52 protein-coding genes (2 of these 52 cut by a window edge) are annotated in these 56,203 nt (G+C 67.3%); 30 read left to right on the top strand and 22 right to left on the bottom strand.

All coding sequences use genetic code 11. The annotated features are described in order from the left end of the window. From ACWIEX_RS09455 to ACWIEX_RS09400, 12 genes are all read right to left on the bottom strand, one after another. On the bottom strand, window positions 1-560 hold the 5' portion of the coding sequence (locus ACWIEX_RS09455) for an NADH-quinone oxidoreductase subunit J (protein WP_454032799.1). 64 nt of this gene lie to the left of the window's left edge; only the first 560 of its 624 coding nucleotides appear in the window; its start codon is at window positions 558-560; its stop codon lies off the left edge, out of view. Window positions 561-842: 282 nt separating this feature from the next. After that, entirely contained in the window at window positions 843-1,331 is a 489-nt protein-coding gene (gene nuoI, locus ACWIEX_RS09450; protein WP_038367698.1) for an NADH-quinone oxidoreductase subunit NuoI, read from the bottom strand. 20 nt (window positions 1,332-1,351) lie between these two features. Then, window positions 1,352-1,588: a hypothetical protein gene (locus tag ACWIEX_RS09445; protein ID WP_454032798.1), complete on the bottom strand. Its 237-nt coding sequence runs from the start codon at window positions 1,586-1,588 to the stop codon at window positions 1,352-1,354. After that, window positions 1,585-2,637: an NADH-quinone oxidoreductase subunit NuoH gene (gene nuoH, locus ACWIEX_RS09440; RefSeq protein WP_454032797.1), complete on the bottom strand. Its 1,053-nt coding sequence runs from the start codon at window positions 2,635-2,637 to the stop codon at window positions 1,585-1,587. The genes ACWIEX_RS09445 and nuoH overlap by 4 nt, the downstream gene beginning before the upstream one ends. Before the next feature lie 6 nt (window positions 2,638-2,643). Further along, on the bottom strand, window positions 2,644-4,707 hold the full coding sequence (nuoG, locus tag ACWIEX_RS09435) for an NADH-quinone oxidoreductase subunit NuoG (RefSeq protein WP_454032796.1): 2,064 nt from the start codon (window positions 4,705-4,707) through the stop codon (window positions 2,644-2,646). Between the two features lie 4 nt (window positions 4,708-4,711). Then, window positions 4,712-6,016, bottom strand: a complete 1,305-nt coding sequence (gene nuoF / locus ACWIEX_RS09430; RefSeq protein ID WP_454032795.1) for an NADH-quinone oxidoreductase subunit NuoF — start codon at window positions 6,014-6,016, stop codon at window positions 4,712-4,714. Between the two features lie 11 nt (window positions 6,017-6,027). Next, a complete protein-coding gene (gene nuoE, locus ACWIEX_RS09425; protein ID WP_454032794.1) occupies window positions 6,028-7,269 on the bottom strand; it encodes an NADH-quinone oxidoreductase subunit NuoE in 1,242 nt (413 codons plus the stop codon). Beyond that, entirely contained in the window at window positions 7,269-8,459 is a 1,191-nt protein-coding gene (locus tag ACWIEX_RS09420) for an NADH-quinone oxidoreductase subunit D (RefSeq protein ID WP_061968168.1), read from the bottom strand. Before ACWIEX_RS09420 ends, nuoE begins: the two co-directional genes overlap by 1 nt. A gap of 2 nt (window positions 8,460-8,461) precedes the next feature. Then, window positions 8,462-8,899 carry a GFA family protein gene (locus ACWIEX_RS09415; protein WP_454032793.1) on the bottom strand — a complete coding sequence of 146 codons (438 nt, stop codon included), beginning with the start codon at window positions 8,897-8,899 and terminating at the stop codon, window positions 8,462-8,464. Between the two features lie 3 nt (window positions 8,900-8,902). Further along, window positions 8,903-9,508: an NADH-quinone oxidoreductase subunit C gene (locus ACWIEX_RS09410; RefSeq protein WP_454032792.1), complete on the bottom strand. Its 606-nt coding sequence runs from the start codon at window positions 9,506-9,508 to the stop codon at window positions 8,903-8,905. Between the two features lie 41 nt (window positions 9,509-9,549). After that, window positions 9,550-10,134, bottom strand: a complete 585-nt coding sequence (locus ACWIEX_RS09405; protein WP_306226174.1) for a NuoB/complex I 20 kDa subunit family protein — start codon at window positions 10,132-10,134, stop codon at window positions 9,550-9,552. A 65-nt stretch (window positions 10,135-10,199) separates the two neighbouring features. Further along, complete coding sequence (locus ACWIEX_RS09400; protein WP_210339989.1) at window positions 10,200-10,580, bottom strand: NADH-quinone oxidoreductase subunit A; 381 nt, start codon at window positions 10,578-10,580, stop codon at window positions 10,200-10,202. A 339-nt stretch (window positions 10,581-10,919) separates the two neighbouring features. On the opposite strand from ACWIEX_RS09400, the gene ACWIEX_RS09395 reads away from it, so the two are divergent. The 15 genes from ACWIEX_RS09395 to ACWIEX_RS09325 all read left to right on the top strand — a co-directional run bounded on the left by ACWIEX_RS09395 (window position 10,920) and on the right by ACWIEX_RS09325 (window position 25,132). Next, on the top strand, window positions 10,920-11,612 hold the full coding sequence (locus ACWIEX_RS09395; RefSeq protein WP_454032791.1) for a YcbK family protein: 693 nt from the start codon (window positions 10,920-10,922) through the stop codon (window positions 11,610-11,612). Between the two features lie 342 nt (window positions 11,613-11,954). Then, entirely contained in the window at window positions 11,955-12,548 is a 594-nt protein-coding gene (locus ACWIEX_RS09390) for a TetR/AcrR family transcriptional regulator (RefSeq protein WP_454032790.1), read from the top strand. Then, window positions 12,545-13,309, top strand: coding sequence for an ABC transporter ATP-binding protein (locus ACWIEX_RS09385; RefSeq protein ID WP_454032789.1), 765 nt, complete (start codon window positions 12,545-12,547; stop codon window positions 13,307-13,309). The genes ACWIEX_RS09390 and ACWIEX_RS09385 overlap by 4 nt, the downstream gene beginning before the upstream one ends. Continuing rightward, entirely contained in the window at window positions 13,306-14,028 is a 723-nt protein-coding gene (locus ACWIEX_RS09380; RefSeq protein ID WP_454032788.1) for an ABC transporter ATP-binding protein, read from the top strand. The genes ACWIEX_RS09385 and ACWIEX_RS09380 overlap by 4 nt, the downstream gene beginning before the upstream one ends. Window positions 14,029-14,075: 47 nt before the next feature. Then, entirely contained in the window at window positions 14,076-15,281 is a 1,206-nt protein-coding gene (locus tag ACWIEX_RS09375; protein WP_454032787.1) for an ABC transporter substrate-binding protein, read from the top strand. Window positions 15,282-15,408: 127 nt separating this feature from the next. After that, the gene (locus ACWIEX_RS09370) at window positions 15,409-16,272 is read left to right on the top strand and encodes a branched-chain amino acid ABC transporter permease (protein ID WP_306226168.1); all 864 of its coding nucleotides are present in this window, start codon (window positions 15,409-15,411) and stop codon (window positions 16,270-16,272) included. Continuing rightward, window positions 16,272-17,183 carry a branched-chain amino acid ABC transporter permease gene (locus tag ACWIEX_RS09365; RefSeq protein WP_454032786.1) on the top strand — a complete coding sequence of 304 codons (912 nt, stop codon included), beginning with the start codon at window positions 16,272-16,274 and terminating at the stop codon, window positions 17,181-17,183. Before ACWIEX_RS09370 ends, ACWIEX_RS09365 begins: the two co-directional genes overlap by 1 nt. Window positions 17,184-17,201: 18 nt before the next feature. Continuing rightward, window positions 17,202-17,690, top strand: a complete 489-nt coding sequence (locus ACWIEX_RS09360) for a GAF domain-containing protein (protein ID WP_454032785.1) — start codon at window positions 17,202-17,204, stop codon at window positions 17,688-17,690. 35 nt (window positions 17,691-17,725) lie between these two features. After that, window positions 17,726-18,961, top strand: coding sequence for a metal-dependent hydrolase family protein (locus ACWIEX_RS09355; protein WP_454032784.1), 1,236 nt, complete (start codon window positions 17,726-17,728; stop codon window positions 18,959-18,961). 103 nt (window positions 18,962-19,064) lie between these two features. Next, window positions 19,065-19,718, top strand: a complete 654-nt coding sequence (locus tag ACWIEX_RS09350) for a hypothetical protein (protein ID WP_454032783.1) — start codon at window positions 19,065-19,067, stop codon at window positions 19,716-19,718. 8 nt (window positions 19,719-19,726) lie between these two features. After that, on the top strand, window positions 19,727-20,953 hold the full coding sequence (locus tag ACWIEX_RS09345) for a DUF4350 domain-containing protein (protein ID WP_454032782.1): 1,227 nt from the start codon (window positions 19,727-19,729) through the stop codon (window positions 20,951-20,953). Further along, a complete protein-coding gene (locus ACWIEX_RS09340; RefSeq protein ID WP_454032781.1) occupies window positions 20,922-21,878 on the top strand; it encodes an AAA family ATPase in 957 nt (318 codons plus the stop codon). Before ACWIEX_RS09345 ends, ACWIEX_RS09340 begins: the two co-directional genes overlap by 32 nt. Then, window positions 21,875-23,188, top strand: a complete 1,314-nt coding sequence (locus ACWIEX_RS09335) for a DUF58 domain-containing protein (RefSeq protein WP_454032780.1) — start codon at window positions 21,875-21,877, stop codon at window positions 23,186-23,188. Before ACWIEX_RS09340 ends, ACWIEX_RS09335 begins: the two co-directional genes overlap by 4 nt. Before the next feature lie 47 nt (window positions 23,189-23,235). Continuing rightward, window positions 23,236-24,222, top strand: coding sequence for a stage II sporulation protein M (locus ACWIEX_RS09330; protein ID WP_454032779.1), 987 nt, complete (start codon window positions 23,236-23,238; stop codon window positions 24,220-24,222). Between the two features lie 4 nt (window positions 24,223-24,226). After that, window positions 24,227-25,132, top strand: a complete 906-nt coding sequence (locus tag ACWIEX_RS09325; protein ID WP_454032778.1) for an RDD family protein — start codon at window positions 24,227-24,229, stop codon at window positions 25,130-25,132. A 27-nt stretch (window positions 25,133-25,159) separates the two neighbouring features. Here ACWIEX_RS09325 and ACWIEX_RS09320 read toward each other — a convergent pair whose 3' ends face one another. The 7 genes from ACWIEX_RS09320 to ACWIEX_RS09290 all read right to left on the bottom strand — a co-directional run bounded on the left by ACWIEX_RS09320 (window position 25,160) and on the right by ACWIEX_RS09290 (window position 33,367). After that, the gene (locus ACWIEX_RS09320; protein WP_454032777.1) at window positions 25,160-25,906 is read right to left on the bottom strand and encodes a hypothetical protein; all 747 of its coding nucleotides are present in this window, start codon (window positions 25,904-25,906) and stop codon (window positions 25,160-25,162) included. 72 nt (window positions 25,907-25,978) lie between these two features. Next, window positions 25,979-27,061: a hypothetical protein gene (locus ACWIEX_RS09315; RefSeq protein WP_454032776.1), complete on the bottom strand. Its 1,083-nt coding sequence runs from the start codon at window positions 27,059-27,061 to the stop codon at window positions 25,979-25,981. Window position 27,062: 1 nt separating this feature from the next. Beyond that, window positions 27,063-28,592 carry a class I adenylate-forming enzyme family protein gene (locus ACWIEX_RS09310; protein ID WP_454032775.1) on the bottom strand — a complete coding sequence of 510 codons (1,530 nt, stop codon included), beginning with the start codon at window positions 28,590-28,592 and terminating at the stop codon, window positions 27,063-27,065. A 22-nt stretch (window positions 28,593-28,614) separates the two neighbouring features. Continuing rightward, window positions 28,615-30,375: an ABC transporter permease subunit gene (locus ACWIEX_RS09305; RefSeq protein ID WP_454032774.1), complete on the bottom strand. Its 1,761-nt coding sequence runs from the start codon at window positions 30,373-30,375 to the stop codon at window positions 28,615-28,617. Beyond that, window positions 30,372-31,448: an ABC transporter ATP-binding protein gene (locus ACWIEX_RS09300; protein ID WP_454032773.1), complete on the bottom strand. Its 1,077-nt coding sequence runs from the start codon at window positions 31,446-31,448 to the stop codon at window positions 30,372-30,374. Before ACWIEX_RS09300 ends, ACWIEX_RS09305 begins: the two co-directional genes overlap by 4 nt. Before the next feature lie 23 nt (window positions 31,449-31,471). Next, entirely contained in the window at window positions 31,472-32,539 is a 1,068-nt protein-coding gene (locus ACWIEX_RS09295) for an ABC transporter substrate-binding protein (protein ID WP_454032772.1), read from the bottom strand. 54 nt (window positions 32,540-32,593) lie between these two features. Next, complete coding sequence (locus tag ACWIEX_RS09290; RefSeq protein WP_454032771.1) at window positions 32,594-33,367, bottom strand: enoyl-CoA hydratase/isomerase family protein; 774 nt, start codon at window positions 33,365-33,367, stop codon at window positions 32,594-32,596. A gap of 121 nt (window positions 33,368-33,488) precedes the next feature. Here ACWIEX_RS09290 and ACWIEX_RS09285 point away from each other — a divergent pair, with 121 nt between their 5' ends. From ACWIEX_RS09285 to ACWIEX_RS09240, 10 genes are all read left to right on the top strand, one after another. Then, entirely contained in the window at window positions 33,489-34,313 is an 825-nt protein-coding gene (locus ACWIEX_RS09285; RefSeq protein WP_454032770.1) for an IclR family transcriptional regulator, read from the top strand. A gap of 142 nt (window positions 34,314-34,455) precedes the next feature. Then, window positions 34,456-34,716, top strand: a complete 261-nt coding sequence (locus ACWIEX_RS09280; protein WP_454032769.1) for a (2Fe-2S)-binding protein — start codon at window positions 34,456-34,458, stop codon at window positions 34,714-34,716. Next, on the top strand, window positions 34,709-36,073 hold the full coding sequence (locus tag ACWIEX_RS09275) for an FAD/NAD(P)-dependent oxidoreductase (protein WP_454032768.1): 1,365 nt from the start codon (window positions 34,709-34,711) through the stop codon (window positions 36,071-36,073). Before ACWIEX_RS09280 ends, ACWIEX_RS09275 begins: the two co-directional genes overlap by 8 nt. Continuing rightward, window positions 36,070-37,224: an NAD(P)/FAD-dependent oxidoreductase gene (locus ACWIEX_RS09270; protein WP_454032767.1), complete on the top strand. Its 1,155-nt coding sequence runs from the start codon at window positions 36,070-36,072 to the stop codon at window positions 37,222-37,224. The genes ACWIEX_RS09275 and ACWIEX_RS09270 overlap by 4 nt, the downstream gene beginning before the upstream one ends. 45 nt (window positions 37,225-37,269) lie before the next feature. Next, window positions 37,270-38,646 (top strand): ABC transporter substrate-binding protein, encoded by a 1,377-nt coding sequence (locus ACWIEX_RS09265; RefSeq protein WP_454032766.1) that lies wholly within the window; start codon window positions 37,270-37,272, stop codon window positions 38,644-38,646. Continuing rightward, the gene (locus tag ACWIEX_RS09260; RefSeq protein ID WP_454032765.1) at window positions 38,643-40,586 is read left to right on the top strand and encodes an ATP-binding protein; all 1,944 of its coding nucleotides are present in this window, start codon (window positions 38,643-38,645) and stop codon (window positions 40,584-40,586) included. The genes ACWIEX_RS09265 and ACWIEX_RS09260 overlap by 4 nt, the downstream gene beginning before the upstream one ends. Continuing rightward, window positions 40,583-41,938 carry a sigma-54-dependent transcriptional regulator gene (locus ACWIEX_RS09255; RefSeq protein WP_454032764.1) on the top strand — a complete coding sequence of 452 codons (1,356 nt, stop codon included), beginning with the start codon at window positions 40,583-40,585 and terminating at the stop codon, window positions 41,936-41,938. The genes ACWIEX_RS09260 and ACWIEX_RS09255 overlap by 4 nt, the downstream gene beginning before the upstream one ends. 358 nt (window positions 41,939-42,296) lie before the next feature. Then, window positions 42,297-43,634 carry an ABC transporter substrate-binding protein gene (locus ACWIEX_RS09250; RefSeq protein ID WP_454032763.1) on the top strand — a complete coding sequence of 446 codons (1,338 nt, stop codon included), beginning with the start codon at window positions 42,297-42,299 and terminating at the stop codon, window positions 43,632-43,634. 179 nt (window positions 43,635-43,813) lie between these two features. Further along, window positions 43,814-45,535: an ABC transporter permease gene (locus tag ACWIEX_RS09245; RefSeq protein ID WP_454032762.1), complete on the top strand. Its 1,722-nt coding sequence runs from the start codon at window positions 43,814-43,816 to the stop codon at window positions 45,533-45,535. Window positions 45,536-45,537: 2 nt separating this feature from the next. Further along, window positions 45,538-46,635 carry an ABC transporter ATP-binding protein gene (locus ACWIEX_RS09240; protein ID WP_454032761.1) on the top strand — a complete coding sequence of 366 codons (1,098 nt, stop codon included), beginning with the start codon at window positions 45,538-45,540 and terminating at the stop codon, window positions 46,633-46,635. Between the two features lie 178 nt (window positions 46,636-46,813). Here the strand turns inward: ACWIEX_RS09240 and ACWIEX_RS09235 are convergent, their stop codons facing one another. Together ACWIEX_RS09235 and ACWIEX_RS09230 are read right to left on the bottom strand one after the other, a co-directional pair. After that, window positions 46,814-48,418 carry a hydantoinase B/oxoprolinase family protein gene (locus ACWIEX_RS09235; protein ID WP_454032760.1) on the bottom strand — a complete coding sequence of 535 codons (1,605 nt, stop codon included), beginning with the start codon at window positions 48,416-48,418 and terminating at the stop codon, window positions 46,814-46,816. After that, a complete protein-coding gene (locus tag ACWIEX_RS09230) occupies window positions 48,418-50,469 on the bottom strand; it encodes a hydantoinase/oxoprolinase family protein (RefSeq protein ID WP_454032759.1) in 2,052 nt (683 codons plus the stop codon). Before ACWIEX_RS09230 ends, ACWIEX_RS09235 begins: the two co-directional genes overlap by 1 nt. 231 nt (window positions 50,470-50,700) lie before the next feature. On the opposite strand from ACWIEX_RS09230, the gene ACWIEX_RS09225 reads away from it, so the two are divergent. Next, window positions 50,701-52,026 carry an NAD(P)/FAD-dependent oxidoreductase gene (locus ACWIEX_RS09225; protein ID WP_454032758.1) on the top strand — a complete coding sequence of 442 codons (1,326 nt, stop codon included), beginning with the start codon at window positions 50,701-50,703 and terminating at the stop codon, window positions 52,024-52,026. 9 nt (window positions 52,027-52,035) lie between these two features. On the opposite strand, the gene ACWIEX_RS09220 is transcribed toward ACWIEX_RS09225, so the two are convergent. Further along, window positions 52,036-53,562, bottom strand: coding sequence for an ABC transporter substrate-binding protein (locus ACWIEX_RS09220; RefSeq protein WP_454032757.1), 1,527 nt, complete (start codon window positions 53,560-53,562; stop codon window positions 52,036-52,038). Between the two features lie 271 nt (window positions 53,563-53,833). On the opposite strand from ACWIEX_RS09220, the gene ACWIEX_RS09215 reads away from it, so the two are divergent. The 4 genes from ACWIEX_RS09215 to ACWIEX_RS09200 all read left to right on the top strand — a co-directional run. Continuing rightward, window positions 53,834-54,706: a transporter substrate-binding domain-containing protein gene (locus ACWIEX_RS09215; RefSeq protein ID WP_454032756.1), complete on the top strand. Its 873-nt coding sequence runs from the start codon at window positions 53,834-53,836 to the stop codon at window positions 54,704-54,706. A 164-nt stretch (window positions 54,707-54,870) separates the two neighbouring features. Continuing rightward, window positions 54,871-55,539: an amino acid ABC transporter permease gene (locus ACWIEX_RS09210; protein ID WP_454032755.1), complete on the top strand. Its 669-nt coding sequence runs from the start codon at window positions 54,871-54,873 to the stop codon at window positions 55,537-55,539. Between the two features lie 4 nt (window positions 55,540-55,543). Continuing rightward, a complete protein-coding gene (locus ACWIEX_RS09205) occupies window positions 55,544-56,179 on the top strand; it encodes an amino acid ABC transporter permease (protein WP_454032754.1) in 636 nt (211 codons plus the stop codon). Window positions 56,180-56,191: 12 nt separating this feature from the next. Continuing rightward, on the top strand, window positions 56,192-56,203 hold the 5' end (the start) of the coding sequence (locus ACWIEX_RS09200; protein WP_454032753.1) for an amino acid ABC transporter ATP-binding protein. The gene runs 801 nt beyond the window's last position; only the first 12 of its 813 coding nucleotides appear in the window; the start codon lies at window positions 56,192-56,194; its stop codon lies beyond the right edge, outside the window.

The following is a 56,203-nucleotide window of genomic DNA, read 5'->3' as shown; positions in this document are numbered from 1 at the left end:
TTGGTGCGGGCGTTCTGCGTCGGCACATGCTGGCGCTTGATGCCGGGCCGCTCGCGCAGCGTCAGCACGATCGCGCCGATCATGGCGACGAGCAGCACGAGGCCGGCCGCCTGGAAGTAGTAGACATACTGGGTGTAGAGCACGCGGCCGAGCGCCTCGGTGTTCGAGATGCCCGCCGGGATTGCGGCGACCGGCGCCTTGACGATCTGCGGATCGATGACCCAGGCGCCGACGACCAGCAGCAATTCGACGGCGAAGATGAAGCCGATCAGCGCGCCGATCGGCAGGTAGTTCAGGAAGCCCTGGCGGAACTCGGCGAAATCGACGTCGAGCATCATCACCACGAAGAGGAAGAGCACCGCGACCGCGCCGACATAGACGACAACCAGCAGCATCGCGAGGAACTCGGCGCCGAGCAGCATGAAGAGCCCGGCCGCGTTGACGAAGGCCAGGATCAGGTAGAGCACCGAATGCACGGGATTGCGCGAGGTCACCACCATGAAGGCGGATGCCACGGTCACCCCTGCGAACAGATAGAAGAAAGCCGCTGCGGCATTCATCTCGGCCAGCCCTTCCCGCCCCTTTTCGGCGCGGTCCTCGTTTGGTTCGTGCTCCGGGACTCAGAAGGCCCGCAGCAATTTGGAGCGTCTATAATCAGGCCCGCCGGGCGGGACAACCGCACGGCGGGTCTGTGTCTCATTCGGTTTCCATTCCGTCATCCCGGCCGCAGCGAAGCGGAGAGCCGGGATCCATGCCGGAACGCCTCCGGCAAAGGTTCAGGCATGGATCCCGGGTCTCCCTGCGGTCGCCCGGGATGACCGCCGTGGGGCGGTCGGAAAACACTACCGGTAAGGCGCGTCCATCGCGATGTTGCGCGCGATCTCGCGTTCCCAGCGCGCGCCGTTCGCGAGCAGCTTGTCCTTGTCGTAGAACAGCTCCTCGCGGGTCTCGGTCGCGAACTCGAAATTCGGCCCCTCGACGATGGCATCGACCGGGCAGGCTTCCTGGCAGAAGCCGCAGTAGATGCACTTGGTCATGTCGATGTCGTAACGCGTGGTGCGGCGCGTGCCGTCGTTGCGGCGCGGGCCGGCCTCGATGGTGATGGCCTGCGCCGGGCAGATCGCCTCGCAGAGCTTGCAGGCGATGCAGCGCTCCTCGCCGTTCGGATAGCGGCGCAAAGCATGCTCGCCACGGAAGCGCGGCGAGAGCTGGCCCTTCTCGAACGGGTAGTTCAGCGTCGCCTTCGGCTTGAAGAAATAGCGCATCGACAGGCCGATAGCCCCGACGAACTCCTTCAGCAGCAGGCCCCTTGCGGCTTGCGCGAGTGACATCGCCTTCGTCCTTTACATCCTCAGCCGAACACCGTCCGGCCGATCACGAAACCTAAGGTCGGCATCAAGCCGATCGTCATCACAACCAGCACCGCCCGCAGGATGCGGATGCGGCGCTCGTAGTCAGCTCTCCCGGCTTCGGTCTCCGAGCGATCCGTGCGCCGGAGCGCCCCGATCACCACGGCCGACATCAGCCGATATTCCAGCAGGCCGAGCCCGAGGCCGATCAGGGCACCGAGCGGGCCGGCCCAACTCATCCCGCCACCGGGCCCCAGCCGGTCAACTGCAGCACCAGCGCCACGATCACCACGCAAGCGAGCGAGAGCGGCAGGAACACCTTCCAGCCCAGACGCATCAACTGATCGTAGCGGTAGCGCGGCACGAAGGCCTTCACCAGCGCGAACATGAAGAACACGAAGCAGACCTTGAGCGCGAACCAGAACACGCCGGGCAGCCAGGTGAAGGGCGGCAGCGCGACTGGCGGAGCCCAGCCGCCGAGGAACAGGATCGTGGTCAGCGAGCACATGGTCATGATCGCCACGTATTCGCCGAGCATGAACAGCAGGTACGGGGTCGAGGAATACTCGACCATGAAGCCCGCCACGAGCTCGGATTCCGCCTCGGCCAGATCGAAGGGCGGCCGGTTCGTCTCGGCCAGCGCCGAGATGAAGAAGACCACGAACATCGGGAAGAGCGGGATGAAGTACCAGTTCAGGATCGAGAGCCACGGCACGCCCAGAGCATGCGCGAGCCCACGGTTCTGCTGCGCCTCGACCACCGCCGAGAGGTTCAGCGAGCCGACGCAGAGCAGCACGGTGATGATGACGAAGCCGATCGAGACCTCGTAGGACACCATCTGCGCCGCCGAGCGCAGGGCGCTCATGAACGGGTATTTCGAGTTCGAGGCCCAGCCGGCCATGATGATGCCGTAGACGCCGAGCGAGGAGATCGCGAGGATGTAGAGCACGCCGACATTGATGTCGGCGATCGCCCAGCCTTCCGCCACCGGGATCACCGCCCAGGCGCCGAGCGCCAAGAGGCAGGAGATGAAGGGCGCCAGCAGGAAGATGCCCTTGTTGGCGCCGGACGGGATGATCGGCTCCTTCAGCGCGAACTTGATCAGGTCCGCGAAGCTCTGGAACAGGCCCCAGGGTCCGACCACGTTCGGGCCGCGGCGAAGCTGCACCGCCGCCCAGACCTTGCGGTCGGCCAGCAGGATATAGGCGATGAAGACCAGCAGGCAGACCAGCAGCAGCAGGCTCTTGCCGAGGATGATCGCGATATCGAGGACGAGGTCCCAGTTCATGGCCGCTTACTCCGCCGCCTGCTGATGCCGGCCGGAGGCCAGCGCCGAGCATTCCGCCATGATGGCGGAGGCACGCGCGATCGGGTTGGTCTGATAGAAATCGGCGACGACAGGCGCGAAACCCGTCTTGTCGGTCTTGCCGCCAAGGCCGGCGAGCTTGCCGATTTCCGAGGCATCGTTGACTGGGAGGCCGTCGAGCGCCGCGAAATGCGGATGCGCCTCGTAGAGCGCCTTGCGCAGGCCGGATAGCGAGTCGAAGGGCAGCGTCTTGCCGAGCGTCGCGGAGAGCGCGCGCAGGATCGCCCAATCCTCACGGGCATCACCCGGCGGGAAGGTGGCGCGGTCGCCCATCTGCACACGGCCTTCCGTGTTCACATAGGTGCCGGACTTCTCGGTATAGGCCGCGCCCGGCAGGATGACGTCGGCGCGATGGGCGCCCTTGTCGCCATGCGTGCCCTGGTAGACGACGAAAGCACCTTCCGGCACCTCGATCTCGTCGGCGCCGAGCAGGAAGAGCACATCGAGCGCACCCGGCCTGACCATCGCGGCCGCATCGAGACCGCCCTCGCCCGGCACGAAGCCGAGATCGAGCGCGCCGACGCGAGCGGCGGCGGTATGGATCACGCCGAAGCCGTTCCAGCCTTCAGCGACGGCGCCGAGCGCCTGCGCCGCCTTGGCAGCGAGCGAAAGCACGGCCTCGCCGTCGGCGCGGGCAAGAGCGCCCTGCCCGACCAGCACCATCGGCTTGCCACCGGCAGCGGCGGCCGACTTCACGACCTCGGCAAGCGTCTCCGGGCCGGCGCCGAGATAGTCGTAAGCGTAGGTCAGGTCGACCTTCTCGCCGATGACGGAGACCTTGAGATCGCCACGCAGCCAACGCTTGCGGATGCGGGCGTTCAGGATCGGCGCCTCGCGGCGCGGGTTCGAGCCGATGATCAGCAGCGAGGTCGCATCCTCGATGCCGGCGATTCCGGCGTTGAGGACGTAGGAGGCGCGGCCGAATTTCGGATGCAGCTTGGTGCCGTCCTGACGGGCGTCGAGATTGGCGGAGCCGAGCGAGGCGATCAGGCTCTTCAGCGCGAACATGTCCTCGACCGCGGCGAGGTCGCCGGCGATGGCGCCGATCTTCTCAGGGCTGGTCGCCTTCACCTTGCCCGCGATGGCGGCGAAAGCCTCGTTCCAGCTCGCCGGACGCAGGCGGCCGTTCTCGCGGATATAGGGCCGGTCGAGGCGCTGGGTCTTGAGGCCATCAGCGACATGGCGGGTCTTGTCGGAGATCCATTCCTCGTTCACCGCCTCGTTGAGGCGGGGCAGGATGCGCATCACTTCCTTGCCGCGCGAGTCGACGCGGATGGCCGAGCCGACCGCATCCATCACGTCGACGCTCTCGGTCTTGGAGAGCTCCCAGGGCCGGGCCTTGTTCTGGTAGGGCTTCGAGGTCAGCGCGCCGACCGGGCAGAGATCGACGACGTTGCTCTGGAGCTCCGACGACATCGCCTGCTCGAGATAGGTCGTGATCTCCATGTCCTCGCCGCGGCCGATGGCGCCGAGATCGGAGGCGCCGGCAACCTCGGTGGTGAAGCGGACGCAGCGCGTGCACTGGATGCAGCGCGTCATCGTCGTCTTGACCAGCGGGCCGATATACTTGTCCTCGACCGCGCGCTTGTTCTCGGCATAGCGCGAGGTATCCGCGCCATAGGCCATGGCCTGGTCCTGCAGGTCGCACTCGCCGCCCTGGTCGCAGATCGGGCAGTCGAGCGGGTGGTTGATGAGCAGGAACTCCATCACCCCTTCGCGCGCCTTCTTGACCATCGGCGACTTGGTCAGGACGACCGGCGGCTCGCCGTTCGGGCCGGGGCGCAGATCGCGCACGCCAATCGCGCAGGAAGCCTGCGGCTTCGGCGGGCCACCCTTCACCTCGACGAGGCACATGCGGCAGTTGCCGGCGATCGAGAGGCGCTCGTGGAAGCAGAAGCGCGGCACCTCGACGCCCGCGGCCTCGCAGGCCTGGAGCACCGTGTACTCGGCGGGTACGTCGACCTCGACGCCGTCGATGAGGAGTTTCGTCATGGTCTCACTCCGCCGCCATCAGGCGCACAGGCTCGCTGTGCGGGTTGGCGGCATAGTCGTCGATGCGCTGCTCGATCTCGTGACGGAAATGCGCGATCAGGCCCTGGATCGGCCAGGCGGCTGCGTCACCGAGGGCGCAGATCGTGTGGCCCTCGATCTGCTTGGTGACGTCGAGCAGCATGTCGATCTCGCGCTTCTGGGCGCGGCCCTCGGCCATGCGCTCCATGACGCGCCACATCCAGCCCGTGCCCTCGCGGCAGGGCGTGCACTGGCCGCAGCTCTCATGCTTGTAGAAGTGGCTGATGCGGGCGATGGCGCGGACGATGTCGGTCGACTTGTCCATCACGATCACCGCCGCCGTGCCGAGGCCGGAGCGCAGCTTCGAGAGCGAGTCGAAATCCATCGGCGTGTCGATGATCTGCTCGGCCGGAACCATGCGCACCGACGAACCGCCGGGGATGACAGCCTTGAGATTGTCCCAGCCGCCGCGGATACCGCCGCAATGCTTGTCGATCAGCTCACGGAAGGGGATGCCCATCGCCTCTTCGACGTTGCAGGGCTTGTTCACATGCCCGGAGACGCAGAAGAGCTTGGTGCCGACATTGTTCGGCGTGCCGAGCGAGGAGAACCAGCTCGCGCCGCGGCGCAGGATTGTCGGAGCGACCGCGATCGACTCGACGTTGTTCACCGTGGTCGGGCAGCCATAGAGGCCCATATTGGCGGGGAATGGCGGCTTCAGCCGCGGCATGCCCTTCTTGCCCTCGAGGCTCTCCAGCAGCGCCGTCTCTTCGCCGCAGATATAGGCGCCGGCGCCGTGATGCACATAGAGATCAAAGGGATAGCCGTGGACGTTGTCCTTGCCGATGAGCTTGGCTGCATAGGCCTCGTCGACGGCACGCTGCAGCGCCTCGCGCTCGCGGATGTATTCGCCGCGGATGTAGATGTAGGCCGCATGCGCGCCCATGGCGAAGGAGGCGATCAGGCAGCCCTCGACCAGCGTATGCGGGTCGTTGCGCATGATCTCGCGATCCTTGCAGGTGCCCGGCTCCGACTCGTCGGCATTGACGACGAGATAATGCGGGCGCCCGTCGCTCTGCTTGGGCATGAACGACCATTTCAGCCCGGTCGGGAAGCCGGCGCCGCCACGGCCGCGCAGGCCGGACTTCTTCATCTCGTCGATGATCCAGTCCCGGCCCTGCTCCAGGATGAACTTGGTGCCATCCCAGGCGCCGCGCTGGATCGCACCCTTCAGGGTACGGTCATGCAGGCCGTAGAGATTGGTGAAGATGCGATCGCGATCTGCGAGCATGTCCTGGTGCCTCACTCTGCCGGCTTGTCGCCAAGCTTCGATTCCGGGCGCCAGCCCGTCGCAAGCTTCTTCGACTGAGCAATCCAGTCGTCACGCAGCGCCCGGCCCTTGAAGCCGGTCAGCCGCGCATCGACCCAGGCGAGCTCCGCCGGTGTCCATTTGGCGATCTGGTCGTAATGCCAGACCCCCATCTCGTTGAGCATCTTAGCCAGCTTCGGTCCGACGCCCCAGATCAGTTCGAGATCGTCGCCCTTGCCGCCGCGGGCAGCGGTCAGCAATTCGGGCTTGCTCTCGGCGGTTGCAGCCGGTGCCGGCTCCGTCTTTGACACAGCAACAGGTTTGGACACAGCCGCAGGTTTGGCCGCAGCGGCCGGCTTGGCAGCCTCCGCGACATCCTTCTTGTCCACCTTGCCCTTTGCGGCCGGCGTGTCGTTGGCGGCGCTGGAGGGCTGGGCGGGCGCCGACGGCTTCGGACGGCCCGCGGCAGCGGTTTCGCTCGCCGGCTTCCCGGCGACCGCAGCCGGTGTCGCTTCGGCCTTCTTGGCTTCCGCTTCGGCAGCGGCCTTGGCGGCGGCGGCTTCAGCGGCGGCCTTGCGCTGCTCGACGATGCGCTTCTGCCAATCGCCGGCGCCGATCACCGAGCCGTCATAGAGCGCCTTGTCGGTCAGCGTCTGCGGGCCGCCTTCCGGCTCGGAGCCGGTGCGGCCGTTCTGCGGGCCGGGCTTGGTGGCGCGGCCGTTGCGGAGATCGTCGAGGAGCTGGCGGAAATTCGCCGGCGTCAGGTCCTCGTAGTAGTCGACATTGATCTGCGCCATCGGGGCGTTGCAGCAGGCGCCGAGGCACTCGACTTCGAGCCAGGAGAGCTTGCCGTCGGCGGTCACGGTCGATTGCGGGCCGATGACGTCCTCGCAGACCTTCTTCAGCGCTTCCGCGCCGCGCAGCGCGCAGGGCGTCGTGCCGCAGAGCTGGACGAAGAACTCACCGACCGGCTGCAGGTTGAACATGGTGTAGAAGGTCGCGACCTCCAGCACCCGCATCGGCGCCATCCCCAAGCGTTTTGCGACCGTCTCGATCACGGCGCGGGAGACCCAGCCCTCCTGCTCCTGCGCCTTCCACAAGAGCGGGATGACGGCGGAAGCCTGGCGGCCTTCGGGATACTTGGCGATCTGCTGGACGATCCAGTTCTCATTCGCCGCGGTGAAGGCGAAGGAGGCGGGCTGGACCGGATCAGGGGCGAGACGACGGACGGACATCAGCGGTCAACTTCACCAAAGACGATATCGAGAGAGCCGAGGATCGCGGAGACGTCGGCGAGCATGTGCTTGCGGCACATGAAATCCATGGCCTGGAGATGGGCGAAGCCCGGGGCCTTGATCTTGCAGCGATAAGGCTTGTTGGTGCCGTCGGAGACCAGATAGACGCCGAACTCGCCCTTCGGCGCCTCGACGGCGGCATAGACCTCGCCGGCCGGCACCTTGTAGCCCTCGGTATAGAGCTTGAAGTGATGGATGAGCGCTTCCATCGAGCGCTTCATCTCGCCGCGCTTGGGCGGCACCATCTTGCCGTCGAGCGAGGAGACCGGGCCGCCGCCATCGGGCGCCAGCAGCTTGTCGCAGCACTGCTTCATGATGCGCACCGACTGGCGCATCTCTTCCATGCGGATGTGGTAGCGGTCGAAGCAGTCGCCGTTCTTGCCGACGGGTATGTCGAATTCCATCTCCTCGTAGCACTCATAGGGCTGCGACTTGCGCAGGTCCCAGGGCGCGCCGGAGCCGCGCACCATGACGCCCGAGAAGCCCCATTTCCAGCAGGTCTCGAGATCGACCACGCCGATATCGACGTTACGCTGCTTGAAGATGCGGTTGTCGCTGAGCAGGCCTTCGAGGTCGTCGCAGACCTTGAGGAACGGATCGCACCATTCGGCGATATCGTGGATCAGCGAGACCGGGATATCCTGGTGCACGCCGCCGGGCCGGACATAGGCCGCATGCATGCGCGCGCCGCAGGCCCGCTCGTAGAAGATCATCAGCTTCTCGCGCTCCTCGAAGCCCCAGAGCGGAGGCGTGAGGGCGCCGACGTCCATCGCCTGCGTGGTGACGTTCAAGAGATGCGAGAGGATGCGGCCGATCTCGGAATAGAGCACGCGGATGAGCTGGCCGCGGCGCGGCACGGTCACGCCGACGAGGCGCTCGACCGCCAGTGCGAAGGCATGCTCCTGGTTCATCGGCGCGACATAGTCGAGCCGGTCGAAATAGGGCACGGCCTGGAGATAGGTCTTGGCCTCGATCAGCTTCTCGGTGCCGCGATGAAGCAAGCCGATATGCGGATCGACGCGCTCGACGATCTCGCCGTCGAGCTCCAGCACGAGGCGCAGCACGCCGTGCGCGGCCGGATGCTGCGGGCCGAAATTGATCGAGAAATTGCGGATATTGTGCTCGGTCATGCTCAGTCCGCCTGTTTTTCGGCGAATTCGGCGATCACCTGCGCGCCGGTCTTGCGGCGCCGCTCGCCCGCGAAGGCGTAGAGAGCAGGCTTCTCGTCGATGAAGATCTCTTCGGCGAAGGTGAAGGACGATTGGTCGTCGAGGCTCTGGAAGGCGACCGCGACATGGCCGTCACCGCCCTCGCGCAGGCGCCAGAACAGGCTCGTCCCGCAGGTCTTGCAGAAGACCCGCTCGGCCCAGTCGGAAGACGGGTAGACGCCGAGCGCCTGCTCATCCGTGACCGACACGTCGGTGCAGGGCACGGCCATGAAGACGCCGCCGCTCCATCTCCGGCACATGCCGCAATGGCAGACGTCCATCTCGGCCTTCTCGGGCATGGCGGTGAAACGCACCGCGCCGCAGAGACAGCCGCCGGACTGGGTTTGGAGGCCCGCCGCCATCGGTCAGGCTCCCTTCGCCTTCTCGTCGCCCGGCAGCACGTAATCCGTGCCTTCCCAGGGCGAGAGGAAATCGAAGTTGCGGAATTCCTGGTTGAGCTTCACCGGCTCGTAGACGACGCGCTTCTGCTCGTCGTCGTAGCGGACCTCGACGAAGCCGGTCAGCGGGAAGTCCTTGCGCAGCGGATAACCCTCGAAACCGTAATCGGTGAGGATGCGGCGCAGGTCCGGATGGCCGGAGAAGAGGATGCCGTAGAAATCGTAGGCCTCGCGCTCGAACCAGTTCGCCGCCGGGAAGACCTCGATGACGGAGGGGACCGGGGTCGCCTCGTCGGTCTGGACCTTGACGCGGATGCGGCGGTTATGGTGCGGCGCCAGCAGATGATAGACGACGTCGAAGCGCTTCTCGCGACCGGGATAGTCGGCGCCGGCGAGGTCGGTGAAGTTGACGAAGCGGAAGCGCGGATCGCTGTAGAGCGTGCGCAGGACCGCGACGATCGAAGCCGCCTCGGCATGGATCGTGAGCTCCTCGAAGGCAACGACAGCCTCCGTCACCGCGCCGGGCAGCGCGGCCTTGATCTCTTCGCCGAGTTGTACGAGCGCTTCGCTCATCGTCTCACCTTCATCGCCTGCAGCATCGACCGACGGAGCGCTCAGCGCTCGATCGTGCCGGTGCGGCGGATCTTCTTCTGCAGCAGCAGGACGCCGTAAAGCAGCGCCTCCGCCGTCGGCGGGCAGCCCGGGACATAGATGTCGATCGGGACGATGCGGTCGCAGCCGCGAACCACCGAGTAGCTGTAGTGGTAGTAGCCGCCGCCATTGGCGCAGGAGCCCATCGAGATGACGTAGCGCGGCTCCGGCATCTGGTCGTAGACCTTACGGAGCGCCGGAGCCATCTTGTTGGTCAGCGTGCCCGCGACGATCATCACGTCGGACTGGCGCGGTGAGGCGCGCGGCGCGAAGCCGAAGCGCTCGACATCGTAGCGCGGCATCGAGAGCTGCATCATCTCGACGGCGCAGCAGGCGAGACCGAAGGTCATCCACATCAGCGAGCCCGTGCGGGCCCAGTTGATCAGATCGTCGGTCGCGGTGACGAGGAAGCCCTTGTCGGCCAGCTCGTTGTTGATCTCGACGAAGAACGGATCACGCGCCCCCAGCGGCTTGCCGTCGGGACCGAGCAAACCCCTCGGCGCCTGCGCGACGAGCGGATCACCACGATCGATCGCTGTGATTGCCATAACCTAATCCTTGTGAACCTTTGCCTGCCGGATCGAAAGCGGAGCGCCGCCTCGCAACCCGACAGTCAGTCCCACTCCAGCGCGCCCTTGCGCCACTCGTAGATGAAACCCACGGTGAGCACGCCGAGAAAGATCATCATCGACCAGAAACCATACCAGCCGAGCCCGCCGAAGGCGACGGCCCAGGGGAACAGGAACGCGACCTCGAGATCGAAGATGATGAAGAGAATCGCGACCAGGTAGAACCGGACGTCGAACTTCATGCGGGCATCGTCGAAGGCGTTGAAGCCGCATTCATAGGCCGAGAGCTTTTCCGCATCCGGCTTGGAATAGGCGATCGCGAAGGGCGCGATGAGCAGGGCCAGGCCGATCACCGCCGAGACGCCGATGAACAGCACCAGCGGCAGGTAATCACTCAGAATGGAAGGCACCGAGGCAGCTTGCATGGTCGAACTCACTTCAGACGCCGTGGGGCGGCGCGCTGTCCCAGTCGCTTAGACCCTCGATTAGAATGAAGCAAGACTCCGCCGCGCCGCACAATCGCCGTATCCGGGTTGAACCCAGCGCAGAATGCGGCAAAATCCGGCCACGTCCCGCCATCGCCCTGCGGAGCAGTGGTGAAAATCCGACAAAACCGCCTGCTTTCGGCATGCGGGAACGGCAACCATCCGTTCACCCTGCCGAATCGTTGCCGGCTGTGCGAGCGCTCTCCCCGAAAGGCCTGCGATGTTTCGTGCCCCTCGCCTCCCGTCCTTGCCTGCCGTATCCGGACGCATGACGGCACGATGACCCGCGCTGGCCTTCCGCGGGTTCTGGCCATGCCGGCGCTCGCCCTGCTGCTCTCGACGGCCGTTGTCCGCGCACAGGAAGGCGAGCCGATGCGCGCGCCGCTGCCGCCGCAGCGCCCGTTCGATCTAGATCTCGAAGGTACGCCGAAGCTGCCGCCGATCATCGTGCCGCCGCCGACGCCGCGCGCCTCCGCCCCCGATACGCCCGCGCTGGCCTTCTCCGAGGAGACGCCGGCGGTGACAAAGGGGTCGGAGACGCCGGCGGCGCCCGCGTCCCCGCCCAGCCCCGGCGAGCCGGACGACGACGAGGGCGTCGAATGGCCGAAGCTGACGCCGGGCCAGAAGGCCGGCGCGGAGCCGGACTTCGACCCGAACGAGAAGGCGGAACGACCGGGCATCTCGACCGACCCCGGCACCTCGACCGCCTGCCTGCCGCAGGAGCTGAAGCTGATCCTCGGCAAGATCGCCGACAGATACGGGGCGGTGAAGGTGACCTCGACCTGGCGGCCGCCCTGGCGCGCCCGGCGCGGCTCCTATCACAAGGGCTGCCAGGCGATGGATTTCCGCGTCCCCGGCGTCAGGCCCCGCGCCGTGCTAGAGTGGGTGCGCGCCATGCCCGAGGTCGGTGGCCATCATGTCTACTGGAACGGCCTGATCCATATCGACACCGGGCCGCGGCGGCCCTGGTAAGATCGCTTTCCGCGAAGGCGCGGTTCCAGCTCACGTCATGCTCGCCCTTGTGGCGAGCATCCACGTCTTGGACACCGCACGGCATCAATGAAGACCTGGATGGCCGGGACAAGCCCGACCATGACGACGATCCGTAGCGCTCCGCCCGGGATGCTTGCTCCTTTGAAAGTCACGACAGGTCCCCGCAATCAAGACACTCTTTCAGCTTTCAAAAAACAGGCTTGACTGTTTGTAAGTGAGTCCGCACCGTTTCCCAATCGTCAGGGGAGCGAGGTCGGCATGAGGGTTTCCGGCAAGCGGCGATCGCAGAAGGAGCGCAGCGCGGAGACATCCGCGCGGCTGATGAACGCGACCATCGACCTGCTGCACGACCAGGGGCTGGCCCGCACCACCACCCCGGAGATCGCCCGCATGGCCGGGGTCTCCCGCGGGGCGCTGACCCATCATTTCGCCGGCCGCGAGGCGATCATCAGTGCCTCCGTCGCCGACATGCTCGGCAAGGCCGCGCGCGACCTGCACCGTTTCGCCGAGGATTTCATGGCGCGGGGCGGCTCCAGCGACGAGATCGTCGACTATGCCTGGCGGATGATGGACGACCGTCTGTTCTACGTGACGATGGAGTACCTGCCGGAGGCGCGCCACAACCCGGCTTTCCGCGCCGACCTGATCCCGACGGTCAAGGAATTCCATGCCGGGCTCGATGCGGTCTGGACCGCGCTCGCGGCCCGTGCCGGCACCGACCCGGACCATACCCGCACCGTGATGAACGCCACGATGTGCCTGGTCCGCGGCATGATCAGCCAGACCGTGCTGCGGCCGAACGACCCGGCCTATTACGAGGGCCTGCTCGGCTTCTGGAAGCAGCAGGTGCGTCAGCATTTCCCGATGAAACCAGCGGCTGCCCAATCCGGCCGACGCAAGACGGCGGTGGCATGACGGCTGCACTGACCATCCAGGGGCTGAAGCTCGGCTTCTACGGCGTGCAGGTATTGCGCGGCGTCGATTTCGCGGTGCCGCAGGGCTCCTTCACCGGGCTGATCGGGCCGAACGGAGCCGGCAAGTCGACCCTGTTCAATGCGGTTTCCGGACTCTACCGGCCGCAAGCCGGCTCTGTCCGGCTCGGCGCGACCGAGACGGCCGGGATGCCGCCCGAGAAGCTCGTCGCGGCGGGGCTGGTGCGCTCCTTCCAGCTCGCGCGCGGCTTTCCCAAGCTCAGCGTCTTCCAGCATCTGATGCTCTATGGCGCGGACCAGCCGGGCGAAGGCTTGCTGGCCGGGCTGATCGGCACGGGCGGGGCCAAGCGGCGCGAGGCCGAGCTCAGCGAGCGCGCCTTCGGCATCGCGCGCCGGCTCAAGCTCGACCATGTGCTGGACAACCCCGTCACCGCGCTCTCCGGCGGCCAGAAGAAGCTGGTCGAGATCGGTCGCGCCCTGATGGCCGAACCCAAGCTGCTGCTGCTCGACGAGCCGATGGCCGGCGTCAATCCGAGCCTGACCGAAGAGATCGCCGCGCATCTCGTCGCGCTCAACCGCGACGGGCTGACGATCTGCCTGATCGAGCACGACATGGGGCTGATCCGGAAGCTCTGCGCGCCGGTCATCGTCATGGCCGAGGGCAAGACGCTGACGCAAGGCACGTTCGACGAGGTCGCCGCTGACACCCGCGTGCAGGAAGCCTATCTCGGGAGGCGTCATTGAGCGCGGCACAGGGCGAATTGCTCGCCGTCGACGGCGTCGTCGCCGGCTATGGCGCGGCCGAGCAGATCCTGAAGGGCACCTCGCTCACGGTGGCGCCAGGTGAGATCGTCTCGATCATCGGCCCCAACGGCGCCGGCAAGTCGACGCTGCTCAAGACCATCGCAGGCCTTGTCCAAGCGCGCGACGGCACGATCCGGCTCAAGGGCGACGACGTCACCCGCGAGAACGCGCTCGGCCGGGCCAAGGCCGGCATCGGCTTCGTGCCGCAGGAACGCAACGTCTTCGGCGCCATGACGGTCGCCGAGAATCTCGAGATCAGCGGCTTCCAGGAGCCGGGCAAGGTCGGCGCGCGAGCTGAGGAGCTCTATGCGCGCTATCCGATGCTGGCGGAAAAGCGCAAGGCGCTGGCGCGCACGCTTTCCGGCGGCCAGCGCCAGATCCTCGCCATGGCGATGGGGCTGATGAACGCCCCTGCCCTGCTCCTGCTCGACGAGCCGACGGCGGGGCTCTCGCCCAAGGCCGCCGACGCATTGTTCGACGCCATCGTCGCGCTCAACAAGGGCGGCCTGCCGATCCTGATGGTCGAGCAGCATGCGCTCGAAGCGCTGCAGATCTCGACGCGCGGCTATGTGCTGGTTTCCGGCCGCAACAGCCGTGAGGGCGCGGGACCAGCGCTCGCCACCGATCCCGAAATCCGCCGGCTCTTCCTCGGCGGCTAGGACGACGCCGACACGACAGCAAACCAACAAGACAACAGGGGAACACCATGACCGCTTTCACGACCGACCGCCGCACGCTCCTGGCAGGCGCCGCCGCGCTTGCCGGCCTCTCCGCCCTGCCCGGCCGCGCGCTCGCTCAGGGCGCCCCGATCAAAATCGGCACGCTGACACCGCTCACCGGCGCGGGCGGCCCCTATGGTCCGGTCATGGTCAAGGCGGTCAAGGCCGTCGTCGACGAGGTCAATGCCGCCGGCGGCGTGCTCGGCCGCAAGATCGAGCTGATCTCGGAGGACGACCAGACCAGCCCCGAAGCCGGCGTGCGCGCCGCCCGCAAGCTGATCGATGTCGACAAGGTCTCGGCTATCCTCGGCACCTGGTCCTCCGCGGTGACCACCGCCGTGGCCCCGCTCTGCTGGGAATCGAAGACCTTCCTGGCGACCGTCTCCGGCGCCGATTCGATCACGCAATTGCCGCATCAGGGCTACCTGATCCGCACCCAGCCGAACACGACGCTGCAGGGCCGCAAGTTCGGCGAGTTCTGCCTCGCCGAGAAGGCCAAGCGCGTCTTCTTCCTCTCGCCACAGACGCCCTTCGCCAAGAGCCAGTTCGACAACATCACCGAGGCCGTGAAGAAGGCCGGCGGCGAGACCGGCTCGCTGATCTATGACGACAAGAAGCCGGCCTATCGCAGCGAGATCGACGAGGTGCTGCGCTTCAAGCCCGACGCGATCATCTTCGGCGGCTACACGCCCGATACCGCCGTGATGCTGAAGGATGCCTATCGCGCCGGCTATTCCGGCTTGAAGGTCGCCTTCGGCTATGCGGTCAACCAGAAGCTGGTCGAGAGCGTGCCGGCAGAGGTGGTCGACAAGACCTTCACCATCGCGCCCTCGCCGGCCGAGGGCTCGAAGGCCTATGCGCGGCTGGTCAAGATGATCGGCGTCGCCTCGCCCGACCCCTACACCACTCAGGTCTACGACCAGATCAACCTGATCCTGATGGCGATCGCGATGGCTGGCGACAGCTCCGGCACCGCGATCAAGGACGCGGTGCGCAAGGTCAGCCAGGCGCAGGGCGGCGCCAAGGTCGACAACGCGCTCGACGGGCTCAAGGCGATCGCGGCCAAGCAGCCGGTTGATTACGACGGCGCCAGCGGCCCCTGCGACTTCACAGAGACCGGCGACATCGCCGATTGCCAGTTCCGCTACGAGCAGGTTCAGGGCGGCAAGCTGGCGCTGGTGAAGATCGCGTGATGCCGGCCAGAACCGCGCATCGTCATCGCGAGCGCAGCGAAGCGATCCAGGGGGGCGTAGGGCTCTGCCGCCCCTGGATTGCTTCGTCGCTCACGCTCCTCGCAATGACGACAAGGTGGCGGTCGCGATGAGCCAGCTCCTGCAGGCGCTCGTCAACGGCGTGATGACCGGGACGCTGATCGCCGTCCCGGCCATCGGCTTCTCCGCCATCTTCGCGGTGCTGCGCTATCCGAACTTCGCCATCGCGGCCTATGCCACCATCGGCGCCTTCGCGGCCTGGTGGGCGAATGTCGCGATGGGGCTGCCAGTGCCGGCCGCGCTCCTCGTCGCCTTCGCGGTGACGGGCGTTGTCGGCGTCGTGGCCGAAGAGACTTCGCTGAAGCGCCTGCGCAATAACGGCGCGCTGATCGTGGCCATCGCCTCGATCGCGCTCAATCTCGTGCTGGAGAACATCGTCCGCTTCATCTTCGGCAACGAGATGCGCGGCTACGACCTGCCGATCGCGCGCGATATGCGCTTCGGCGACCTGCGCATCGGCCCGCAGCAGCTCCAGAGCCTGCTGCTCGCCGTCGCGATCATGGCGGCGATGTTCCTGTTCCTGCGCTACACCCGCTTCGGCAAGGCGATGCGCGCCGTCGCCGACAATCCCGATCTCGCCCGGCTCAAGGGCATCGATCCCGCCAAGATCGCGATCGTCACGCTGTTTCTGGGCGCGGGGCTGACCGGCGTCGGCGGCGTGCTGATTGGCCTCGATACCTCGATCGACCCGCTGACCGGCTATCGCGTGCTGCTCTCGGTCTTCGCTGCTGCCGTGCTCGGAGGGCTCGGCTCGATTCCCGGAGCGGTCGCCGGCGCGCTGATGCTCGGCATCGCCGAGGAACTGGCCCTGCTCGTCGTGCCCGCGACCTACCGCACCGGCGTCGGCTTCGTCGCGATCCTGCTGATGCTCACCTTCCGGCCGCGCGGCCTCCTCGGGGAAAGGGCCGCCTGATGCTGTCCTATCTGATCTTCACCCTGACGCTCTGCGCCATCTACGGCCTGCTCGCGCTCAGCCTGAACCTGATCTGGGGCAGCGCCGGCCTCGTCAATCTCGGCCTCGCCGGCTTCTTCGCGGTCGGCGCCTATGCCTCGGCGCTGGCGACAGGTGCGGGTGCGCCCGTCCTGATCGGCTGGGGCGCGGCGCTCTTGGTAGGTGCTGCGGTCGGGCTCGTCGTCACCTTCGCGACGCTCAGGTTGCGCGACGATTATCTCGCCATCGTCACGCTCGGATTCGCCGAGGTGATCCGCCTCGTCGCGCTGAACGAACGCTGGCTGACCAACGGCTCGGACGGCATCTCCGGCATCAAGGCGCCGCTCAAGGCCGAGCTCGGCACGCAGAACTTCGCGTATTTCTATCTCGGCCTTGCCACGCTGGTGCTCATCATCGTCTGGGCGCTGTTGCGCCGGCTCGATGGCTCGCCCTACGGTCGCGCCTTGAAGGCGATCCGCGAGGATCAGCAGCTCGCCTCCTTCGCCGGCAAGCCGGTGCTGCGCTTCAAGCTCCAGGCCTTCGCGCTCTCGGCGGCGATCGCGGCGCTGGCCGGCGCTCTCTATGCGCATTTCCAGTCCTATGTCTCGCCGGATCATTTCCAGCCGCTGATCACGATCTACATCTTCCTCGCCGTCACGGCTGGCGGCGTCGGACGACCGAGCGGGGCCGTGCTTGGCGCCTATCTGGTCGTGATCTTCTTGGAGGCGACGCGCTTCATCACTGAATGGGTGCCCGGCCTCCAGCCGGTCCAGCTCGCCGCCACGCGCGAGATGCTGATCGGCATCGCCCTCATCCTCGTCCTGCATCTCAAGCCGCAGGGCATCCTGCCCGAGCGCATCCCGAAGGCGCCGGTTCCCCCGACGACCGCCTGAAACAAAGAAGGCCTGCCCATGTCCGACGATCTCGCCACCCTCTCCGCGCTCATCAGGGAGCCCGGCCAGCCCGATACGGTGTTCAAGGCTTTCGAGGACATCACCCGCCGCCTCGTCGGCCATGAATTGTTCACGCTCCTCTATGTCGACGGGCAGGAGGTCGCGCGCATCTATTCCAACAGGCCGACCGAATACCCGGTCTCCGGCCGCAAACCGATGGGCCCGACGCCCTGGGGCAAGCATGTGCTGGACGGCCGCCAGCCCTATCTCGGCAAGGACAAGGCCGGCATCCGCTGGGCCTTCTTCGATCATGAACTGATCGAGAGCATGGGGCTCGGCTCCGTCATCAACATCCCCGCGATCTATGACGGCAAGGTCGTCGGCACCATCAACCTGCTCGCCCCGGAACATCACTACCGCGAGGAGCATGTCGCACCGGTCGAGCGGCTCGCGCCGCTGCTGGTGCCCGCCTTCCTCGCCGCGCGTGCCGCCAACAAGGCCGCCTGACCCCCTCTCTTTAGCCTTCCCGAAGGAACACGCCCGTGGCTTCCACCCTCTTCACCAATGCCCGCATCGTCGACGGCTCGGCGCCGGAGGCGGGCGCGCCCGTCAGCGTCCTCGTCGAAGGCGGCACCATCCGCGAGGTCGGCAAATCCGTGACCTCGGCCAAGGCCAAGGTCGTCGATCTCAAGGGCAAGACGCTGATGCCCGGCCTGATCGACGCCCATGTCCATGTCGTGGCCGGCGTCGCCGATCTCGGCGCGAATGCCCGCCTGCCGGATTCGCTGGTCACCGCCCGCTCCTTCGGAATCATGCGCGCGATGCTGATGCGCGGCTTCACCACGGTGCGCGATGTCGGCGGCGCCGATTTCGGCCTGAAGCAGGCGACGGAGGAAGGCGATTTCCCGACGCCGCGCCTCGTCATCTCCGGCAAGGCGCTGAGCCAGACAGGCGGCCATGCCGATTTCCGCGGCCGCTACGACGACCGCCCGAGCGTGATCGAGCGCCATCGCCTCGGCGCGCTCGGACGCATCTGCGATGGCGTCGACCAGGTCCGCCGCGCCGCGCGCGAGGAGCTGAAGGGCGGCGCCGACTTCATCAAGATCATGGCCAATGGCGGCTGCGCCTCGCCGACCGACCCGATCCATTTCCTTGGCTTCTCGGTGAGCGAGCTGGAAGCCGTGGTTGAGGAAGCCCGGATGGCCGGCACCTATGTCTCGGCCCATGTCTATACCGACGATGCCATCCGCCGCTGCGTCGAGGCCGGCGTGCATTCGCTGGAGCATTGCAACCTGATCAAGGCCGAGACGGCAAAGCTCGCTGCGGCCAAGGGCGCCGTCGCCGTGCCGACGCTGGTGACCTATGACAAGCTGGTCTCGGACGGGCCAAAGCTCGGCTTCCCGCCGGATTCGGTCGTCAAGGTCGATGTCGTGCGCTCGGCCGGCATGGAATCGCTCGCGATCATGAAGAAGGCCGGCCTGACCATGGCCTATGGCAGCGACCTGCTCGGCGAGATGCACAAGTACCAGTCCGAGGAGTTCGTGATCCGTGGCCGCGCCCTGCCCGCGCATGAGGTCATCGCCTCGGCGACCCATGTCGCGGCCAAGCTCCTGAAGATGGAAGGTCTGATCGGCACGGTCTCGGCCGGCGCCCATGCCGACCTGATCGTCGTCGACGGCGACCCGCTGAAGGATCTCTCGCTCTTGACCCGCCAGGGCCGGCATATCCCGCTGATCATGAAGGCCGGCGCCTTCATGAAGCGCGCCAGCCTGAACTGATCGCATAGGCCGGCGGGGCATGTGCCCCGCCGCGCAATCTCGGCTATGGCGCGGCCGATTTCTTCGCCATAGTGCCCTTCGGCCGCCGACGGATTCGAAGGTTGTGAAGCGACTGCCTCTCCTGCTCGTTGCATTCTGCGCCGTCACCCTGAGCGGCATGGCGCAGGCCGCCAGCGATGCGGGCGAGATCGTCCGGCAGAGCATCCGCCGCCACGATATCCAGACGGTGATGCCGGTGCCCGAGCCGAAGGTGTCGAGCTGGCTCGACTGGCTGAAATTCGACCTCTCGCCCGATACGCTGCGCATCCTGCTCTGGGGCGCCGTCATCCTCGGCGTCGCCGTGACGCTCTGGTCGTTGCGCGACAGCCTGCCGGCCTTCAGCCGCTCGCGCCGGATCAAGGCCGCCGAGGTTCCGGCCGGCTTCTCCGATCCCTCCGGCCGAATGGAGGAAGCGCAGCTCGAGGCGGACGATCTCGCGCGCCGGGGGCAGTATGGCGAGGCCATGCATGTGCTGCTGCTGAAGAGCCTCGCCGAAATCCGGTTGCGGCTGGGCACCAGCTTCGCGGTCTCGCTGACCAGCCGCGAGATCCTGCGCAAGGTTTCCCTGCCGCAGAGCGGGACCGGCGCGCTCGGCGCGATCGTCCAGTCGGTCGAGCAGACCTATTTCGGCGGGCGGCCCGCCAGGCATGAGGACTATCTCGGCTGCCGGCAGGAATTCGAGACGCTGCGGCGCTCCCTTGCGACAGGGCCAGCCTGATGGGGGGAATGACCTTCCAGCCGCGCATCCTTGCCGCGCTCGCTGCGGCCCTCCTTGCGCTTTTCGCCGCCTCCCTGCTGCTGACGGGGATGGGCGGGCGCGAGGCGGGCGGCCTCACCTCCGGCGCCAACAGCTATTCCAGCTCCGCCGTCGGGCATCTCGCCTTCCATGACCTGCTCGAGGGTCTCGGCCACAAGACGGTGCAAGCCGAGGACCGTCCGCTTGCCGCCGTCGGCGAGAATGGCGTGCTCGTCCTCGCCGAGCCCTCCGGAAGCCTCGCGGGCGAGGAAAATCGCAACAAGCTCCGGATCGCCGGCCGCATCCTGCTCGTTCTGCCGAAATGGACCGTGAAACCGGGCGAGCGGCGCAAGGACTGGATCGGCGAGGCGGAACTGGCTCCGGTGCTACAAGTCCAATCCGTGCTCGGCGCTGCCGTCAGCGGCGGCGATATCGTCCGGACCAAGCCGCCGGCCTCCTTCGAGAAGACGATTTCAGCGGCGGACCCGACCGTCCAGGGCGAGCTCCAGCTCATCAAGGGCTCCAATCTCACGCCGCTGATCTCGACGCCGGCCGGCATCCTGCTCGGCGAATTGCGGCAGGGCAATCGCCGGACGCTCATCCTGGCCGATCCCGACCCGCTCGAGAACCACGGGATCGGCAAGGGCGGGAACGCCACGTTCGCCCGGGACATCGTTGCCGCGTTGCTGGACGGGAAAAGCGGCACTCTGGTCTTCGACGAGACCATCCACGGCTTCAGAAGATCGCCGCCGAACCTGCTGAAATTCCTCTATGAATTCCCGCTCAACCTGGTGCTCGTCCAGATCCTGGCCGCGGTCGCGCTATTGCTCTGGGCGGCTATGGGGCGCTTCGGCGCACCCTTGCCCGCACCGCGCCGGCTCGATGCCGGCCGGCATGCGCTGATCGGCAATGCCGCGGCGCTGGTCGATTATGCCGGGCATCATGCCGCGATCCTGCAACGCTACATCGCGATGACGCTTCAGGACGCCGCTCGGACGCTGCGCGCACCGGCCGGGCTCGAAGGCGCGGCCCTGACCGCATGGCTCGAACGGGCCTCGCAAGCGCGCGGCATCGATCCGAAGCCGCTCGCAGGACTGGGCGACAGCCCGGCCGCCGGCCCCCGCAATCTCGCCTCGCTGCTCGCCGCGGCGCAGGCCCTCCATCACTGGCGCAAGGATCTGCTGCATGGAACTCCGCGACGTCTCGACGATCACTGAAGCGCTTCGCGGCGAGATCCGCAAAGCCGTCGTCGGCCAGGACGAGGTCGTCGAGCTGATGCTCGTCAGCCTGCTCTGCGGCGGGCATGTCCTGCTCGAAGGCGTGCCGGGCACGGCCAAGACCCTGCTGGCGCAATCCTTCGCTGCCGGACTGTCGCTGCGCTTCGGGCGCATCCAGTTCACGCCGGACATGATGCCGGGCGACCTGCTCGGCACCAATCTCTTCGATTTCCGCAGCAGCAGCTTCAACCTGACGCGCGGCCCGATCTTCACCGACATCCTGCTCGCCGACGAGATCAACCGCACGCCGCCGAAGACGCAGGCCGCGCTGCTGCAGGCGATGAACGAGCGCAACGTCACCATCGACGGCGTGACCCATCCGCTGGGAGAGGCCTTCATGGTGGTGGCGACGCAGAACCCGATCGAGCAGCAGGGCACCTATCCGCTGCCGGAGGCGCAGCTCGACCGCTTCCTGTTCAAGATCAACCTCGCCTATCCGAGCCGCGAGGAGGAATTCGCCATCGTCGCGCGTCACGGGCATCGCGCTGCGATGCCGAAACTTGCCGAATTCGGCCTTTCCTCCGTGGTGTCCGAACAAAATCTGCTGACGGCGCGGGCGCTGGTCGGCGGAATCGCTCTCGGCGAGCCGCTGGTCGGCTATATCGTGGATCTCATCCGCGCGACCCGCAGCCATCCGGCGATCGAGACCGGCGCCTCGCCCCGCGCCGCGACGATGCTGGCCTCGGCCAGCCGGGCGCGGGCCGCGACGCAGGGACGCGACTTCGTCATCCCCGACGACGTCAAGGGCATCGCCCTGCCCCTGCTGCGACACCGGATCGTGCTCGCGCCGAATGCCGAGATCGATGGGCTGGTCAGCGACAAGGTCATCCTGGAGCTGATCGACCAGGTTGCCGTGCCGCGATGATCAGGCCGACCCCGCGCGCCGTCCTGCTCTTCGGGGCGACCGTGCCGGTCGCCATCGGATTGCTGATCTACGATCCGGCGCTCTGGCCGATCGCGCTCGATCTCGGCCTGTTCGTGCTGGCGCTGATCGGGCTCGATGCCCTGCTCTGCGCCAGACCGTCGCGGCTGACGCTCTCGGTCGATGCGCCGCCGCGCCTGTTCATCGGCAGCGAGGGGCAATTGAGCGTCAGCGCCGCGATCGAAGGCACGTCGCGGGCGGTTTCGATCCAGGTCCTGCCGGAGCAGAGCGGCGATGCCGCCCCGCCCGAGCCGGCCCGGTTCGATGTCCCGCCGGGGGTTGTCGGATCGGTCGCGCTGCCGATCCGGCCGCTCAGGCGCGGGCGGATCACGATCGAGGCGCTCTGGCTGCGCTGGCGCGGGCCGCTGGGTCTCGCCGGCCGGAGCGAGCGCCGGCCGCTGGCGCTGACGATCGATGTCGTGCCGGATATCCGCGGCATCGCCTCGGCGGCCGTCCAGTTCTTCAGCCGCGATGCGATCGACGGCATCAAGGTCCAGCGCCAGAAGGGCGAAGGCACGGAATTCGAGGCGCTGCGCGACCATGTCCAGGGGCTCGACAACCGCTTCATCGACTGGAAGCACTCGGCCAAGCATCTCAAGCTGCTGTCGAAGGAATTCCGGATCGAGCGCAATCACCAGATCGTGCTGGCCTTCGACACCGGCTACCTGATGGCCGAGCCGATCGACGGTCTGCCGCGGCTCGACCATGCGATCCATGCCGGTCTGCTGCTGGGCTGGGTCGCGCTGCGCAGCGGCGACCATGTCGGCTCGTTCGGCTTCGATTCACGCATCCGGCAATATCTCCAGCCATCCCCAGGCCGAAGCGCCTTCGCCCGGCTGCAAAATGCATCCGGCCAGCTCGGCTACCGGGCCGAGGAGACCAATTTCACGCTGGGGCTCGCCGAGCTCAACGCCCGCTTGAAGCGCCGGGCACTGGTGGTGCTCTTCACCGAATTCATCGACACGACGACAGCGGGGCTTTTGCTCGAAAGCCTGCAGCGCATGGCCAACCGCCATGCCGTGATCTTCGTCACGCTGCGCGATCCGCTGCTCGCCGATATCGTCGATGCCGAGCCCGCGGGCTTCCGGCCGGTCGCCGAGGCGGTCGTCGCCCGCGACCTGCAGCGCGAACGCGCCGTCGTGCTGGAACGGCTGGCGCGGATGGGCGTGCATTGCCTGGAAATCCCGCCGCGCGGCCTCGCCGTCGGTCTCGTCAACCGCTACCTGACCATCAAGCAGAGGGGGCTGCTATAGAACCGCTTCGCCCTTCCGCCGCTCCGCCGCCGGCCCCGGTCGCAACCGTGACGCTGCGCAGCGCCGAGTTCCGCCGCAGCCGCGAGACGGCCTGGCGGATGCTCGACGGGCTCGTCTCGCGTGTCGAGAAGAAGGGCCTGTCGCGCCTCTCCGCCGAGGAGTTGCAGGAACTGCCTCTGCTCTATCGGACCGCGGCCTCTTCGCTTTCCGTCGCCCGTTCGATCGCGCTCGACCGCAACCTGATCCTCTATCTCGAAGGGCTGGTGCTCAGGGCCTTCTTCGTCGTCTATGGGCCGCGCATCGGCATCCTCGAAGCGCTCGGCGGATTCCTGAAGCGCGGCTTCCCGGTTGCCGTCCGGGCGGCCGGCTGGCACATCCTGCTGGCGACGCTCGCCATCGCCGCCGGAATCGCCATCGGCTACCTGATGGTGCTGCCGAACGAAGCCTGGTTTGGCACGCTCGTGCCCGAGAGCATGGCCGGCGGGCGCGGGGCTGCAAGCACGGCCGACCAACTGCGCCGGACCGAGATTTTCGCGCCCTGGCCCGGCTTCGTCGATTCCTTCGTCGTCTTCGCCAATTTCCTGTTCCGCCACAATGCGACGATCGGGATCATGACCTTCGGGCTCGGCGTGCTCGGCGGTGTCCCGACGCTGCTGCTGCTCGGCTATCAGGGCCTCATCCTCGGCGCTTTCCTGGCGCTGCACTACAATCGCGGGCTGCTCGTCGACTTCATCGGCTGGATCTCGATCCATGGCGTGACCGAGATCGGCGCGCTGATCCTGTGCGGCGCCGGCGGGCTCGTCATCGCCGAGAAGATCCTGTTTCCGGGTCGCTATGGCCGCCTCGACAGCCTGGCCACAGCCGGCAAGGCGGCGGCCGGGCTCGCGGGCGGAGCGGTGCTGATGCTCTTCGTCGCCGGGATCATCGAGGGGGGCTTACGCCAACTCATCGCCTCGACGCCCTGGCGGCTGGCGATCGGTGCGGCGACCGGCGCCCTGTGGACCACCTATTTCCTCTTGAGCGGCAGGCGCTGACGCCATGGCCCAGCGACTTGACCGCATCAACCGCCTGCTCGACGGCATCACCCGCAATCGGCGCGAGATCATCACGCCGGAGGGCGTGACGCTGGAGGTCGATATCGCCAACCATGGCGAGCGACTCGTCGCCTTCCTGATCGACTTCCTGTTCTGGATGCTGGCGACCGCCCTGCTCTTCCTCGTGCTGGGCCTCACCGTGCTGCACGGCGTCACCGGCTCGGTGACGGTCACGGTCGTGCTGTTCCTGTCCTTCCTGCTCCGGAACCTCTACTTCATCCATTTCGAGCTGCAGAGCCAGGGCGCGACGCCGGGCAAGCGCATCGTCAACCTCAAGGTGATCGACCGCAGCGGCGGCCCGCTCCTGCCCGGCGCGATCGTCGCCCGCAACCTGACGCGCGAGGTCGAGATCTTCCTGCCACTCGGGCTGTTCTTCGCCGTGCCGAAGATCGGGGCCGGCGCGGAATTCTGGACTGCGGCGAGCTATTTCGGCTGGGCGGTCGCGCTCTCGGCCCTGCCCTTCTTCAACCGCGACCACCTGCGGGCCGGCGACCTGATCGGCGGGACGATGGTGATCTCGGTGCCGCGGCGGGCCCTGCTGGCCGAGCTCGCGGAGGCGCAGAGCCGCTTCGTCTTCAGCCGCAAGCAGCTCGACGCCTATGGCGCCTTCGAATTGCAGGTCCTGGAGGAGCTGCTGCGCCGCCCGCCCTCACCCGACACGCATACGATGCAGCGTCAGGTCTGCGACAAGATCCGCCGCAAGATCGGCTGGACGGAGGAGGTTCCGCCAGTCGAGACGCTCGATTTCCTCAGGGCCTTCTACACGGCCGAGCGGGCGCATCTCGAAGGCGAGCAGCAATTCGGCCGCTACCGCGCCGACAAGAACGAGCCGGCTGCGACCGGCCCGTGAGGACCAGCCGCAGTTCGACAAGATCGCTCAGTCGAAGACGCTCGCCAGCGTGTCGAGGTCGATGCCTTCCTTGGCCATGCGCAGGTCGTGATAGATCACCGCCGAGAGCACGGCGCCGAAAGCGGTCGAGACGACCTGCCAGGCGAAGCCGAGAATATCCCCGATCAGGCCGCCGCCACCGATCCGCGCAAGCACGAGAGCGCCGACCAGGGCGATGACGATGACCAGCAGGAAGAGCCCGAAAATCTGCCAGCGATAGCCCTTGGTCAGCGCGACGCTGCGGCTCATGCTCGCCGTCACCCCGGTCTTCTCGATGACGCAGGCGGGGATCGCGACATAGAGCATGCAGCCGATGATGGCGCCCGGCACGACGAAGAGCAGGAAGCCTAGACCGGTCGCGAGACCGACGAGGATGCCGACACCGATGACGGGAACGGCACGTGCGAGCCCGATCCGCAGGGAGTCGCCGATCGTGAAGGGCTGATGGCGCATCTCCTGGAAGGCGCCGTAGAGGCTCGTCGCCTGCGCCACGGTCTGGAGCACGAAGGTCAGGAGCCCGGTCAGCGCCGCACCGAAAGCGATGCCCGATGGCGAAGGGGCACCCGACGACAGCGCGCCCAGCGTCAAAAGGAAGATCGGGATCATCGGCACGAGCGCCAGCAGGGCAAACTTGCCGAACTGACGTCCGAGGATCGCGAAGGTCTTGTTCATGACCGAGCCGATGCGAAACTGCCCGGGTGCGGCGGAAAATCCGCCCGTGGATGTGCTGCTCATGAGGAACCCCGCCGCGAATGAGGCGGAATAGTGGCACGCCTCATATAGCGGCACAATCCGCAGCAACCTGGCCTATGGGCTCCGCATCAATGTCTCACGCAATCCCAGAAGCGTCTCGCAGACGGCTTCGAGCTCGCGGATGTCGAACCCATCCCGCAGCTCCGGAATGTGGCCTGCGATCCTGCCGCCGAGGATGCCGGTAAAGGCGGCTCTCCCCTCGGACGAGACGACGAGGCCGTTGGACGCCTCGAAGGAAGCGTTCCAGGCGATGGCGCCCTCGCGCGTCAGCCCCGGCGGCAGGTCGAGTTCAAGCCTGCCGCTCGCGAGCCGGACCGGATAGCCGCCGGGCAAGCCGTCCGGGCCGGGCACATGACCCTGCCAGGGCCGGCCCGCCGCCATGGCGAGCAGCATCGGCACGCCGCTCGCGCCGGAAATCTCGATCACCGGCTCGGGCGTGAGCTGGATATCGGCAAAGCGCGCATAGACGTCGGCGACCTCCTCGCCATCCAGCCAGACGCGCGGGGCGCGTCCGTTCCGTTCCCCGGGACGGCGCCGCCAGGCGGCGAGGTTCTGGTAATGCGCGAGGACCTTGACCGCGGTGCCGGAAGGCACCGCGGCCGAGCCTGCGAAGACATTGGACAGGATCGCGACATTGCCCATGCCGCAGGAGACGTCGTGTCCCATCGCGCGGATCATGCCGTTGACCACGTCGGGGAAGCTGCAATTGACCAGCGTCACCGGCTTGCCGGCGCGCGTGATCGCGGCGGCGACGCGCGCGCTGATCAGCGCCTGGAAGACGGCGGTGGCGCTCAGGCCTCCCTCGGCGACGAGGCGCGTCCAGGCATTGCCGCTCTGGGCGATGACCTGCGAGGTCTGGATCGAGGCGGCCTGCACGACGATGCGCGGGTCGGTCTCAGCGAGCAGCGCGTCGGAGGCGTCAGGCGCCAGCAGATCGATCGCATGGGTGGTGAAGCGCGCCTTCGCTCCGAACAGCGCGGCGCGGGCATTGGCGGCCGTGCGCAGCCAGTTCAGGCGCTCGAGATTGCGCCCGGCGATGACGACATCGACCGGCTCGCGGGCGGTCGCGGCGATGTCGAAGGCGATCCGCGCGGCGAAGCCGCCTGTGCCTGAAATGAGGATGTCGCAGCCGGCCATGTCAGCGCCCCGTAGAGACCCGGTCCCAGCAATCATCGAGCCGGGGCGAGAGCTTGTGCTTCATGATGCGCTGGCTCGCCGTGCGCTCGAACTCGTCGACGAGGGCGATGTAGCGCGGGTTCTGGTAGGGCGCGAGGCGCTGGCCGAGCCAGCCGGACAAGGCCTGCGGATCGATGATCGCGCCGTGGCGCGGCTTGACGAAGAGCTTGATGTCCTGCTCGCCGATATCGGCGGCGACGCCGATCATCGCGCAATCCTCGATCGCCTCGTGCTCCGCCGCGACATGCTCGACCTCCCAGGCCGAGACGTTCTCGCCCCGGCAGCGGACGCTGTCGGTCATGCGGCCGTGGAAATAGAGGTTGCCCTCGGCATCGAAGGAGCCGAGATCGCCGGTATGGAGGGCGCCATTGCGCAGGGCCTTCGCCGTCGCCTCGGGATTATCGAGATAGCCGGGGAAGATCGCGCCCGGAATGCTGGTCTCGACGACGATCTCGCCGCGCTCGCCCGCCACGACCGGCCTGCCCTCGCTATCGAGCAGCCTGACGGTGAACCAGGGCATCGGCCGCCCGACCGAGCCGACCACGCCGCTGGTGTTGCAGGTGGTCAGGCTGGAGGCTTCCGTCATGCCGTAGCATTCGCGGATCTCGACGCCGAAGCGGTCGCGGAACTGCGGCCAGATATCGGCCGGGCAGCCGCCACCCCAGGCGATGCGCACGCCATGCTCGCGATCTCCAGCGGAAGGCGGCTGCTTCAGCAGGATCTGCAGGATGCCGCCGAGATAGTGGATATGGGTCGCCCCCTCCTCCCGGACCTGCGTCCAGAAGCGGCTGGCGCTGAAGCGCTCGACCATGGCCAGCGTCACGTCGCGGATCATCGGCAGCGGCAGGAGCTGGGCGCCGCCGATATGATAGAGCGGCTCCCAGACGAAGAAGACATCGCCCGGCTTGGCATCAGACAGGTAGAGCACGCTCTCGGCCGCCAGCCTGAGCATGCGGTGCGAGACGATGACGCCCTTCGGCCGCCCGGTCGTGCCGGAGGTGTACATGATCGCGAAGACGGCATCCGCTACAGGCGCCGGCTCCTCGAAGCTGCTGGTTCCGGCAAGCACCGCATCGAGATCGCCGCCCGGCGCATGCAGCAGCACCGGCAGGGTCGCATCCGGCCCCATCGCCTCGGCGATCTGGGGCGCGAGTTCTATGTCGGCGACGACGAGGCGCGGGCTGGAATGCGTCAGGAGATAGTTCAGCCCCTCGCCGCGCTGCTGGGCATTGACCGGTACCCAGGCAACGCCGGCCCGCGCGAGACCGAAGACCACGGCGATGGTGGCGATGGAGTTGCGCATCATCACCGCGACGCGGTCACCCGCAACGATGCCCTGCGTCCGCAGATAACAGGCGAAGGCGGCCGAGCGCCGTTCGAGCTCGCCATAGCTCAGCGGCTCGCCGCTGAAGCGGGCATAGACGCGGTCCGGCTCGGCAGCGGCGCGCGCGGTCAGAAGGCCAACGAAGCCGTCTTTGTCTGGGGAGGTCATGGTTGCGCTTCGGTCGTCGGGATCAGGAAGAAGAGGAGGAGCGGAAGCGTTCGGCCAGCAGCAGCATCACCGTCACCACCACGAAGACGACCACCGAAACCGCGGCCAGCGTCGGGTTGAGCTGCAGGATCATGTCGTCCCACATCTGCTTCGGCAGGGTCGTCTTGACGCCGCCCGAAATAAAGATCGCGATGGTCAGTTCGTCGAAGGAGGTGATGAAGGCGAAGAGGAAGGCCGCGACAAGGCCGCCCTTCACCAGCGGGATCGTCACGCCCGTGAGCGTACGGACGCGGTTGGCGCCAAGCGTCGCCGCCGCCTGGTCGAGCCGCTGGTCATAGGTCTTGAGCACGGCTGCGATGGTGACCAGCGTGAACGGGATCGCCAGCACGGTATGGCCAATGATCAGGCCGAGATCGGTGGCGACGAGGCCGATGCGGGCGAAGAGATAGAACAGCCCGACCGCGATGACGATGCGCGGCACGATCATCGGCGCGAGGAAGAAGGCGAAGATCAGCCCGCCCCAGCGCGTGCGGCTATGCGCCAGCGCCAGCGCCGCGAAGCCGCCGATCGCAGTCGCGGCCAGCGCCGTGGCGAAGGCGACCATGAAGGAGCGCAGGGTCGCCTGCAGCCAGAGCGGCGATTCGAAATAGGTGCGGAACCAGCCGAGCCCGTAGCCGGGCGGCGGGAACTCGAGGAATTGCGAGGAGGTGAAGGCGAGCGGAATCACCAGCAGCGTCGGCAGCACGAGGAAGCCGATGACGAGCCAGCAGAAGCCCGGCAGCAGCCAGCCGCAGACACGCTTGCCCAGCACGCGCTGCGCCACCGCTGCGGCACGCCCGGCGATGTCACCCACGACCCCGAGGATGGCGAGGCCGAGATCGCGGATGCGCCCGCCCCCGATCTGCGCCGAGCCACCGGCGATGGTCGAGATGCCGAAGAGCCGGTCGTAGATCCAGCAGGAGACCAGCGCCGCCGCCAGCATCATCGCCGCGAGCGCCCCGGCGAAGGACCAGTTCAGCAGCTCCTGCACCTGGGTGATGATGAGCTGGGCGAGCATCGTCTCCTGCCGCCCGCCGAGGAAGGCCGGCACGATGAAGAAGCCGAGCGAGGAGATGAAGACCAGCAGACCGGCCGCCGCGACGCCCGGCAGGGAGAGCTTGAAATAGACCAGCCAGAAGGCCCGTGCGGGAGCAGCGCCCAGCGTCTGCGCCGCCTGGACGAGGCGGCGGTCGATGCCGGTCATCACCGGCAGCATGGTCATCACCGCGAGCGGCACCATGGCATGGACCATGCCGACCATGACGCCGAACATGTTGTGCAGCAGCGGCAGGGGCTGGTCGACGAGGCCGGAGCCGGTCGCCAGCGAATTGATGATGCCGCTGCGGCCGAGCACGATCATCCAGGCGAAGGTCTTGACGAGATAGCTCGTCCAGAACGGCACCATGACGAAGAGCAGCATGCGGCCGCGGAACATGTCGGGCAGGCGTGCCAGCCAATAGGCCAGCGGATAGCCGATCAACAGCGACCAGAGTGCGGTCCAGCCGGCGATGCGGAAGGTGATGCCAAGCACGCGCAGATAGACGTCGGTCGCGGCGATGCGCCGATAGGACTCGGTCGAAAACCCGCCATTCTCGGGGTCGACGACACTGAGGCCAAGCAGTTGCGCCACCGGCCAGGCGAAGAAGACCGCGAGGAAGAGGAGACCGGGGACCGCCAGCCACAATGGGCCGAACCGGAACCCGCTCCGGCGCGCCGGAGCCGCGCCTGCCGCGACCGCGCTCATGCGACCAGCACCGCCTTGTCGCGGGCCCAGCCGGCGACGATGGCCTGGTCGATGGCGGGCACCGGATCGTCCGGCCCGAGCCGCAGCACGAGCGGGCTGCCGTCGCCGAGCGCGGCGATGACGCGCGTCTCCGAGCCGGCATAGACGATCTCGCTGACCCGGCCGCTGACGGCGTTGCCGTCGCGCTCGCCGAGATGGAGGTTCTCGGGCCGGATGACCAGCGCCGCATCCTTGCTCTGGCAATTGGCGCCACGCGGCAGGGCGAAGCGACCATGGGGCGTATCGAGCGCGCCATTGCCGTCCCAGCTGCCGCGGAAAATGTTGGAGATGCCGATGAAATCGGCGGCGAAGGCCGTACGCGGGCGCTCGTAGATCTCGCGGGGCGTGCCGAGCTGCTCGATCTTCGCGTGGTTCATCAGGCAGATGCGGTCGGACATCGCGAGCGCCTCCTCCTGATCGTGGGTGACGTAGACGATGGTGGCGCCGCTCTCGCGGTGCAAACGCTTGATCTCGATCTGCATGTGCTCGCGCAGCTTCTTGTCGAGGGCGCCGAGCGGCTCGTCCATCAGGATGATCGAGGGCTGGTAGACGAAGCAGCGCGCCAGCGCGACGCGCTGCTGCTGGCCGCCGGAGAGCTCCCGCGGGAAGCGCCCGGCGAGATGGCCGAGATGGACCATGTCGAGCGCGGCCGAAACCCGGCCGGCGATCTCGGCCGAGGGGCGCCCGCGCATCTTGAGCGGAAAGGCGATGTTCTCCGCGACCGTCAGGTGCGGGAAGAGCGCGTAGTGCTGGAAGACGAGGCCGATATCGCGCTGGTGGACCGGCATGTTCGACTGGTCGCGCCCGTCGATCACCACCCTGCCCTCGCTGGCCTCGACCAGACCGCAGATGAGCTGGAGCAGCGTCGTCTTGCCGGAGCCCGAAGGCCCCAGCAAGGTGAGGAACTCGCCCTCGGCAACGCTGAGCGAACTGGGCTCGAGGGCCGTGGTCGCGCCATAGCGCTTGCAGAGGCCTTCGATGACAAGCTTGCCCTCGACGGCGAGCTTGGCCGATTTCGGCTGGTTCGCCGTCATTCCAGCTCCCGCCCCCATCGTCATCAGGCCAGCAGCCAGGCGTTGAAGCGCTCGGTGACCTTGGAGCGGTTGGCACTCCACCAATCCTCGTTGGCGATCGCCATCTGCTTCAGGTTCTCCGGCGAGGTCGGCAGGACCTTGGCACGATCCGCTGCGATCGTCTGGTAGGCGTCGAGATTGGTCGGGCCGTAGGCGAGCGCCTCGGTGAAAGCGGCCTGCGCCTTCGGGTCGGAGCAGAAGCGGATGAACTGCCGGGCAACATCGGCCTTCGGTCCGCCCTTGGGCAGGCCCCAGCCTTCGATCGAGTAGAGGCCCTGGTTCCAGACGATCTTGGCCGGCGTGCCGCCGTCGATCGCCGCCTGCAGGCGGGCGTTCCAGCCCGGCAGCATGTCGACCTCGCCGCTCTGCAGGAGCTGCGTCGACTGGGCGCCGCCGGTCCACCAGACCGCGACATGCGGCTTGATCTTGTCGAGCACCTTGAAGGCGCGCTCGATATCGAGCGGATAGAGCTTGTCGAGCGGCACGCCGTCGGCGAGCAGCGCCTGCTCGATCGTGTCGATCGGGTTCTTGCGCAGCGCGCGCCGGCCGGGGAACTTCTCGACATTGAAGAAGTCGGTCCAGCTCGCCGGCGCGTTCTTCACGCGGTCGGTGCGATAGGCGAAGACGGTCGAGTAGACGTCCGTGCCCATGAACTCGGCCGAGATCGCCTCCGGCATCAGCTTCGGCACGTCGGCATGCGAGAAGCCGATAGGGTCAAGCAGGCCCTGCTTCTTGAGGATGTCGCGGGCCGAGAGCGTCAGCGTGCAGACGTCCCAGGTATAGGACTTGGTCTCGACCATCGCCTTGAACTGGGCAGTGGGCTCGGCCTCGCGGGCGACGTTGACGACCTTGTTGCCGGTCGCCTTCTCGAAGGGATCATAGAAGGCCTTGCGGAAGGCGGGGCCGAACGGGCCGCCGGGATCGGCGACGGTGATCTGCGTCGCGGCACGCGCCGTGCCCATCAGGTAAGGCGCGGCGACCGCGCCGGCAGCGACGCCGCTGGCGAGTTGCAGCAGGGTGCGCCGGGTCGGCTTCGTGGTCAGGTTCGTCATCGTCTTCTCCCCTTACAAGCGGTTTTCCGCGTTTCCCCGTGGGTGGTCAGATGGTCAGGCGGTCTTGCGTGCCGCGCGCTTGGCGAGGAACTCCTCCATCATCCGGGCCGGTTCGCCGGTGGCGTAGGCCGCGCGCTGATTGCGGATGCCGGCGGCGAGGCATTCACGGAAGCTCTCCTCGGTGACCTCGCGGAAGCGGGCCTTGTTGAGGCGCATGGCGACCGGCGGCTTGCCGGCGAGCTCCTCGGCCAGCGCGAGCGAGGCCTGCATCACCTGCTCCTTCGGCACGATCCGGTTGATCAGGCCAATGCGGAAGCACTCGTCGGCATCCATCATCCGGCCGGTCAGGGTCAGATCGATGGTGCGGGCGATCCCGATCATCTCCTTCATGATCCAGGGGCCGGTGACCGAGGCGATGCCGGAATTGATCTCGGGCTGGCCCATGGTGACCCCGGCATGGCCGATGCGCAGGTCGCAGAGCAGCGCCACCTGGAAGGCGGAACCAGCAGCGACGCCGTTGAGCGCCGCGATCAGCGGCTTGGAGAGCGAGCGCATGCGGTCATAGAGCCGCTCCCATTCCCCCATCCAGAGCTCCGCGCGGTCGGGATCGAAGGTCTTGGTTTCGTTGAGGTCCTGGCCGGCGCCGAAGGCGCGCTCGCCGGCACCCGTCAGGACGATGGCACGGACGGCCTCGTTCGCCTCCAGCTCGTCGAAGCAGGCGACCAGCCGCTCGCGCATCGGTGCGTTCCAGGCATTCAGGATCTCGGGGCGGTTGAGCGTGATGATGCCGACCGCGCCACGCAGCTCGACCAGAACAGAGTCCTTCATAGCGCTCTCCGATGAGTTTTTATTGCAATGCGATAATTTCTATTGCTTATTCTGCGCGAACGACCCAGCTTGTCAAGATCGTTAGCCGCAGCCATTGATCGCGCCGAGGAGAGCAGGCCCGATGACGATGCCCGAAGAGAGAGAGACCGGCCGCAAGCGCGCGACGCAGCCGCCCGATCAGGCCGGCCGCAAGGACGACGCGCTGATGGTCAATTCGGTCGAGAAGGCGTTCCGGGTGCTCTCCGCCTTCGGCCGCCAGCACCCGACGCTCAACCTGTCGCAGGTCGCCTCCGAGACGGGGATGGATGTCAGCGCGGCCCAGCGCTTCACCCATACGCTCACCAGGCTCGGCTACTTGCGCAAGGATGCGCAGACCAAGCGCTTCGAGCTGACCGCCAAGACGCTCGATCTCGGCTATCATTTCGTGCGCAGCAGCCGCCTGCTCGACCGGGCGATGCCCTATCTCATGCATCTCAGCAAGGAGACGGAGGAGACGGTGAACCTCACCGTGCGCGAAGAGACCGAGATCATCTTCGTCTCGCGCTTCCTGAGCCGGCACGTCCTCAACACCGACGTCATCATCGGCACGCGCATGCCCGCCTATGCCACGGCACCGGGCATCGCGATGCTGTCGCGCCTGCCCGAGAGCGAGGCGATGGCGATCATCGATGCGTCCGACCGCAGGGCGCATACGCCCTCGACGACCTGGGAGCGCGAGGCCCTGCGCGAGAAATTGCGCCAGTCGGCCGCCCAGGGCTACGCGACCGCCTTCGAGGAGGTCTATCTCGGCGATGCCTCGATCGCCGCGGTGGTGGTCGACCATCACGGCCGCCCGGAGGCCGCCGTCAATATCGCGACCTCGACCTCGCGCTACAGCCACGAGGAGGTCGTCTCGCGCTTCTCCTCGCTGGTCATCGCCGCCGCCCACGCCATCTCGCGCGTCTGAGGAAACCAGGCCGATGGCCTTGACAGGACATTATTTGATTTATCAAAATCCACGAACTTCTATTGCATTGAGATAAACCTGAGGTCGCATGGACCGTTCGCAGGCCCAGTTCCGTCGCGTGGCATTTCGGAGCGGAGCGGCGGTGACCCTCAGCTTCGACGGCCTGCCGATCCGCGCGACCGCCGGCGACAGTGTGCTCGCCGCGCTTCTGGAGAACGGCGCCCTTGTTCGCCGCCTCGAATTCGGGGCCGTGCCGCGCGCCGGCTTCTGCCTGATGGGGGCCTGCCAGGATTGCTGGGTCTGGAGCGCCACGGGCGGCCGGATCAGGGCCTGCACCACGCCCGTCGGCGAGGGGATGGAGCTTTTCGCCGAACCGCAGGCGATGGCCGGCGCCCATGGCTGAGATCGTCATCATCGGAGCCGGACCGGCCGGGATCAGCGCGGCCGAAATCCTCGTCGCGAACGGACTGAGGCCGATCCTGATCGACGAAGGCGCACGCGCCGGCGGACAGGGCTATCGCCGGCCGGCCGACGACCTCGCGCTCGACATGAACAAGCTGATGGGCTCGGAAGCCGGCCGATACGCCGCGCTGCACGCACGTTTTGCGGCGCTCCGTCCCCAGATCGATTACCGACCCCAGACGCTGGTCTGGGCGATCGACGGCAAGCGCCTTCATCTCTTGCGCGACGGCCGGGCCGAGACGCTCGACTGCGACAGGCTCCTGATCGCCAGCGGCGCGATGGACAGGATCGCACCGCTACCGGGTTGGACGACGCCCGGGGTCTTTACGCTCGGCGGGGCGCAGGTTGCGCTCAAGGACCAGGGCTGCCTGATCGGCAGCCGCGTCGCCTTCCTGGGTTCCTCGCCATTGCTGACGCTGGCAGCGAAACAGTACCGCGCCATGGGCGCCGAGATCGCGGTGATCGCCGATACGACGCCATTCGCCGCCAAGCTTGCCGCGATGCCGGCGCTGCTCGGCGCGCCCCGCACATTGCTGCGCGGCCTCTGGTACATGGGGGCGGCTTTGCGCGCGGGCATCCCGATGCTGAACGGCGTGACGCCAATCGCCGTCGAGGGAGACGGCCGTGTCGAGGCTCTCGTCCTGCGCGACGGCAGTGGGCGGGAACAGCGCTTTGCCTGCAATGCGATCGCGCTCGGCTATGGCCTGAAACCGGAGACGCAACTCGCCGATCTCGCCGGGGCGGACTTCGCCTACGACCCGGATTTCCGTTTGTTCCTGCCGAAGATCGACGGCTTCGGCCGGGCGCGGCCGGGGCTCTACCTCGCCGGCGACGGCGTGCGGATCGGCGGCGCCGATGCGGCCGAGGCCAGCGGCGCGCTTGCCGCCCATGCCATCCTCTCCGATCTCGGGCGAATGCAGGATATCGCGGCGATCAGGCCGCTGGCGCGGCGGGTCGCGCGATTGCGCCGCTTCCAGCGCGGGCTGGCGCGGGCCTTCGCCTGGCCGAAGCAGCAGATCGCCGCCCTGCCCGATCCGGTCATGCTCTGCCGCTGCGAGAACGTCACCATCGGCGAGGTCCGTGCCGCCATGGCGAAGGCGCTCGGCCCGATCGAGGTCAACCGCGTCAAGGCGATGACCCGCTGCGGGATGGGGCGCTGCCAGGGCCGCGTCTGCGGACCGGCCCTGCAGGAGATTGTCGCGGCCGGAACAGGCCACGGCGGCGAAGCCGCCGGGCGCCTGCGCGGACAGGCGCCGGTCAAGCCGATCGCGCTCGCCGCCGCGGAAGAACCGGCATGAGCGCTCAAACGACCGATGTCGCGATCGTCGGCGGCGGGCTGATCGGCGCCTGGACCGCCTTCTTCCTCGCCCGGCGCGGCCAGCGCGTGACGCTGATCGAGAAAGGCGTCGTCGGCGCGCAATCGAGCGGCGTCAACTTCGGCAATCTTCGTCTTCAAGGCCGCTTTCCCGGCCAATATCCGCTGTCGCTGCGCTCGCAGGCGCTGTGGGAGGATTTCGATGCGCTGATCGGCGAAGGCTGCGAGTTCGAACAGACCGGCCATCTCTACCTCGCCTATGACGAGGAGGAGCACGCGAAGCTCGAAGGCTATGCGAAGGTCTCCGAATCCTACGGTCTGGCGATCGAGCGGGTCGGCCCGGCCGACCTGCGCCGGCGTTGGCCCTGGCTCGGCGAGCGGGCTGTGGCCGCTACGTTCTCGGCACGCGACGCCACCGCCAATCCACGGCTGGCGACCCCCGCCGTGGCTCGGGCGGCGGCGAGACATGGCGCCACCGTCCTGGAGAATATGCGCGTCACGGCTGTCGATCGCGAAGGCGACGGGTTTTCGCTGACGCTGGCCGATGGCGGTCGGATAAGCTGCAGCGCGCTGGTCAACTGCGCCGGCGCCTGGGCGCTGGAGATCGCCGAGCGCTTCGGCGAGACGGCGCCGGTCTTCCCGGCCGGGCCGCCGCAATTCGTGACCGAGCCTTTCCCCTACCGTATCGAGCCTTCCGTGCAGGCGATCGACGGCTCGGTGATCTTCCGCCAGATCCCGCGGGGCAACATCATCCTCGCCGGCTATCCGCGCACGGCGGCCGATCCGCAGGCGAACCGCGCGCCGGTGCCCCCAGCCAAGACTCTCGCCGCGATGCGGGCGCTCGCCCGCGTCGCGCCGATGCTGGCGCAATGCCATGTCATCCGCGTCTGGTCCGGCATCGAGGCTTATCTGCCGGACATGATCCCGGTGATCGGCCCTAGCGGGACGATGCTCGGCCTGTTCCACGCCTTCGGCTTCTGCGGGCATGGCTTCCAGATCGGTCCCGGCGTGGGCCTGTGCCTCAGCGAGATGATCGTCAACGGCGAAACACCGACGCCGCTGGAACCGTTCGCGATCGAACGCTTCCGCACGGCTGCGACGGTCAGCGAGAAGTTCAGGAAGGAGTTCGACTGAGAGGCCAGCCTAGCGGGACCGCCGAGCCGGCTATATGACGGATCCATGGCCCGCCTCGCCGTCAAGATTCAGCTTGTCCTGCTCGCCCTGCTGGCTTTCGGCTGGCCCACCCTCGGCACGGCCGAGGGGCGCCGCGTCCAGATCATCACCTCGTTCCCGTCCTCCTTCTTCGAGCCGTTCCGCACTGCCTTCCGCAACAGGCATCCCGGCATCGCCGTCGAAATCGTGCAGCGCAAGACCACGGCGGCCGTCATCGACATCCGCACGCATAAGCGGCCCGAGGCCGACCTGTTCTGGGCCTCCGCACCCGATGCCTTCGAATTGCTGAAGCGTGCGAACCTGCTGGCACCGTTGCAGCCGAGGGCCACCGGCGCGCCCGAGACCATCGCCGGCTATCCAGTCAACGATCCCGATCATCGCTATCTCGGCTTCGCCGTCTCGGGCTACGGGCTGGTCTATAATCCCGCCTATCTGACGGCGCGCGGCCTGCCGGTGCCGCGCAACTGGGCCGATCTCGCCGCGCCGGTCTATGCTGGCCATATCGGCCTGACCTCACCGGCCCGCTCCGGCACCACGCATCTGATGGTCGAGGCTCTCCTGCAATCCCTCGGCTGGGAGCGCGGCTGGGCGCTGTGGTCGGCGATCGGCGGCAATCTCGCGACCATCACGGCGCGCAGCTTCGGCGTCACAGCCGGAGTCGCGCGGGGCCGCTTCGGCATCGGCATTTCCATCGATTTCCTGACCGAAGCCAGGACGACCGAAGGTGAAGGCAACCGCTTCGTATTGCCGGGCGAGACCTTGTTCGCACCCGCCAGCATCGCAAGGCTCGCGACCTCACCCAATCCGAAGGAGGCGGAGCTCTTCATCGATTTCGTGCTCTCGCCCGAGGGTCAGAAGATGCTGCGCGAGCCGCGCATCGGGCGCCTCGCGGTCTCACCCTCGGCCTATGGGCCCGACGAAACGCCGCCGCATCTCTCGGAGACCGAGGGCATCTTCAACCGCACCGGCTTCGATGCCGGCCTCTCGGCCGGGCGCTACGAGCTGGTCAACCTGATCTTCGACGAGTGGATCACCTTCCGCCGTACCGAGCATGCAAGGCTGTGGCGTGGCCTGCAGGCGATGGAAGCGGCACTGCTCACGCGCCCCGACGAGCAGGCTGCCAAGCTCCTGACCCGGGCGCGAGTTGCCCTGACGCAACCGCCGGTCTCCGCTGCCGAACTCGAAGAGCCCGGGCGGTTCCAGAATATCGTCCGCGTGCCGCGCGGCCTGCCCGTGCCCGAGGCGCAGGCGCGGATCGAAGCCGGTATCAGGACTGCGATCGCGGCCCGCGCGACGGAAGCCGGCGACAGCCTGCAACAGGCAGCCGAGCGGCTGGCGACTTTAGGCTGGCGCGATGAGAGCCTGACCGGGGCGCAGCCATGACGCCCGCCTTGTCCAGGCGGCGCTTCGGCATCGGCGGGCGCCTGATCGCGGCTTTCCTCGGTGTCGGCCTTTTCGCGGTCGGCGCCGGCATCGTCGGCGTCATCTCTTATGAGCGATTGAGCAAGGAGCTGGCGGCCATCGCCCGCGAGCATCTGCCGGGCCTCGCCTCGGCCGCACGGCTGGCGGAGGCGAGTGCCCGCGTCATCGCCGGCATGCCGGAGCTCGCCAATGCCGAACGGCGCGACAGCTATGATCGCGGAAGGCGTGTGGTCGGCGAGCGCTTGGGCGAACTCGACAAGGTGCTGTCCGAGCGGGCCGGCAGTGGCTTCGACGCACCCGCGCTGACCGCCGTGGCGGCCGAAATCCGCCGCAATCTCGGCGCGATCGACGACGTCTCGGGGCGCCGCTTCACGCTGGCGGAGCGCATCCGCGGCGTCAGCGAGGAATTGCGCTGGCTCCAGGCCGACCTCATCGACGAGATCGAGCCGCTGACCGACGATGCCCGCTTCAATATCGATACGGCACTCGGCCAGAGCGGCAACGAGGCGTCATCCTCGGCCAAGCCGAACACGATCCGCGAGGAGACCCGGAAGAGCGAAGCGCTGATGACGCTCAACGCCCAGGCCAACCTGATCGTCGGCCTGTTCGGGCGGCTCGGCACGGTGCAGACCCGCGAGGACATGGAGCAGACCGGCCATGTCATCGGCGAGGCGGTCGACCAGCTCGAGGTCGAGGCCAAGGCGCTCGCCGGCTGGCCCGACACGATCACGGTCCGGCAGATCACGCAGCGCCTGATCGGGCTGGCGGATACCACGACCGGCCTGCCCGGCCTGAAGCGTGCGGAGCTTGCCGCGCTCGCCGATGCTCAGCGCCTGATCTCGGAGAGCCGCCGCCTCGTCACGGAACTCGGCACGCTGGTCTCGCAGGAGGTGCAGCGGACCGAGGCCGTGGCGAAGGAGGCCGCCGACCGCTCGGCCGAGGCGATCCGGCTCGGCCGCAACCTGCTGCTCGCCATCGCGGCCGCCTCGCTCATCGGCGCGTTGCTGATCGGCTGGTTCTATGTCCGGCGCCATCTCGTGGCCCGCCTGCGCGTCCTGACCGAGGCCGCGACCAGCATCGCCAGCGGTCAGTCCTCGGCGCTGCTGCCGAAGGCCGGCAATGACGAGCTCGGCGACCTCACCCGCGCGCTCGCCGTCTTCCAGCAGACCCGCGACGACCTGATCCAGGCGGCCAAGCTTGCGGCGCTGGGGCAGATGGCGGCGGGCCTGAGCCACGAACTCAACCAGCCGCTCGCCGCGATCCGCTCCCACGCCCATAACGGCGCGCTGCTGCTGGAGCGCGGCCGGCCCGAGGAGGCGCAGAAGGCCATCGATCGCATCCAGGCGCTGACGACGCGGGCGGCCGACCTGATCGCGCATCTCAGGCGCTTCGCCCGCAAGCCCGGCGTGGTACTGGCGCCAGTCGCCGTCGGCGACGTCATCGAGACAGCGCTGTCGCTGTTCGGGCCGCGTTTTGACGCCGAGCGCGTGGCGCTCACGCGCGACCTGCCGGCCGGGCGACTGCATGTCCATGCCGAGGAGATTCGGCTGGAGCAGGTGCTGGTCAATCTGGTCGCGAATGCGTTCGATGCCGTGGCCGGCATGGAAGGCGCCAGGATCGCGATCGGCGCGCGCCGGTCCGGCCACACGGTCGAGATCTGGGTCGCCGATAGCGGCCCCGGCATCGACCGGGCGCATCTGGAGCGCATCTTCGACCCCTTCTTCACGACCAAGCCGGTCGGCTCGGGGCTCGGCCTCGGGCTTTCGCTGTCCTACAACATCATCAAGGACCTCGGCGGCACGCTTGCCGTCGCCGAGACCGGTCCCGAAGGCACCCGCTTCCTGATCACCCTCGAAGGGACGACAGCCCACGTCATGGCCCCGCTGGAAATCGACGCATGAGCGCTCCCAAGATCGTCCTCGTCGATGACGATGCCGAGGTGCTCGAAGCCTGGCGATTGACGCTGGAACTGGAAGGCTTCGCGGTCGTGGCCAAGCGCTCCAGCGATGCCGCGCTGGCCGAGCTCGGCCGCGATGCCCCCGTCGTGCTGGTCAGCGATGTCCGCATGCCCGGCCGCGACGGTTTCGGGCTGCTTTCGGCCGTGACCGCGATCGATGCCGAAATCCCCGTCGTGCTGATCACCGGCCATGCCGATGTTCCCATGGCAGTGAAGGCAATTCGCGAAGGCGCCTGGGATTTCGTCGAAAAGCCGGCCGACCCCGTCCGCCTGATCGAGACGATCCGACGCGCCAGCGAATACCGCCGGCTGATCATCGAGAACCGCTCGCTCAAGGCCGGTGCCCATCCCGAGGACCCATGGGCGGCCCGCGTCGTCGGCCATTCGCCTGCGGTCGCGCGCCTGCGCAGCCGGCTCGCCTTGCTGGCCGATGCCGATACCGACGTGCTGCTCTTCGGCGAAACCGGCACCGGCAAGGAAGTGGCGGCCCGCGCGCTGCACGACCTCGGCAATCGCCGCGGCGGGCGCTTCGTCGCGGTGAATTGCGGCGCGATCCCCGAGACGATGATCGAGAGCGAGCTGTTCGGCCATGAGGCCGGCGCCTTCACCGGGGCGCGCGAGCGCCGGATCGGCAAGATCGAGCATGCCAGCGGCGGCACGCTCTTCCTCGATGAGATCGAGTCGATGCCTATGGCGGCGCAGGTGCGCCTGCTGCGGGCGCTGCAGGAGCGCCGGATCGAGCGTCTCGGCTCCAACAAGGAGATCGCCGTCGATATCCGCATCGTTGCCGCAACCAAAAGCGACCTCGCCGCGCTCGCCAAGGCGGGTGGCTTCCGCGAAGACCTGGTCTACCGGCTGAATGTCGTGACGCTGCGCCTGCCACCCCTGCGCGACCGGCGCGAGGATATTCCGCTGCTGTTCCAGCACTTCCTTACGCTTGCCGCCGCCCGCGTCGGCCGGTCGGCCCCGCCGCTCGGGCGCGACCTGTTGCAGCGGCTGACGCGGCAGGATTGGCCCGGCAACGTCCGCGAATTGCGCAACGCGGCCGAGCGCAGCCTGCTCGGCATGGACGAGGATTTCGACGATGCGGATGCCGGTGCCGCAGCATCAGACGGCGCGGAGCGTACGCTGGAAGAACTGGTTGCCATCGCCGAGGCTGAAGGGATCGGCGCCGCGCTGAAGCGCCATAACGGGCGCATCGGCGTCACGGCCGCAGCCCTCGGCATCACCCGCAAGACGCTCTACCTCAAGATGCGCCGCTATGGCTTGAGCGGCACGGCGGCGCTTGCGGACTGAGTGGTCGAGGTTCGTGAGTTAGGGTTCTTAGAAGCACGCCGTCATCCCGGGCTTGACCCGGGATCCACTTCAGAACGCTTCCGTTTGAGGCTCCGGCATGGATCCCGAATCTCCGCTTCGCTGCGTCCGGGATGACTCGCGCTTAATGCTCAACACGCCTTCGATATCGCCCGATGTTACCGCAATGACCCATCGGGGATGTTGATTGGTTACCGCCATGCCCCCGAAATTGGGTATCTGAAGACCCTACCTTCCGAATTCCGCAATGGAATCAAAGCCGCCGACACTTGGCATCACCGTTGCTGAGAAGAAGACATCGACCTCGACGTCGAACAGAAAAAACGCTTCGGAGGAAATCATGCTCAATCGCAGGCTCGCGCTCGCGGCCACCCTCGGCCTGTCGCTCAGCGCCTCATTCATGACCATCGCGCTGGCGCAGGCGCCCGCCGGCAAGGTCACCGTGGTGACCTCCTTCTCCAAGGACGTCACCGACCCGATCAAGAAGGCCTTCGAGAAGGCGGTTCCGGGCGTTACGCTCGAAGTGCAGAACCGCAACACCAATGCCGGCGTGAAATACGTCGAGGAGACCAAGGCCAATAATCAGGTCGACCTGTTCTGGGCCTCGGCGCCCGACGCCTTCGAGGTGCTGAAGGGCAAGAAGCTGCTCACCGCTTACAAGCCCAAGGCGACCGGCATCCCCGAGAAGATCGGCTCCTATCCGATCAACGATCCGCAGGGCTTCTATGTCGGCTTCGCCGCCTCCGGCTACGGCATCATGTGGAACGACCGCTATGCCAAGGCCAACAAGCTGCCCGAGCCGAAGGACTGGCAGGACCTCGCCAAGCCCGTGTTCTACGACCATGTCTCGATCGCGGCGCCGTCGCGCTCTGGCACGACGCACCTGACGATCGAGACGATCCTGCAGGGCGAGGGCTGGGACAAGGGCTGGCGCACCATCAAGGAGATGGCCGGCAATTTCCGTTCCATCAGCGAACGCTCCTTCGGCGTGCCCGAGCAGGTCAATTCCGGCCAGGTCGGCGTCGGCATCGTCATCGACTTCTTCGCCTTCTCGGCCCAGGCCTCGGGCTTCCCGGTCAAGTTCGTCTATCCGAGCGTGACGACCGTGGTTCCGGCGAATGTCGGCATCATCGCCAACCCGCCGAACAAGGCCGCGGCCGAAGCCTTCATCGAATTCCTGCTCTCGCCCACCGGCCAGGAAGTGCTGCTCGAGCCCGGCATCCGCCGCCTGCCGGTCAACCCGGCCGTCTATGCCAAGGCCGGCGCCGACTACCCGAACCCCTTCACCGATCCGCGCTTCCAGAAGATGATCGGCTTCGACGTCGACAAGTCGGAGGGCCGCACGGCGGTGGTCGACACGCTGTTCGACCAGATGATCTCCTTCCAGCTCGACGGGCTGAAGGGCGTTACCAAGGTGCTGCACGAGGTCGATGCGGCGCTCGCCAAGAAGCCGAACGACAAGGCCAAGGCGCTGGCCGACGAGGCCCGCGTGCTGATCGCCGCGATGCCGGTGAGCGAGGCGCAGGCCGCGAGCCCCGAACTGCGCGGCGCCTTCACCGGCAGCAAGGAAAAGGGCGCCCGCCAGGCCGAGGTCGAGGCGCAGTGGGCAAGCTTCGCCCGCGACAACTACGCCAAGGCCAAGGCCAAGGCCGAAGAGGCGCTCAAGGCGGCGAAGTAAGTCGCTCGCGGGTCTTCGTGATCGCGGGTGTCATCCCGTGCGCGCTGCAGCGTGAAACGCTGCGGCGCAGACACGGGACCGCGCGACCAGTAGGCGCCTTTTCCTGACAACGGTCCCGTGTCTGCGCAGCGGCATTCGCATGCCGCAGCGCGCACGGGATGACAGCCCGGCCGCATCTCATGACAGCCATCCCCACCACAACGGCCTCGCGCCGCCCCCGCCGCATCGCCGGCACGCCCGGACAGATCGCGCTGGCGCTGGCGATCGCCGCCTTCCTCCTGATGTTCCTGGTGTTGCCGGTGGCGACGGTGATCTATGTCGCCTTCACCGAGAAGGGCACCTCGACCTTCACGCTGGTGAACTTCTACGATTTCGTCCGCACCGAGCTGTTCATGCGCTCGTTGTGGAACTCGTTCTATGTCTCTGCGATGTCAGTGGTCTGGGCCTCGGTCTTCGCCCTGCCGCTAGCCTATCTCACGACGCGTTTCGTCTTCCGCGGCGCGGCCATCGTGCAGACGCTGGGCTTCCTGCCGCTGATCATGCCGCCCTTCGTCGGCGCGGTGGCGATGCAGCTCTTCTTCGGCCGCAACGGCTCGGTCAATCTGCTGCTCGACGACTGGTTCGGTTTCAAGATCGATTTCATGGAGGGGCTGAACGGCGTCATCTTCGTCCAGTCCGTCCATTATTTCCCGTTCATCCTGATCAACCTCTCAGCAGCTTTGCGCAATGTCGACCGCGCGATGGAAGAGGCCGCGCAGAATCTCGGCTCGTCGGGCTTCCGGCTGTTCCGCCGGATCGTCTTCCCGCTGGCGATGCCGGGCTATCTCGCCGGCGCCTCGCTGGTCTTCGTCAAGGTTTTCGACGATCTCGCGACGCCGCTCCTGCTCAACGTCAAGGACATGCTCGCGCCGCAGGCCTATCTCAGGGTGACCTCGATCGGCATCGCCGACCCGATGGGCTATGTCATCTCGGTCGTGCTAATCATCGCCTCCGTGCTGGCGATGTGGCTCTCGGCGCGAGCCTTGAAGGGGCGCGACTATGCCACGACGCAGCGCGGCGGCGGCGGCCTCGCCAAGCGGGTGATGACGCCGATGGAGGCCGTGTTCGGATACGGCATCGTCATCCTGATCCTGGCGCTGGTGCTGGCGCCGCATCTGGGCCTGCTGCTGCTGTCCTTCGCCACGATCTGGTCGTTCTCGCCGCTGCCCGATGCCTTCACCACGGCGCATTACGCCCGCGTCTTCGGCGAGAGCTCGATCTACATCAAGAACACGCTGATCTATGCCTCGATCGCCGGCGGCATCGACGTCGTGCTCGGCGTCGCCATCGCCTATCTCGTGCTGCGCACCAGGCTGATCGGCCGCGAATGGCTCGACTGGATGGCGTCGGCCGCGCTCGCCATCCCCGGCGTGGTGCTCGGTATCGGCTATCTCAGGACGTTCTACGGAATCACCCTGCCGGACGGGACCCCGCTCGCGGCGCTCTGGATCACCATCGTGCTGGCGCTGGCGATCCGGCGCCTGCCCTATGCGCTGCGCGCCTGCTATGCGGCGCTCCAGCAGATTTCGGTCTCGCTTGAGGAAGCGGCCGAGAACCTGGGAGCCACCAAGGCGCGCACGGTCCGGCGCATCGTCGTGCCGCTGATGGCGGGCGGCATCCTCGCCGGCTTCGTCACCTCGTTCTCGACGGCCGCCGTCGAGCTCTCGGCAACGCTGATGCTGGTGCAGTCCAACTCGGACGCGCCGCTGGCATACGGGCTCTACGTCTTCATGCAGTCGGCGGCGGGGCGCGGTCCCGGTGCCGCGCTCGGCGTCGTCGCGGTGATCCTCGTCGCGGCCTGCACCTTCCTCTCCCATCTCATCATCGAACGCAGCCAGAAGGCCAAGGGAATGGGCCACTGATCATGAACGCGACCGTCTCCCTGACCACGCCCGCCGTCTCCGTCGACATCGAAGGCGTCAACCTGTCCTACGGCACCAACCATGTGCTCAAGGACGTCAACCTGGCGATCGAGCCCGGCGAGTTCTTCGCCTTCCTCGGCCCCTCCGGCTGCGGCAAGACCACGCTGCTGCGCCTGATCGCCGGCTTCAACCATGCCGATACCGGCGAGGTCCGGATCGGCGGCAAGCCGATCACCGACCTGCCGCCGTGGAAGCGCGATGTCGGAATGGTCTTCCAGTCCTATGCGCTTTGGCCCCACATGACGGTGCGCCGTAACGTCGCCTTCGGGCTGGAGGAACGCGGCGTGAAGCGCGCCGAGGTCGAGCGGCGGGTCGAGGCGGCTTTGGGCCTCGTCGGCCTTAGCCATCTCGCCGAGCGGCGGCCCTCGCAGCTCTCGGGCGGTCAGCAGCAGCGCGTCGCGGTGGCGCGGACTGTAGCGGTCGAGCCCAAGGTGCTGCTGCTCGACGAACCGCTCTCCAATCTCGACGCCAAGATGCGCGTGCAAGTGCGCCGCGAACTGCGCGACCTGCAGCAGCGGCTCGGCCTGACCACGATCTTCGTCACCCACGACCAGGAAGAGGCGAACACGATCTGCGACCGCATCGCCGTGATGAATGACGGCATCGTCCAGCAGGTCGGCACGCCGATGGAGCTTTACGAGCGGCCGGCGAACCTGTTCGTCGCCGGCTTCCTCGGAACAGCGAATATCCTTGGCGGCAAGCTCACGGGCAGCGGCGGGACCCGAGTCTTCGAGATCGAGGGCGGGACGCGGGTGCCGGTTCCGGCCAATGCGCAGGTGCCGGAGGGTGCCAAGTTGGTCTTCCGGCCGCAGCATGCCAGTCTCGGTGATGCGGGCCCGGCCAGCGATGGGATGCTGGCTCTACCCTGCATCGTCGCCAATCGCGAGTTCCTCGGCGCGAGCGTGCGCTACGGCGTCCGTATCGGCACGACAGAGGTGGCGGTCGACGTGCCGTTCCAGTCCGGCAGTGGATTGTTCGAGGTGGGGAGCAGCGCGACGCTCAGGCTGTCGCCGCATGCGCTGCTGTGGCTGGCGGCTTAGGAGCGACGACCCTTGTCATTCCGGGGCGCGCCGCAGGCGCGAACCCGGAACCCACGACTTGGTGGGATATTTGCTGCGCGGTTGTCGGTGGCTCGCCCGGTCGTGGGTTCCGGGTTCTTCGCTTACGCGAAGCCCCGGAATGACAAGTGTTTGCGCCCAGCCGAGCAACAACGCCAGCTCACCCCCGCTGTTCGGCCTTGTCGCGCGCTCGCGCCTCGGCACTCCGTTCCGAAGCCGGACCGTAGCCGCCGGCGCCGGGCGTGATGATCTCGACGATCTGGCCCTTTTCCAGCGCGCCGTCGCCCTTGAAGAAGGGCACGACGCCCTCGCTGAAGGCGAAGGAACCGCCCCGCCCCTCGCCGCCACCGGCGAGGCCCCAAGGCCGCGAGGTCAGGCGCGAATTGTCGACGCTCAACCGGCACGGCGCTTCCGCCCGGTAGACGCGCCTGAGCCCCATGCCGCCGCGCTGGCGGCCGTCCCCGCCCGAACCATCGACCAGTTCGTAGCGCAGCAGGGTCAGCGGGTATTCCAGCTCCAGCGCCTCGACCGGCAGGTTCGAGGTGTTGGTCATATGGACATGGACGCCGTGGAGCCCGTCCTTGTTGGTGCGGGCGCCGGAGCCGCCGCCGATCGTCTCCAGATAGACCCAGAGCTCGCCGCTGCCGGGCTGCTCGCCGGCGAATGTCGCGGATGCCACCGCGCCCGAGCAGGCGGCGATCACCCGATCCGGCACGGCCTGCGCGAGCGCGCCATGGATCAGGTCGACCACGCGCTGGCAGGCGGCGATGCGGCCGTTGACGGCGGCCGGGTGCACGCAGTTCAGCACCGTGCCTTCCGTCGCGGTGATCGTAAGCGGCCGCGCCAAACCCGCATTTGGCGGGATGGTCGGGTCGGCCACGGTCTTGACCGCGTAATACACCGTCGAGAGCAGCGCGGTGTAGACCATGTTGAAGCCCGCCCGCATCTGAGGCGGCGAGTCGAAGGCGAGGGTCATCTCCTCCCCCGCGACGGTGATCGCCACCGAGAAGGTCAGGGCCTCGTCGATCTCGGGGTTGTCGAAGGAATCGGAGAAGCGATAGGTGCCGTCGGGGATCGAGGCGATGCCGGCGCGCATCTTGCGCTCGGCATAGTCCTGCAAGGCCTTGCCGGCGGCAAGCACCGTGTCGCGACCGTATTTGTCGCAAAGCGCGCGCAGGCGCTCGACGCCGAGGCGGTTCGCCGCCATCTGGGCGCGCAGGTCCGAGAGGCGTTCGCGCGGGACCTGGCAGTTGAGCAGGATCAGCTCCTGCATGTCCTTCATCAGCACGCCGCCGTCATAGAGGCGGATCGGCGGGATGCGCAGGCCTTCCTGATAGATATGGGCGTGGCCGCGATCGGCGAAATCGGAGTGGTGCGCCGTGTTGACCGCCCAGGCGATCATCACGCCCTCGTGGAAGACCGGCTCGGCCAGGACGATGTCGGGAAGGTGCGTGCCGCCGCCCTCGTAGGCGTCGTTGCCGATGAAGACGTCGCCCGGCTTCATGTCCGCCACCGCATGGCGCTTCAGGATATGCGGGATGATGCCGATGAAGGAGCCGAGATGCATCGGGATGTGCTCGGCCTGGCAGAGCGTCTGGCCTTCGACGTCGAAAAGCGCGGTCGAGCAGTCGCGGCGCTCCTTGATGTTGGTCGAATAGCTCGCCTTGACCAGGGCCTCGCCCATCTCCTCGGCGATGGAGGCGAAGGAGGAGCCGATGACCTCGACGGTGATCGGGTCGACGCTGACGGATGCGGTCGCGGTCATCACGGCATCTCCAGGATCAGGTTGAGATAGGGCTCGACGGTGGCCGTCATGCCCGGCAGCAGCACGGTGGTCGAATCCATCTGCTCGACGATGGCCGGGCCGGCGAAGCGATTGCCCGACTTGAGCTTGTCGCGGTCGTAAATCGGGCAGGCAACGAAGCCGCCGGCCTCGGGGAACCAGACCTCGCGGCTGCCGATGACAGCGTGGGACGCATCCGGCCCGGCATTGGGCTCCGGCCGGAAGGCGGCCTTGGGCACGAGCCCGACCGCCTCGACGCGATAGGTCACGAGCTGGACCGCCTCGCCCTCGGCGACGAAGCCGTAGAGCCGCTTGTGCGTGGCGGCGAAGCCTTCCGCCAGCGCGGCCACGGTCGCCGGCGTGATCGGCCCGTCCGGCACGTCGATGCCGAGTTCGTAGTTCTGGCCGTGATAGCGCAGGTCGGCGGTTCGCTTCAGCCGGCGATCGACTGAGGCGACGCCCTCCTCCGCGAACCAGTGCTCCGCCTGCTCCTGCAGGGCGACGAAGATCTCCGCCATGTCCGGGACCAATGCTTCGGACAGCGTCGCGAGCCTGGTTGTGGCGAAATTGGCGCGCAGGTCGGTGAGCAGCAGGCCGAGCGCGCAGCCGATGCCGGGATTGCGCGGCACGACGATGCGCTTCATGTCGAGTTCGCGCGCGAGCCTTGCCGCGTGCAACGGCCCGGCCCCGCCGAAGGCGACCAGCGCATAGTCCCGCGGATCGTGACCGCGCTGGACGCTGATGAGGCGGATCGCCTTGGCCATGTTGGCCGTGACGACCGAGATGATGCCCTGCGCCGTCGCCATCACATCGAGGCCGAGTTCGTCGGCCAATCGGCCGATGGCCTGTTTCGACAAGCTCTGGTCAATCGGCATGCGGCCGCCGAGCAGATGCGTCGGGTTCAGGGTCTGGAGCACGACATTGGCGTCGGTCACGGCGGGCTCGGTCGCGCCGCGCGCATAGCAGACCGGGCCGGGATCGGCGCCGGCCGAGCGCGGCCCGACCTTGAGCAGGCCGCCGGAATCGATCGCGGCGAGCGAGCCGCCGCCGGCGCCCACCGTGTGGATATCGAGCATCGGCGCCTTGATCGGGTAACCGTGGACATTGGCTTCGGACGCGAGCTTCGTCTCGCCGTCGTCGAGCAGGGCAACATCCGAGGAGGTGCCGCCCATGTCGAAGGTGATCAGGTTCGGGATGCCGATCATGGCGCCGATCGCCTGGCCCGCGACGACGCCGGTCGAGGGGCCGGAGAGCACCGTGCGCACCGGCAATCGCGCCGCCATGTCAAAGCCGATGACGCCGCCATTGGACTGCGTCAGATGCGGCACCGCCTTCAGGCCAAGCTCCTGCAGGCGGTCGGCGAGGCGGCGGATATAGCTTTGCATCACCGGGCCGAGATAGGCGTTGACCACGGCGGTCGAGATGCGCTCGTACTCGCGAAACTCGGGCGCGACCTCATGCGAGGCGCAGATAAAGGCCTCGGGGAACTCCTCGGTAACGACGCGCTTCGCTGCCTCCTCGTGCTCCGGCCGGACGAAACCGTAGAGGAAGCCGATGGCGACCGCCTTGACGCCCTCCGCCTTCAGCGCCCGCGCCGCCTGCCGGACGGCGTCCTCGTCGAGCGGCGTCTCGACCGAGCCGTCATGGCGGACACGCTCGGCGACGCCGAAGCGCAGATCGCGCGTGACCAGCGGCGGCGCCTTGTCGGCCTGGAGATCGTAGAGGTCCGGCCGCTTCTGCCGACCGATCTCGATCAGGTCACGGAAGCCTTCGGTGGTGATGAGCCCCGTCTTCACGCCGCGATGCTGGATGAGCGCATTGGTGCCGACCGTGGTGCCATGGCCGAAATAGACGATGTCTTCGGGACTGGCACCGACGCGCTCGACGCCTTCCTGCGTGCCGCGCGCGATGGCGCGGGAGGGATCGTCAGGGGTCGACGGCACCTTCCAGACCGCGACCATGCCGGTCGCGTCGTCAAACAGGCAGACATCGGTGAATGTGCCCCCGGAATCGATCCCGATCCGCCACGCCATCTCTGCCTTCCTCCCGTTACAGCATCGCCGCCTCGGCAGGCTGCGACGCCGGCTCCCAATATGGCAAGCGAAGCGGCGGCGATGAAAGCGCCGTCGACGCCGAACATCTCTTCGATCAGCGCAGGACTGGCTCGGCGCAAGACTCGTCGGGCCTACGAAGGGCGTTGAGCTTGGTCTATACCGGACACCTCGTGCCGCCGACCGCCCCTTCCCGCCACCGCCGGAGCCTTCGTGATGGGCATCACCATCGAGACCATCGAGCTGGACCCGTCCCTTCCCGCCGCCAGCGACGTCGTCGTCATCGGCGGCGGCATCATCGGCATCACCACCGCGCTCTTCCTGGCGCGCGAGGGCATCTCGGTCACGGTCTGCGAGAAGGGCGAGGTCGGGCATGAGCAGTCCGGGCGCAACTGGGGCTGGGTGCGCGTCATGGGGCGCGATCCCGGCGAGATCCCGCTCGGGCTCGAAAGCATGCGGCTCTGGGAGGATATGGACCGGCTCGTCGGCGGCGATACCGGCTTCACCCGCTCCGGCATCGTCTATGTCGCCGACACCCCCGCCAAGCATGCCGAGCAGGAGGCCTGGCTCGAGCACGCGAGGACCTACCAGCTCGACTCCCGGCTCCTGAGCACGCGCGAGATCGACACCGTCCTGCCCGGCGGCAAGCGCGCCTTTGCCGGCGCCATGTTCACCCCGAGCGATGCCCGTGCCGAGCCGCAGAAGGCCGTTCCGGCGATGGCGCGGGCGCTGCGCCGGCATGGCGGCACCGTGCTGACACGCTGCGCCGTGCGCGGCATCGAGACGACTGGGGGACGCGTCAGCGGTGTCGTCACCGAGCGCGGCCGGATCGCCTGCCAGCGCGCCGTGCTGGCAGGCGGTGCCTGGTCGCGCCTGTTCCTCGGCAATCTCGGCATCGACCTGCCGGCGCTCAAGATTCTGGGCTCGGTGTTCCGGACCGAACCGCTCGACGGCCCGCCGACCCATGCCGTCGGTGCTTCCGACTTCGCTTTCCGCAAGCGGCAGGACGGCGGCTACACGATCGCCCATCGCGGGGCGAGCGTCGCCGAGATCGTGCCGGACAGCTTCCGGCTGCTCTTCGATTTCCTGCCGTCCTTCGCGAAGCAGCGCGATGAATTGCGGCTCAGGCTCGGCGCGCGCTTCCTCGAAGAAGCCCGTACGGAGAAGAGCTGGGCGCTCGATCAGGAAACGCCGTTCGAGCGCAACCGCATCCTCGACCCCAAGCCGTCCGAGGGCATTTTGCAGGAAGCGCGGCGCAACCTGATCGCCGCCTTCCCGGGTTTTGCCAGCCTCAAGGTCAAGGAGAGCTGGGGCGGATTGATCGATGCGACGCCCGATGCCGTGCCGATCATCGGCGAGGTGCCGCGCCTGCCCGGCTTCTTCCTCGCGACGGGCTTCTCGGGCCATGGCTTCGGCATCGGCCCGGGCGCCGGCCGCCTGATCGCCGATCTGGTCAGCGACCGCACACCGCTGATCGATCCCAAGCCCTTCCGGCTGGAGAGGTTCGCGCGGCTGGAGCGGACGACACGGACGAGGTGAGACGGCCGCTCAGGCGAGCGCCGCCTCGTCCATCGAATAGGCCGAGAAGAAATTCGTGCCGCCCGGATAGCATTTGAAGCCGCTGAGGCCTGTCACCATGGCATAGCCCTGCGAGCGCCAGGCGAGGCCGACGAGCGGTGCCTGCTCCAAAGCGAACTTCTCCAGCTCGGCATAGATCGCCTTGCGCTTGGCCGGATCGAACTCGGCGCGGCCCTTGGCGAAGAGCGCATGGATCTCGGGCGTCGGGATCTGCCAGCTGCGCGCCATGTTGGGCGGCAGGTCGCCGTCGATCAGCGGGGCAAGGCCGTCGGGGTCGTTATTGTCGGCGGTCGTGCCCTGCACCATAAAATCGTAACGGCCCTTGCCGGCCAGGTCGACGCGCGCGGCCCAGTCCGGCAGGTTCAGCGTCACCTGGATGCCGATCTCGGCGAGGTTGGCCTGCACGACCTCGGCGGTGGATTTGTGCATGCCGTATTGCGCGGTCGAGAGCAGCGTGCAGGTGAAGCCGTTCGGCACGCCGGCCTCGGCCATCAGCTTCTTCGCCTTGGCCGGGTCGTAGGTCCAGAACTCGGAGCGGCCCTTGTCGAAATAGGGGCTGCTCGATGCGATCGGGATGCCTTGCAGCTTGCTGCCGCGGCCGAAGAAGGCCGCCTGCACGATGTCCTCGCGGCGGATGGCGTGCGCCACCGCCTGGCGCAAACGGACATCCTTGAACGGCCCGGCACCGCCGTTGAAGTTCAACCCCATGAAGGGCCCGTCGACCGCGACGAGCCGCAGGCGCGAATCCTTCTCGATCGTGCCCATCGATTGCCAGGGCACGTATTCGATCAGGTCGACATCGCCGGCCTGGAGGGCTGCGACGCGCAGGTTCTCGTCGGCATAGGCGACCAGCTTGATGCCGTCGAGCTTCGGCAGGCCGGGCTTGTAGTATTTGTCGAATTTCGCGACCTCGATCGAGGCGCCGCGCTCCTGCGCCTTGATCATGAACGGGCCGGCGCCGACGCCGAGCCCGGCACGCCCCTCGATCGAATCCTTGGCGATGATCGGCATATGCGGGCTGGCGAGCCAGATCGGCAGCGTCACCGTCGGCTGTTTCATGACGATCCGGACGGTGCGCGAATCGGGCGTATCGATGCGCTCGACGCCGCCGAACTCGGCCTTCATGAAGGCGGTCGAGTTGGGGGCGGCGACCTGCTCCAGCGTCCATTTCACGTCTTCGGACGTGACCGGCTTGCCGTTCTGGAAGGTCGCCTGGCGCAGTTTGAAGACCCAGGTCGTCTCGCCCTCGCGCGCCCAGGATTCGGCGAGCTCAGGCCTGACCTCGCCCTTCTCGTCGAAGCCGGTCAGCCCCCGGAAGATCAGGAGCTTGACCGTGAGCGCCGCCGTGCCGGTATGGAGCCAGGGCTGCAGGCTGGGCGGGAAACTCGACAGGCCGAAGCGGAGCACCTTGCCCGCCGCCTGGGCATGGGCGCGCAGGCCCATGAGAGGCAGGGTTGCACCGGCGGCGAGCACGGTACGGCGAGAGACCGGCACCATCGAATACCCCTCCCTGTTTTTGGCGGCTCGAACGGCCGAAGGGAAAGAATGATTTCGTGTGCGAGCTTGTCAATGCCTTCCGTGGCTCGCGAAACTCCGGTGCGGGCGCGCTGAAGTTGCAGGCACGATGCTGCGGCGCAGGCCGGCGCCGCCCTGGCGCCGCGGCCCGCCGGCCCGGCGCTTGACACCCGAGCGAAAGACTCTCTAGCATCCTTAATTACAAGATATATTCTTTAATTACGGATTATTCTTGCAAGGAGGGGAAACGCCGATGAGCGGGACGGATGAAGGCAAAAGGCTTCTGCTGAAGGGTGGACTGGTCGGCGGCCTCGCACTGGCTGCGGCCGCGAGCACGGCCCGGGAGGCCGCGGCGCAATCGGCGCCGAACAGCCTGCTGCGCACGGTGCTGGATCGCGGCAAGCTGATCGTCGGCACGGGCTCCACCAATGCGCCCTGGCATTTCGAGGACGAGAAGGGCCAGCTCGTCGGTATGGACATCACCATGGGCCGGATCCTGGCCAAGGGGCTGTTCGACGATGCCAGCAAGGTCGAGTTCGTCCGGCAGGACGCGGCCCAGCGCATCCCCAACATCAATACCGGCAAGGTCGACATCGTCATCCAGTTCATGACCATGTCCCCGGCGCGCGCGCAGCTCATCGCGTTCTCGCGCCCCTATTATGTCGAAGGCATCGCCCTGCTGACCCGGCCGGACAGCGACAAGAAGAGCTTCGACGCGCTGCTCAAGGCGGGCTCCTCGGCCCGCGTCTCGATCCTGCAGAACGTCGATGCCGAGGCTTCGGTGAAGAAGGTGCTGCCGCAATCGACGGTGATGCAGCTCGACAGCCAGGCCAACGTCATCCTGGCGCTCGACTCCAAGCGGGCGGATGCCGCTGCGGTCGATCTCTCCACCGTCTGGTGGCTCGCCAAGCGCCATCCCGACAAATATGCCGATGCCGGCAAGTCCTGGAACACGATGCTCTACGGCGCCGGCATGAAGCAGGGCGACCCCGACTGGGTGCGCTTCGTCAACACCACCTTCGACATCGCGATCTTCGGCCATCAGAACGAGCTCTACGACGCGGCGGTGAAGGATTATTTCGGCGCCGAGCCGCCGCAGCGCCAGCCCGGCCTGCCCCGGTTCTGAACGTTCCACGCTTCGCAAGCGGAAGGGCGTCACGCGCCCTTCCGTCCCTGTCGCCCGGTTATGGTACCGGGCCTCAGCCCGATACCATAACTCTTTGATCCTGCATCGGCTTTGCCCGAAAACCGCGACCCACTTTTCGGGCCGATGCTCAAGCCCTCGGGACCATGGCGAACTACCATTTCAACTTCGCGATCGTCTGGCGCTATGCCGGCAAGCTGTTCGAGGGGCTCTGGCTCAGCCTCGAACTGGCGGCTGCAAGCATCGCGATCGGCATGGCGATCGGCCTCGTACTGGCGCTGATCAGCCTCGACGGCCCGAAATGGGCGCGCCCGCTGATCGCGGCCTATGTCGAATTCGTCCGCAACGTGCCGCTGCTGCTCTTGGTCTATCTCGTCTTCTACGGCATCCCCAGCGCCATCGACCTGCAATATGACGCGGTGACCTCCTTCGTCGCGACGCTGTCGATCTATTCCGGCGCCTATCTGGTCGAGGTCATGCGCGCGGGGCTGGAGGCCGTGCCGCGCGGGCTGATCGAGGCCGGCAAGGCGATCGGGCTCACGCCCCTGAAGGTGCTCTGGCATGTGCGCCTGCCGACCGCGATGCGCATCGCCCTGCCCTCGCTGTCGAACACCTATGTCTCGCTGTTCAAAGACACCTCGATCGCCTCGGCCATCGCCGTGCCCGAGCTCGCCTATGGCATGCGCTGGATCGAGACGCAGACCTTCCGCACGGTCGAGGTTTATCTGCTGGCGACGCCGATCTACCTGATCACCAGCTATGCCATCCTGCTGCTGCTTCGCTTGGCCGAGCGGCGCTATTCGATCGCGCGGTGACGGCATGGCGACGCTGATCCAGACCCTGCCCTTCCTCGTCGACGGCCTGCTGACGACCCTGCTGGTCTCGGCCTGCGTGATCGTGCTGTCGCTGATCGTCGGGCTGCCGCTCGGCTGCGTGCTCGCCTTCGGGCCGCTCTGGGCGCGCGCGCCGATCCGGCTCTATGCCGATTTCGTGCGCGGCGTGCCGATCCTCGTCCTGCTCTATTTCGTCTATTACGGCCTGCCGGCGATCAAGGTGAACCTGCCAAGCCTGCTCGCCGCGATCGTGGCGCTGACGGCGTTCAAATCGGCGCAGATCATCGAGATCACGCGCGGCTCGTTCCAGTCGATTCCGACGGGCCAGACCGAAGCCGCCAAGGCGATCGGGCTGACGATGTTCGACCGCTTCGCGCATGTGCTGGCGCCGCAGGCCGTGCGCCGTTTCCTGCCGCCCTTCGTCAACAGCGTCGTCGACACCGTGAAGGGCTCCTCGCTGGTTTCGCTGCTGGGGATCGTCGACCTGATGCTGTCGCTGCAACAGGTGATCGGGCGCACCCATGTGGCGCTGCCGCTCTATCTCATCGGCGCGCTGATGTATTTCGCCATCAACTTCCCGCTCTCGGCGCTCAGCCGCCGGCTCGAGAAGCGCTTCGTCTGAAAGGAGGCATCCATGGCCGAGACG

It is taken from the genome of Allobosea sp. NPDC055353 (genome assembly GCF_053644975.1).
Note: the sequence above shows the minus strand (reverse complement) of the source record. Positions and strands in the feature narration are given on the sequence as shown.

What these genes read in the sequence shown, in the direction of transcription:
- nuoI (WP_038367698.1), bottom strand. Translation starts at nt 1,331, where the DNA reads ATGTCACTCGCGCAAGCCGCAAGGGGCCTGCTGCTGAAGGAGTTCGTC.
- ACWIEX_RS09445 (WP_454032798.1), bottom strand. Translation starts at nt 1,588, where the DNA reads ATGAGTTGGGCCGGCCCGCTCGGTGCCCTGATCGGCCTCGGGCTCGGC.
- nuoH (WP_454032797.1), bottom strand. Translation starts at nt 2,637, where the DNA reads ATGAACTGGGACCTCGTCCTCGATATCGCGATCATCCTCGGCAAGAGC.
- nuoG (WP_454032796.1), bottom strand. Translation starts at nt 4,707, where the DNA reads ATGACGAAACTCCTCATCGACGGCGTCGAGGTCGACGTACCCGCCGAG.
- nuoF (WP_454032795.1), bottom strand. Translation starts at nt 6,016, where the DNA reads ATGCTCGCAGATCGCGATCGCATCTTCACCAATCTCTACGGCCTGCAT.
- nuoE (WP_454032794.1), bottom strand. Translation starts at nt 7,269, where the DNA reads ATGTCCGTCCGTCGTCTCGCCCCTGATCCGGTCCAGCCCGCCTCCTTC.
- ACWIEX_RS09420 (WP_061968168.1), bottom strand. Translation starts at nt 8,459, where the DNA reads ATGACCGAGCACAATATCCGCAATTTCTCGATCAATTTCGGCCCGCAG.
- ACWIEX_RS09415 (WP_454032793.1), bottom strand. Translation starts at nt 8,899, where the DNA reads ATGGCGGCGGGCCTCCAAACCCAGTCCGGCGGCTGTCTCTGCGGCGCG.
- ACWIEX_RS09410 (WP_454032792.1), bottom strand. Translation starts at nt 9,508, where the DNA reads ATGAGCGAAGCGCTCGTACAACTCGGCGAAGAGATCAAGGCCGCGCTG.
- ACWIEX_RS09405 (WP_306226174.1), bottom strand. Translation starts at nt 10,134, where the DNA reads ATGGCAATCACAGCGATCGATCGTGGTGATCCGCTCGTCGCGCAGGCG.
- ACWIEX_RS09400 (WP_210339989.1), bottom strand. Translation starts at nt 10,580, where the DNA reads ATGCAAGCTGCCTCGGTGCCTTCCATTCTGAGTGATTACCTGCCGCTG.
- ACWIEX_RS09395 (WP_454032791.1), top strand. Translation starts at nt 10,920, where the DNA reads ATGACCCGCGCTGGCCTTCCGCGGGTTCTGGCCATGCCGGCGCTCGCC.
- ACWIEX_RS09390 (WP_454032790.1), top strand. Translation starts at nt 11,955, where the DNA reads ATGAACGCGACCATCGACCTGCTGCACGACCAGGGGCTGGCCCGCACC.
- ACWIEX_RS09385 (WP_454032789.1), top strand. Translation starts at nt 12,545, where the DNA reads ATGACGGCTGCACTGACCATCCAGGGGCTGAAGCTCGGCTTCTACGGC.
- ACWIEX_RS09375 (WP_454032787.1), top strand. Translation starts at nt 14,076, where the DNA reads ATGACCGCTTTCACGACCGACCGCCGCACGCTCCTGGCAGGCGCCGCC.
- ACWIEX_RS09370 (WP_306226168.1), top strand. Translation starts at nt 15,409, where the DNA reads ATGAGCCAGCTCCTGCAGGCGCTCGTCAACGGCGTGATGACCGGGACG.
- ACWIEX_RS09365 (WP_454032786.1), top strand. Translation starts at nt 16,272, where the DNA reads ATGCTGTCCTATCTGATCTTCACCCTGACGCTCTGCGCCATCTACGGC.
- ACWIEX_RS09360 (WP_454032785.1), top strand. Translation starts at nt 17,202, where the DNA reads ATGTCCGACGATCTCGCCACCCTCTCCGCGCTCATCAGGGAGCCCGGC.
- ACWIEX_RS09345 (WP_454032782.1), top strand. Translation starts at nt 19,727, where the DNA reads ATGACCTTCCAGCCGCGCATCCTTGCCGCGCTCGCTGCGGCCCTCCTT.
- ACWIEX_RS09340 (WP_454032781.1), top strand. Translation starts at nt 20,922, where the DNA reads ATGGAACTCCGCGACGTCTCGACGATCACTGAAGCGCTTCGCGGCGAG.
- ACWIEX_RS09335 (WP_454032780.1), top strand. Translation starts at nt 21,875, where the DNA reads ATGATCAGGCCGACCCCGCGCGCCGTCCTGCTCTTCGGGGCGACCGTG.
- ACWIEX_RS09325 (WP_454032778.1), top strand. Translation starts at nt 24,227, where the DNA reads ATGGCCCAGCGACTTGACCGCATCAACCGCCTGCTCGACGGCATCACC.
- ACWIEX_RS09320 (WP_454032777.1), bottom strand. Translation starts at nt 25,906, where the DNA reads ATGAGCAGCACATCCACGGGCGGATTTTCCGCCGCACCCGGGCAGTTT.
- ACWIEX_RS09315 (WP_454032776.1), bottom strand. Translation starts at nt 27,061, where the DNA reads ATGGCCGGCTGCGACATCCTCATTTCAGGCACAGGCGGCTTCGCCGCG.
- ACWIEX_RS09310 (WP_454032775.1), bottom strand. Translation starts at nt 28,592, where the DNA reads ATGACCTCCCCAGACAAAGACGGCTTCGTTGGCCTTCTGACCGCGCGC.
- ACWIEX_RS09305 (WP_454032774.1), bottom strand. Translation starts at nt 30,375, where the DNA reads ATGAGCGCGGTCGCGGCAGGCGCGGCTCCGGCGCGCCGGAGCGGGTTC.
- ACWIEX_RS09300 (WP_454032773.1), bottom strand. Translation starts at nt 31,448, where the DNA reads ATGACGGCGAACCAGCCGAAATCGGCCAAGCTCGCCGTCGAGGGCAAG.
- ACWIEX_RS09295 (WP_454032772.1), bottom strand. Translation starts at nt 32,539, where the DNA reads ATGACGAACCTGACCACGAAGCCGACCCGGCGCACCCTGCTGCAACTC.
- ACWIEX_RS09290 (WP_454032771.1), bottom strand. Translation starts at nt 33,367, where the DNA reads ATGAAGGACTCTGTTCTGGTCGAGCTGCGTGGCGCGGTCGGCATCATC.
- ACWIEX_RS09285 (WP_454032770.1), top strand. Translation starts at nt 33,489, where the DNA reads ATGACGATGCCCGAAGAGAGAGAGACCGGCCGCAAGCGCGCGACGCAG.
- ACWIEX_RS09275 (WP_454032768.1), top strand. Translation starts at nt 34,709, where the DNA reads ATGGCTGAGATCGTCATCATCGGAGCCGGACCGGCCGGGATCAGCGCG.
- ACWIEX_RS09270 (WP_454032767.1), top strand. Translation starts at nt 36,070, where the DNA reads ATGAGCGCTCAAACGACCGATGTCGCGATCGTCGGCGGCGGGCTGATC.
- ACWIEX_RS09265 (WP_454032766.1), top strand. Translation starts at nt 37,270, where the DNA reads ATGGCCCGCCTCGCCGTCAAGATTCAGCTTGTCCTGCTCGCCCTGCTG.
- ACWIEX_RS09260 (WP_454032765.1), top strand. Translation starts at nt 38,643, where the DNA reads ATGACGCCCGCCTTGTCCAGGCGGCGCTTCGGCATCGGCGGGCGCCTG.
- ACWIEX_RS09255 (WP_454032764.1), top strand. Translation starts at nt 40,583, where the DNA reads ATGAGCGCTCCCAAGATCGTCCTCGTCGATGACGATGCCGAGGTGCTC.
- ACWIEX_RS09250 (WP_454032763.1), top strand. Translation starts at nt 42,297, where the DNA reads ATGCTCAATCGCAGGCTCGCGCTCGCGGCCACCCTCGGCCTGTCGCTC.
- ACWIEX_RS09245 (WP_454032762.1), top strand. Translation starts at nt 43,814, where the DNA reads ATGACAGCCATCCCCACCACAACGGCCTCGCGCCGCCCCCGCCGCATC.
- ACWIEX_RS09240 (WP_454032761.1), top strand. Translation starts at nt 45,538, where the DNA reads ATGAACGCGACCGTCTCCCTGACCACGCCCGCCGTCTCCGTCGACATC.
- ACWIEX_RS09235 (WP_454032760.1), bottom strand. Translation starts at nt 48,418, where the DNA reads ATGACCGCGACCGCATCCGTCAGCGTCGACCCGATCACCGTCGAGGTC.
- ACWIEX_RS09230 (WP_454032759.1), bottom strand. Translation starts at nt 50,469, where the DNA reads ATGGCGTGGCGGATCGGGATCGATTCCGGGGGCACATTCACCGATGTC.
- ACWIEX_RS09220 (WP_454032757.1), bottom strand. Translation starts at nt 53,562, where the DNA reads ATGGTGCCGGTCTCTCGCCGTACCGTGCTCGCCGCCGGTGCAACCCTG.
- ACWIEX_RS09215 (WP_454032756.1), top strand. Translation starts at nt 53,834, where the DNA reads ATGAGCGGGACGGATGAAGGCAAAAGGCTTCTGCTGAAGGGTGGACTG.
- ACWIEX_RS09210 (WP_454032755.1), top strand. Translation starts at nt 54,871, where the DNA reads ATGGCGAACTACCATTTCAACTTCGCGATCGTCTGGCGCTATGCCGGC.
- ACWIEX_RS09205 (WP_454032754.1), top strand. Translation starts at nt 55,544, where the DNA reads ATGGCGACGCTGATCCAGACCCTGCCCTTCCTCGTCGACGGCCTGCTG.